The sequence below is a fragment of the Mycetocola sp. 2940 genome, assembly GCF_040548835.1.
Classification (GTDB): domain Bacteria; phylum Actinomycetota; class Actinomycetes; order Actinomycetales; family Microbacteriaceae; genus Mycetocola_A.
The window spans coordinates 1-57,671 of the sequence record NZ_JBEPSK010000012.1 but is presented as its reverse complement, the minus strand read 5'-3'; the positions used below and the strand labels follow the sequence as shown (position 1 = coordinate 57,671).

Genomic DNA, 57,671 nt, shown 5'->3' with positions numbered 1-57,671 from the left:
AAGATGCTCGGCATCTCACGTTCAACCCTCATGAAGTTGATCGACTCGGGAGAAATCGACAGTGTCAAGGTGGCGAGCCATCACCGGATTGCTGCTCCAGCAATTCTGCGATACGAGAATGCTAGGTCGGCAAACCAACACCGCACTGCGGAGGCCCTTGAGGCGTTTGCACACGATGCGAAAGAAGCTTTTAGAGACAACGTGACGTTTGGCGGACCAAGTTGATGGCCGTTCGGGAATTGCTGGACCCAATCGATTTTGTCGGTCCCAGCGGGCGTCTGTTCGTTGACACAAGCGTCTTCATGGACGACCGACCGGATAGGCGAGGTGGCCTGAAGGCGCTGCTCCAACGCTGCGGGCAGGCGATTCTCCTCAACTCCAACCCGATCGTGATCCCGATCGACGTGGTTGAAGAATTGACGAAGCAGAGCCGCAAGGTTGACCCCGAGCGAGCAGAGGCCATCCGCCGTGCAGGGGTTGCGGTTGGGTTCATCGAGGATGCTGCGGCACTCGGGTTGGTACGGACCGACATAGGTCACGACTCGAAGCACTATGCCGACTCCGTTTTCGAAGCCATCTTCACACGCTATGCGAAACAGTACGACATGTGCCTCCTCATCAACGACATCACGCCGCTTCTTCATGTCCGTTTGCTGTCGCACACGAGTTCAAAGATGCTCGTCGCTGGGTCTCTGACCAGCGACGGTCGGATTGACATCGAGAGCAACCAAGTTCTCTACGAGCGCGGGGTCCGGAAGCTTCGTCGCAAGCAAGATGAGGGAGACGCACGAGAGGTCGCCGCGCTCAGCCCACTTCTCGCCGACTTCAAAGGCCAGTTCGGCACCTCCGAGCCGGCGGATCGCCGCTCCGGATTGACAGTGCTCAGGTCACCAAGCCCCGCATCAGGCGTTCGTCGGCGGGCCGAGCCTTTTGACGGAGAGGCGGCATTTAGGGGGGCTGACTCATCGCTTTCAGTAGGCACGATTCCAAGCGTCGGACACAAGGTCCACTTCACGTCCCCTTCGGGCAGTGGGTCGGTCGTCCTCGATGAACTCCTGGGCGAGGGTGGAGAAGGTGCTGCCTATGCGGTCGATGGGGATCGAGTCGTCAAAATCTTCGACCGCGACCACGTGACGCATCACCGCCGGGCGAAAGTCGAACAGTTTGCGTCCCGAAATCTGTTCTCAGAAGGCATCTGCTTTCCCGAAGCGGTTGTTACAAACGATGCGGGCGAGTTCGTCGGGTACATGATGCCCAGAGCCCATGGCCATGAGTTCCGCGTGATCATGAACCCACGGCGGTTCCTCAAGGCGTTCCCCGGGTGGACCAAGGCCGACCTCGTCGATGTCTGCATCTCCTTCCTAGAGAAGGTGTCGTACTTGCACTCACTCAACGTAATCGTCGGTGACATTAACCCGAAGAACGTCATCGTGGATGCCAGCAAGAATGTCTGGATGATTGATGCCGATTCTTGGCAGGTCGATGGATACCCTTGCCCGGTCGGGACCCCGATGTTCACTTCAGCGTCTGCACTTGGGCGTCCTTATGCCGAATCGCTGCGGACGAATGAAGAAGAACTTTTTGCTATCGCAACAATGCTTTTCATGATCCTGATCACGGGCCAGTTTCCCTACGCGCGCACGGGATCCGATGGTGACATCGCTCGGCTCATCAAGGACGGCAATTTTGCGTTTCAGGTCGGAGAGCGCTCGAACCGCGACCAGCCAGAGGGCAACTGGAAGTACATGTGGAGTCACATGCCGCGTGCGCTCAAGGAGATGTTCTGGAACACCTTCCATCGTGACGGTCAGCGGTACACCTCTCCACCGCCTGCAGAGGAGTGGCTCCGAGCATTTCGGCAGTACCGCTGGTGGCTCGGCAGCGACAAGAACTTCGACCCAATGTCCAACGACGTGTACCCGTTCAGGTTCAAAGCGTTCAAGCCCGACACTCCAATTCTCGAATGTTCCCAGTGCCACCGCCCCCATGCACTGGTTGGGGAATGGGATGAGGCAACGCAAGAGCACTCTACCCCCGAGATGTGTTTTGACTGTCGCCAGCAGAATCGACCTAAGTGTTCCGATTGCGGGACCCCGCGACCGGAAGGCGCTCTCAAGGACGGCAGGTGCCGAGATTGCAATCGGAAACGTGACTACGGTACGTGTGAGAGGTGCGGAACGGAGAAACCACATCGCTACCTCATAGGCGGCCGCTGCTCCAAGTGCCAGCTGGGAACCTGTAAGACCTGCAAGATGCCAGTTCTTAAGTCCGAACTCACCTACGGTCGGTGCGGCGCGTGCGAGAGGCGAGCCAAGGAGCTCGACCCGCTGAGGCTCTGCACAGATTGTCGCCAGCCTTTCATTGACTTCGAACACATCGAGTGGTTCAAGGGCAAAGGACTTGACGTCGCCAAATCTCACGTTGCGATCAAGAAACAGTGTCCACCGAGGACCGCGAGTACCCGACCCGCGTCGGCGCAACGTCCCCAGGGAGTTCCACGGGCGTCCACGACGACTACGAAACAGGCTGCACCGAAGCAGAGTGCCCGGTCGCAGGCGAACCTCTGGGAGCGCATGAAGAAGTGGTGGAACGTTTGAAAACTCTCGAACTCATCCAGAAAGGAATCCAGACCAATGGCATTCAATATCCGAGCCGACGATCTCGTCGAGAACCCGACTCCCCGAGTCCCGGTCTCTCTCTGCATCGACACAAGTGGCTCAATGGCAGGCGAAAAAATCCGCGAGCTCGTTGCCGGCATTGGCCTCTTTTACGATGCCATCGACGAGGACGATGATGCTCACGACTCCGCAGAGGTCAGCGTCGTCGCTTTCAACTCCGGGGCGAAACTCGTTCGGGATTTTGCTAGTATCGAGGGCCTCCAGAGGGACATAACGATCACGCCCAGCGGTCTTACTCATCTTGGAGAGGGCGTTAACCTCGCCCTCGATACGTTAGAGAAGCGCAAGTCGCTCTACTCTGACACTGGCGTCCTATACTTCCAGCCGTGGCTTGTACTCATGACGGACGGGCAACCAAACGGTGACAAGAGCGAACTGGAGCGGGCGATCGAACGCGTGACACGCATGGTCGCTGCCAAGAAGCTCACGGTTTTCCCCATCGCTATCGGAAGCGACGCGGATCTCGCTGTACTCGCGCGATTTGCTCCGGAGCAGCCTTCTCTACGGTTGAAGGGCATCGACTTCAAAGAGTTTTTTGAGTGGCTTTCGAAGTCCGTTGCGAAAGTCTCGCAGTCCATGCCTGGGGGCGAGCCGTCGATCAATTTCTCCTCAATCCGCGGCATCGAGGATCTCTAATTGTTTCGAGAGTTCCACTACCAGGTTCGGGGTCGGGGGCACGTTCTTGAGGGCACCCGCGGTCAAGATCGAACCGCCTACCTCGCATGCCGTGGGGTGCAAGTGATTTGTCTTTCCGATGGCGCCGGCTCCGCCGCGCACTCTGAGATTGGTGCGCAAATACTCGTGGATGCTGGCTGCGAACTTCTCTCGGAGCGTTTCGGAGATTTTGTCTCGAGCGACGATGGAGTCGCCCTGAAACTCGAAATCGTGGATTACCTCCTCCATCGTCTCGATGACGTCGCTAAAGCCCGTGCGGTTGGGATAGGCGATCTGGCCGGCACCTTCCTGGCGGTCGCGACGGCAGGTAATCAGTTCGTTATCGTCCACGTGGGTGACGGCGTCGTCGGATACGTGAAGGACGGAAGTGCTCGGGTAGCGTCAAATCCCGATAACGCTGAATTCGCCAATCAAACAACGTTCCTCACTTCGCGGGGTGCGGCCGTGGGGATGAGGATCATTCGCGGGCACCTCGACAGTATTACGGGCTTCATACTCATGAGCGACGGAACGGCGAACAGCCTGTACAACTCTCGCACCGGAGTCCTTGCGCCGGCCTGTTCAAAGATCGTGGGGTTGCTCGCGCATGCCCCAACCCGCCAGGCAAAGAATCCAAAGCACAAGAAACAACTGCGACGTCTCGTGGATACTAAGATCCGGTTTGCAACGAAAGATGATTGTGCGATCGCAGTATTGGCCAGGAAGCCTGCGTAGTGCCTAAGCAAGAACCCTGCTGCGCATCAGCCGAAACTATGCCCTGCCATATCTCGAAGCGAGCCTCCAGAAGTCGAACCGGAGGATCGCAAGTCTATGGGTCGCGGCATGCCGGAGAATGCAGGCACCTCGCAGCTGCCGAGATTCGACGGTGAACGCGTCAACCCTGGTCGAGCAGCATCCGTTCGACGTACTGTGAGTACTCGCGCTCCGCATGCTCGGGACTACGAACTAAAACGCCTTCCTCCATGCGATATGTCCGCTCGGCGTCACCGCGGAAGGATAGCCAATTGAAGCTGGTGGCAATCCAGACATCGTCGAAAATCAGAACTTTTGCATGCGTGTTGGGATGTCGAACTAACCGAAATCCTTCCGAGAATCTGGCTTGCATACTTTGTAGCTGACGCAGAGCTCTTTCATCCGACCCTCTGTCGTCAGGCCCGTAGCCGTGCACGATATGGACTTGAACCCCGCGTCTCAATGCGCCCTCGAGGGAGGCGAGAAACTGCGTGTCTACTACCGCAGACTTTACCCATGGGGAAACGAGCAAAAGACGCCTATTCGCGGTTGCCAGCGCCTCCTGAAGAACAAGCCTGTGCTCATACATGTCAAGGCTTCGCACAACGAGTTCGGTGCCGGGAGGGGATTTGCCCGATTCGTCGGTAAATGGTCCAGCCTCGTCCTGTTCTCTGAGTGCCAAGCTAATCGCCGCTGGGAGCACCAGGGCGGGTGCTTCGTCGCTCCGGTTGATCCGAAGCTTGAGTATTTCCGCTCCTCCTGCCTCCTCGATTGCGATGTCGTGCTCTGGGCTTGGAGCTCCCCCGACAATTACTGCAAGCTCAGGCGGCGTGTCATCGTTGTCGCTTGCGTAAACCAGAAGCCAGCAGCGCAAATACCAGTAATCGGCAGCCTTAGCACGAAGAACTCGAAGAACTTCCATTGATTGTGATCGTCCATCGGGTCCCGACAGAATGCGATTCAGCTTGCGCAGATTGATATTCGCGGCCGTGATCTGTTTCGTCGCCTTTGCTGGAAGCAGTACACGACCTTCATCAACTGCCAGAGACTTCTTGACCAGGTCCGAACGGGGATAGTCCGCCACTTGCCAGAGCGCCCGGTCGAAATGCGGCTTGAAGGTTCGTTCTACTGGGGTGATTGCAGCGAGCTCCCGCGACAACTCAAGGCCCGCTGGCGTGAGACGCCCTTCTTGCGCTGTCTGTAGATACTGAATCGCCCCGCTCGCCGCTAGGTCGACAACTGCGTTCGCGACGAGCTTCTCTTCGAGGCCGAGCAAAGTAGAGATCTCCGAGATCGCCGAGAAACCGTTCGCGACAGATCGAATCACGAACTCCTCCAAGAGCGGCAGGGGCTTCCGTTCCTGAGCCAAGACCGTTGTGCTCACAACGGTGACGGGGAGCGCAGCGGGCTCAACCGCAACGAGGCGCAGCCCGGCTCTCTTGTTGGCGAACTGCCGATATAGCAGTTCGCTAGCGCTATCCATGGGCCTTCCTCATTTCACAGGTATCCGGGTGCATTCGGACGTAATTAGCAACTTGACCCAAGGCACCGGTTGCACAGAACGGGGCATCGCCAAAGATTGTCAAACCGAATCGCGCGCGTGAGAGCGCCACGTTGATTCGCCTCCAGTAGTCAGGACCAAGAAAACCCATCGACTGTCTGTTGTTACTCCGGGTTACAGAGAAGAGCGTGATGTCAGCCTCTCGTCCTTGTACGGCATCAACGGTCTCGATCGACAATTGAAGGTGGGCGAATTTCTCGCGAGCCAATCGGCGTCGCAAATGGTCGACTTGGCTACGGTAGGGGGCTAGAACGAGCGTTTCAAGGGACGACCCCACTCTGGTTTGGATGAAGCCTCTTCGTAGGCCGGCGTCCAGGGTCCGTAGGCGGTCAACGATTTGGTCGGCCTCGGCCCGGTTGACATATTTGCCGGCAACCCCTGCCTCGGTGTCCTCGAAGCGGCGTTGACCCAATCCTGAAGTGTCGATCCAGAGGACTGGCTTGCCTAGCGAATCGTAGCCGGTTAGCCCATCGCTATTCGGAGAGTTGAGGGCGCCGTCATAGAAACATTCCGAGATCATGTCCCCAATTGGCGCGATCATCCGACGCTGCTCAGTGAGAGTGAATTGGTTCGCCGATGGGAGATGGTCGACGAGACGCCGGAATAGCGTTTCCTCAACGTCGGCTCGACTCAAATCGTGGTCGGCTAACAGTTTCCGATTCTGAATGAGGTCTTCGTCAATGGGTGGCAGCTGGTGGAGGTCTCCCACAAGAACGAATCGTCGAGCTCGAACAACGGGGACCAAGGCCTCCGTGCTGGTCGCCTTCGACGCCTCATCAACGATGCAAAGGTCGATTTCTAGGTCCCGTACGGACGGAATCCCGAGGAAGCCTATACACGTGCCACCGATCACTGAAGTGGCGCGCAGGAACTCGGCAGAGAGCGATTCGTCTGATTCCAACCGCTCGAACCATTCGGCCTGCAGCTCCAGCTTGCGTAACAGGTGCGGGGCCGACGACGAGCGCTCGCTGAGGAGAGCAATGGCGGCTTGTACGTCTTCCGGTTCGGGATCCTCGTCAAGCGTGACCTCACCGTACAGGGCGCGGGCCTGCCTGAGGAGGTCCGCTTCGCTGTCTCTCGCAGCTTCCAGGCGTTCCTGTAAGGTCAGCGCGTCGGGGAGGATGCCTAGCTCTGTGGCGAGCGTCGTATCGTCGGAAGTGGACTCCGTTAGCCGCTCCTGAAGGAATGCCACGGTTTTCATGGTGCTCAGGAGCGTTGTGAGGGCAGAGAGTGCTCGTACGTCCGTGACTGACAAGCCAGCCACTGCAGCGGCGTCGGCGAGATGTCTCTCTGCTCGCTTACGCGTTCCGGCCGCCCATTGGCTAAGTTGACTTGCCAGCAGGAGATGTCGAGATCCTTCGCCGACTCGGAGGTCGTCTTGTTTCCCGAGCCGTACAAGACTCTTGATGCCTGCGCTTTCCAGCCGAGCGAGGGCGTTATCCACTGCAATATGCGTTTGACTCACGATGAGAATTCGAGCATCGGGTTTCCGAAGGAGTTCTTGGGTTACAAGCTCCGCGATGAATCGAGTCTTGCCAGTTCCTGGGGGTCCCTTTAGAACCGCACACTCAGGGACGCCTAGTGCTCCGATGATCGCTTGACGTTTGTCGTCGTCGAGATCCAGTTGCCAACGCGGTGTATCTATCGGCTGTGGAGCTGAAGCCAGGTGGGGTTCATCGAGGATCTCCCGAAGCCGGTCAGAAACCGCTGTGCCGTTCTCAAGAGCAGAAATTGCATCGCCTTGGCGCTGAAAGGCGACCTGCGATGGCCCTAGGAACGGGTCTAGAGTCCCAGAGCGCGGTGCAGCCCGTGGTGGTCGACCGATCCACCGAAGGGTTACCGATGTTGCGTTCTGTTCAACCACCTCACCTGTAGCTAGTGGCCGCCCACCACCGGTGCTTCGTACTTGCCATTCAGAACCAATGAGCTCGGCGTCGACAGCCGCTGTAAGTTCGAACACTCCCCCGGCGGTCCGCGGGCTCCAAGAACGGAAGGCCAGAGGTATCCGGCCGCCCCGCTCTAGCTCCTCCCGGGCTGCCATTAGACGGCGCCAAGTCGAAGTCATGGACGCTTGAGCCGGTTCGTCCACTTCATGGCTCATGTCCGCGGAATCGTAGAAGCTGTCCAGTCGATTGATGAGGTCCAACGAATCGTCGTTTCCGCGAACGTCCCTTGTGATCCATGAAACCGAGGGTGGCAGACGCAACGCACGTCCTCGCGCCCGTTCACGAACATCATCCTCAGGGCGGTTGGCGTCGATGATGCTGAATCCCGCCCGCCCGGTGTTGCGCTTCAGGATGTACCGGATGGACTCCCCAAGCAGGTGGAGCGTCTCCCGATTGCGCTCTTCAGCTTCGCGATTCCAGGCGTATTCAAGGTGGGTGTTACCGCTCAGATCTCGATCCACGATGCGCCGAACTTGATCCCTGTTCGCATATTGGCCGCCGATCCTGCCGACAGCCTTATTCGTCATGCCGAGGACCACTATCAAACTCGGATCGGCCTTCTTTTTCCCGGACTGGATCATCTCCTCAAGCTCGCGGTGAAAAATCGCCCCGTTCGCCGGCCTCATCTCCGGGTCTATGCTTACGGACCTCAGAAGTAGATCCTTGAGCGGCGCGGGGAGCAACATCCTTTGGATTGCTGGTTCTAGCTCGTGAAACTCCTCGAGGCGTTCGGGATAGGCGAGGCGGAGAAATAGGACTGCCATGGAGTACACATCGCGCGTATATGCCCTGCCGGTCTTCTCCGGAGGTGCCCATATCCCTGAACGGAAGCCGCGCACAGTAAGCTCCGAATGCTCGTCGCTGACTTGGGATTTGCCGACCCCGAAGTCGGCAAACAGAGGCTTGCCGAATTCATCGATGAGGATATTCGAGGGCTTTATGTCACGGTGCTCGACAAGGTTGAGGTGAATATGGCTAAGGGTCTTTGCAAGCGGTCGAACGAACTTGCCGACGGCTTCTGACCAATCGAGGGGCCACCGTTCTTCGAGAACCTTATCGAGTGAGGTCTCTACCCAATCAAGGACGATGAACATCCGGCCAGAGTCATCAAATCCGGACGTTCGGTAGCCCACTATTCCGTCATGCTTGAACTTCTTCAACGCGCCGACTTCACGCTGAAAAATCTTCTTAGCAGTCTCGTCCGGGAAGAGCCCCTCGACAATTTTGACGGCTACAAAGTCACTCGTTTCAGAATCGAAACACTTGTACACAGTTGCCTGACCGCCGCGTCTGACCTTCTCGCCGTTCACCGGTAGATAGCGACCAGCGATGAAGTCATCCTGTGCGACCAAGTCGACCTCCATGTTTTAGGCGATGCCAGCCCGAGTTTATCTTTGACGCGCTATACAAAGGCATCTGAGAGCCTGCCCGCTTTTGGCCGGCTTGCCAATGCCGCATTCGGGGGTGAGGTGGCAGCGAGGTTGCTCTTTGCCATGGGCTAATCATCTGATTCGCGCACCTCAATGCGCATTCGGCTTCGGGCTCAGGTCGAGTGCGCCAATACCGCAGTTTTGATAAGTTGACCCTGACCGTTGAGCATCGTGGCTCGGCGCAGTCTGGCCCTTGCAGTGCAGGCACCAACCCCCATCCGGAAGGGAATGCACTGCTATGCCATCTACAACCTGTTCCAAACGACCGTACTCGTCGCCGCAAGCAGCGGTCCGCGCCTTGAAAGCCATACGCGCGCGCGGAGGTGAGCGTGTCCCTGTCGGGATCCATCCATGCGCGACATGCTCTCGATGGCATCTCACTTCGAAGAAGGCTACCGGTCGACCACGGTGGTGGACTCAGCTCGCTGCAACTGATGTCGTGCAAAGGTGCAATGTGCTATAGCGAGAGATCAGTTCAGTGCGGCGGTGCGAAGCTCGACCCGAAGCCGCCTCATACTTGCTCGGTAGGGGCTGCCGGTGGCATGGGTGTAATTCAGAGGCGACAGCAAGTTTCGGATGATGAGCTTTTCGACGAGAACTGGAGCATCGTGGGTGACCCACGTGACGCGCAAGCCATTGTCCAGCATCCAGTCGGTCAACTTTGTTTCGCGTGTTGGCATCAAGTCGAACTTGCCCTTGGGGTGCGCGATAACGCCCGGCCGGAGGTCCAACTCCTCATGGAGAAGAGCTGCGAGCGAACGCCGGAGTCCAGATCTTCGAGTGCTGACCATGTGAGTCCCGACGACGCGACCAGCGAGCGAATCCTTTGCGGCCAAGCCAACGTAGAGCGGCAAGGATCGATCGACCGGTGGGAAGTCCGAGGGGTAGAAGGGTACTAGAGCCCCTTCTTTGTCGTACCAGGCATAGACGCCCGTCTGCGTGACAGAGGCCAGTTCCGCTGGGGCGACGGGCGTCCGTACGAGAAGCTCATTTCGGACGTCTGCCCAATTCATATCTGGAGTCTAAGCGGTTGAAACGCGCAAAACACTGCTGCCGACGTGCCGCTTTCGGCGGTGACCTCATTCGGTCTGGGTTTCTGGCAACTTCGCCTCGCGCCTCGCAGACGTGATCGGCTTGCCGAGCTCAATACGACCGTGTTCCCGCTTGTGCCCGCGGATTTGGTGTCCGATGCCCCTGGTCGGGTTCCTTCCCTCGCCGCGCGGTCTGCGCGAGCCCGATCGCGTCGCCGAGCGTCTCGGATTGCTCGATGCTGAGGCGTCAGGTCATCCGCTTTGAATCGCGACGCTCGACCTCCTCCCTACGCCAATGCGCGCAGACCTGCTCCCATCAGCGCAAGCAATCGCCGAAACATTTTGCTACGACGCCGGTAATACTCTTACCGGCCGCTTGATACTCATCCATCAAATCGAAGGCCCGGCCCTTTCTGTAGAGCACCCCCTCGATGGAGACGACAGCGATGGGTGTGTCGTCACGCAGGATCGCCCAGAAATGGGACTGCGGCTCGCTGTGCAGTCCGAGTCGCGACGCGGAACGCGCCGCGACCGCAGCCATAGGAAAGTAGTCAAGATACCCTCGGAGCTCCTCGGCGTCCCAGTCGGAGGAGTCAAGGAACTCGTTACGCGCGTCCCAGTAGTGCCGATCATGCAGTTGCATACTCAGAAGCTTTGCGATGAGACGATAGGCGAGGGTGCGATGCGTCGAGGCCGGGCGCGGCCCATTGAGCGGAAGGCCCGCCGCTTCTTCGATCGCCTTGACAGGTCCGTGGGGCGAAGGATTCGCAAAGACACTCTCCCAACTAAGCCTGAAATCGCTTTTGGTAGAAACGTGCAGCGAACCCGCCCGGTTCAACTGGACGACCGGGCTCTCGCCAGGTTTCAAAAGAGCGAGACAGTCGTACATCCCGCCCCCGGGATGCATCTCCCACGCCAAATATTCGGGGTGTCGAGCAGCGAGCTCACTGATTATCCACCACGATTCAGCGATGATATGGCGCTCGGCGGGCGCCATGGCGGGGGCCGTCATCTCGATCTCCTCAGCGATAGGGACTTCCAAACCATCCGCCTCGAATGTCATCGTCGGATGCTCAACAGAAAGGAAATCGGCAACCAAGGTTTCAATTACCGCGTCCATGGGGGCACGACTGTCGATAGACGACCAGTTGGCGCCATAGATCGAGGTAGTCTCCTCCCGCATGGCGAGCCAGGTCGTGTACGTATGCGCGGTGCCGCGATCGGCAAAGGACTGGGCGCCCTTCTCCTGCAATGCCACTGTCGATTCCGGATAGTGATATTCCCCGAACTCGTTCCAGATTCCTACTGGTCCATTCTGAGCGTGACCGGGTATCCATTCGAAATGGATCGCGTATCGCCGAAGCGGTCCCTTCGTGAAGTCTTCAAGCGTCATTTACGCTGGCCCTCTCTCTTTACGTCGTGGGTGCTCGACTTGTAGGGACGATCGGCCTGTGTGACTGCGAGCGGGCCACGTGCTAACGACTCTGCTCCCCCGCGATCGACGAAGCGTTCCGCTAACGTCGAGGCCGCAAGCTTTGGTGGCAAGGCAACTGAAAACTTCAGCCCTGCGACAGCCTCAGGCAGGACCTCTGGCAATGCCAGGTCCACGGCTGCCATACGGAGGTCCGCGGCGCTCAGGCCGTCGTTGAACTGAATGGTTTCGTTGTCCGCGATGCACTCGCCTGGTGAGCCCAACGCCGCAATCAAAGTTTCGTGTGCGCGGAGCCCAGCAAATCCCCACAGCGTCGCGCCCCTCGCGCCCCTGCGCAGTACAGCACCCGAAGCATCGACGTGCTCGGCGCGAACCTCTCGCAGGTGCTGGAGCCGGGTGACAGCGCGTGCTGAGAGTGTCACAGGCGGATCGGTGCCGAGTAGGACATCTCGACGCGCCCGGACGAGATCGAAATGTTCATCGACCACGCCACTCGACCAGCGCACCTTGCCCTTTTCGGCATGCGGAGTGACGTACGCGACATGCTTTTCCCACAACACATCATCGACCTTCCACGCTCGACCGTTGAGTAGCAGTGGTCGTTGACCGTCTACTACCGCTCTTGTGAACGATATCGGCGCGACGGAACCGATCTCCTTAGTTCCTTCCAGCACACGAATCTCGAGGTCAGCGATGAATGAGGACAGAAGATCCATGAAGTTGCGGCGACCAAACGTACGCTCTGCAGTTGGCCCGATCATGAGGAAGTCGCCATCCGAAACCAGAAAATCGGCCTCGCGGAGGTATGCCAGCACCGAATCGGCATCATCCATGACAGCACAGCCAGCCCACCAATAATGCCAACCGTTGACTGGGAATCGTCCCTCTTGCAGGGCAAGGGCGAGAAACTGTTGGGCAGCAAGGTGTCGTGGGTGTGGTGGCGGCACGACGGGCTCCACGTAGCCCTGCGACCAGAGGAGAAGCAGCCCCGCCGCCCGAGCGAAGCCGTCGAGATCGGTCGTGAGGAACAGCGCATTCCGCCTTGTCCCAGGCCGCCGCCCCGTACGTCCGAGGCGCTGGAGAAAGGCGGAAACCGCGTACGGCGAATCGATCTGGATCATGCGGTCGAGGTCGCCGATATCGATGCCGAGCTCAAGAGTGGACGTCGCCACGATCACGCAATCGCGCGCTTCCGAGAATGCTCGCTCGCTCAGGCGGCGCTCGTCGACCGAGAGTGACGAGTGCGAGACATACGTTGTCACCCCGCGTTGCCGCAGCTCGAATGCCAGTTCCTCCGCTTGCGCTCGAGCCTGGCAAAAAACCAACCGTTTCTCGCCCACGAAGAGACGCGAGAGAACCTCGGCCGCGTTCTCTAGGGATCCGACATAGTCGAGTGTCACATCGGGATCACGAATCGTGCCCGAATCGCGCACGACTTCGGCGCGCACACCACGCGCAGCGTTCGAACCTTGGATCCACGCCAAGACCTCATCGGGGTTGCCTACTGTCGCCGACAGCCCGATTCGCTGAATAGGCCGGTCTGCGATGCGCTGTATCCTCTCAAGCACCGCGAGCAGGTGCCAGCCCCGATCCGAGGCGGCGAACGAGTGAACTTCGTCGACGACGATCGCGCGGACGCCTCGGAAGAACTGGTGGTGATCTACGCGCCGCGATACCAACATCGCTTCGAGCGACTCAGGTGTCGTCAGCAGAAAATCTGGCGGGTCGGCGAGGATGCGGCGACGTTCACCGTCACCAGTGTCGCCGTGCCACAGAGCAACCCGACGTCCGATCCACTCGCTGTAGGTAGTGAGACGCGGCAACAGGTTATTGAGCAGGGCCTTGAGTGGTGTGACGTAGATGACGGTGAAACCCTGCCATGAGGCATCATCCATCATGGTCGAAAGCAGAGGAAAGACGGCCGCTTCGGTCTTGCCGCCGGCGGTCGGGGCGACGAGTAGGCAGTCGGCGCCGCCGCGAATCGGGGCGACGGAAGATTGCTGCAGAGGCCGCAGCGACGACCAGCCGAGCGAGTTGACGACGTGGTACTCGATCGACGCGTGCAGGCCGACGTCGGGCATCAGATTCCGAGGTCGATGTCGTCGACACCGGCCGGAGCAACCGCACGGGCATCGCCACGCCGCGAGGCGGCCTGCTCCTCCTCGGTGAGCGCCGTGAGCGTACCAGTTTCGCCAAGCGCGTCGCGGCGTGGGTTATAGTCCTCGAATAGATCGACCTTGTCCATGACGTCCACAAGCTGACGGAGGAATACTCGCGGCGCGATGCCGACTTTGCCGCCGAGCTGCCCGGCGATCTTCGTTGCGAAACTGGTGATGAAGTCGTCGTCGATCGCTGAGGTGACACGGTCCCCGTTCTCGGCACCGTCAGCGTAGATGTCGCGAATGCGCCCGCCAAGTTCGTGCAGCGAATCGTGTGTAAAGCCAGTGAGCCGCAACTGCGGGGCGCGCGGGTTGTCGAAACCGGGGTTCGTCTCGAATTTCGTCTCGAGACGCTGGGCGAGCGGGGGGAGCCGCTGCACGCCCTGCTGCCCGTCGTAGAACGCTGGCGTGCCGGTGATCAGGATGTACAGCCCTGGGAATCGCCCCGCATCGACCTCGTCGAGCAATTGCCGCAGCGAGTTGAGTGACTTCTCCCGAACGTCGGATCGTACCCGCTGCAGCGTCTCAACCTCGTCGAGGATGACTAGCAATCCGGAAAAGCCAGCGTCGCGCAGCAGCGTCAGCAGTCCTTGTAAGAAACCGAGCGCTCCAAAGTGGTCGAGCTCGCCCTTCACTCCCGCGTACCGACGCGCGCTGGCAGCGACATGCGGTTGCCCGCCGAGCCAAGCGATCAGTCCGTCGGCCTCGGCGGTATCGCCTCGTTCGATCGCCATCCGGTACCCGCGAAGCGCAACTGCGAACGCGGGTGCTGTCTTGCTGACATTCGCGAGGCGCTTCTCGATAAGCTCGTCGGTCGCCCGTGCTACCGCATCATGATTGCCCTCGTCCACCCCCGCATCGACGACGTCGCCGGCGAGGTTGAAGAACCAATTATCGATGATCTCCTTGAACGCGCTCGGCTGCGCCGACGAGGTCGTAATGCTCTCGACAATGCGGCGATATACCGTCTCGAGCTTGTGCAAGGGCGTTTCCGTCTCAGAGATCTGCACCTCTGCGGTCGCGAAGTCCTCCGCTTTCGCGGTCTCGCTGAGCCATCGGGCGAAAAACGTCTTGCCGGAGCCATATTCACCGCGCACCGCTTTGAACTGCGCGCCGCCGTTTTTGACCACGGTGAGCTCAGCACTGATGGTCGGGGCGAAGCGCTCAAGCCCGACCGCCATGACGTCGAGCCCGCGTTGCGGCACGGTGCCGCGACGCAGCGCGTCGACGATCTCCTGGCGACGGCGGGGGCTTACAGACATCTTTTTCCTCTTCTACGTCAGGCTAAATTGATCGCACAGCAGTGGGCGGTCAATCACAACGGTCACCTGGTCGGCGTCCATCGCGACTACTTCGTAGCCGTCTGTATTGAGCAGCCGACGGAGGACAGAGAGCGTCGCTGCGAAGCTGCTGGTCGGGATGCCGAGGATCCCGGCAAGGACGTCCTGATTCACACGACCGTCGCGCTCGTCTGCAGCATCGATGATTTGGGCGACGACTGCATCATCGAGCGCACGGCGCACAAGCCGCTTCCGCTGCACCGCGTAGCGCGCCGAACTGAGCAACTGCTCGCTGAGTCGTCGCGGCGTTACTGCCGGAACCTTGTCCTCAACCCCGACCGGAAGATCAAACATACTGACCTGCTCGGGGGTATCGGCGGCGGTTTTCCTACGTTTCATCGGCACGGCTGGCGCGGCAGCTGCAGTGACTTGCGCCGGGTCGCTTTCGAACCACCACTCGGGTGCCTGCGGCGCCGAATCTACCCAGCCTGGGGGTGGCGCCGCGGTGGCGCGGCGCAGCACAACGATCGGAATGGTGAGCTCGGCAAGGGCTGCGCCGCCGTGATAGCCGGCGGCCTTCGCCGTGTAGCGCAGGTATTCGGAGCGCGCGAGGATCACCTGCCCGCCGGGTGCAAGCACGCGTGGGCCTCCAACGAGCAGTTCATCGTCCCGCGCAGGCTCACCGCCGAACGGACGCCAGCGGGCGCCGCCGTCTTCTGCGGGCCGGAACTCACCGCCGCGTTCGACGACGTGCCCATGGTCAGATGTGAGAATCACATTTCGCCCGGCGAGTGCCGCTGCGTTGAGCAGTGCCCGAAGGTGCTGCACGGTGTCGAGCCCCCACTGGGTTCCGCCAGGGTCTGCCTTAGCGAGTGCATCGTCGATTGTGTTGAGCACGGTGGCGACCACGCGCTGGCCAGTATCATTCATGGCTTGCCGAAGCTCGGCGGGGAGTTCGTGCCCTGCTGCAGAGCGGAGGTCGTCTTTGTGGAAGACTGCGCCGCCCGTGCGTGCGGTGAATCTGGTCTTTTCGAGCGCTTGTGTTCCGGCGACCAGTTCGCCGGCGAACAGCGAAGCACGCGAATACTTCGTTAAAGTCGGCAGGGCAGCGATCGCCGCGAGCCGCCGCCGGTCCGGTTCGCGAACGAGCTCGATCCACCCTTCCGCGGCGATGTCCTGCGTGATCGCCGTCGCGGTGCCGACGCTCATGCCATCGAGCACGACGAGCAGCGCGGGATGCGACTTCGCGAGCGGCAGGATGATTGCGTCGAGCATCCGTTCGATCGCGATCACCTGCCCGTCGCCGCTGTCCGCAGCGGTGAGCAGATTCGCCGCCTGCGCGTCCTCGAGGTCTCGACGACTGCGCACCTCGACGGAGAGTCGGCGGTAGGCCTCTGCAAGCGCGGGTTGCGCCGATCCGCCCCAGATCGCTGCAAACGCTCGATCGACCCAGCCGCCGGTACGCAGGTATAGGTGGACGGCTCCCGCGAATGTGGATTCAACCTTTGGTTCGGTATGCAGCCACCGCACCAGCCGCACCGCCATCTGCGCCGTTCCGAGTTCACGGCGTGAATGATCGCGGCCCGCGAGGTCATGGGAGCCAGCGCGTCGAATTGCCGAGTCGAGCGACGCAGTGGTCACCGACGACGGTGCTTCAAGCGCCTCGCGAACCCGCTCGGCGATCTCACCGAGTCCGGCTGCAAATCCGGCGGGCAGATGACGCGAGAATGCGGCGCCCTCACCCCACCCCAGGTCGGTAAGCAAGGCCTCCGCTTGTACAAGTATTCCGTCGATGCGCTCTGCTTCAAATGTCGACAGGCGCAGGACCGTGCCAACCGCCGCGTCGGCCAGCGAGCGCATGGCGGCCGCGTCGAGGTTCTTGAGGATCTGCTGCTCGAGGCGCACTCGGGCGTCGAGCGCTATACCGGGCACGCGGGAGCCGTCTACTGGCCAGAGGACGTCGGCGGCAAGTCCGAACGCGGGAATTGCCACCGCAGTGCCGGAGCGCACGATGTGCAGGGCGTAGCGGACGTGGGTGCCAAAGACGTTGCCAACGGCACGCGCAAGCGCGTCGGCAACTGCGGGGTCGAGCTCCATCCACCGCTCGCGGGCGCCGAAATCATCGAGCGTCTCGAACACGAGGGCTGCATCGACTTGAGTCGCCGGAATACCCAGTACGGCGGCGACGAGCACGCCGACGACGTATGCGTACGAAACGCTACCGTCGCGGCCTGCCTGCCAGCCGGCAGCCGGCCGATGTTGCAGCAACAACTCAGGTGCCCATTTGCCAAGTTCCTTTTGGATGCGCGGGTCGAGGTCGTCACGACGCACGCCGAAGAGGCCTGGTACAAGCGCCCAGCTGTCGAGCCGGGTAACGCCGCGCCGGTCGGCGTGCTGGAGCACGGCTTGGCCGAGTTCGCGTTCGGTGAGTGAGGTGAGCGCGATGATCGGCCATGTGCCGTCCTCTGCATAAATCGCGTCGAGTATCGCGAGCGGCGAGACGCCTTCCACAACGCGCACCTTTGAGCCGCCGACGTCGAGGACTGGCGGTCCCAGCCACACTGGCGCCGACCGCAGAAGCAGCAGGTCGACGCCTGGCTTGGCCTCTCGGACGAACGCGGCCGCGTGTCCGCGCACGCTCGCCTCGGTCGCAGCGGGCACCTGCTCGGTCGGCGTCACTCCACCCTCCAGGTGATCGTGAGCGTGGATCCAGGATGCAGAGCGAGTTTCGCGAGGATGTCAGCTCTGACGCGCTGCAGCTCCCCATCGAGGATCTCGGGTGTGATCCCGCCCGCCACATCAATGATCGCTTGAGGCGCTGAAAACTGCCCATTGCCGTCGATCACGTTCACCGGCACCTGGTCTGGATCCGTGATCACCGGCCGCGTTACGACTGACTGAACCACGGCGGGCGGAAGCGTGACAACCATCCGGGCCATCACCTCCGTCCTGGCCGCAGCAACCGCGGCAATGAGCGGATCTACGATGCCTTGAATCGACTCTTCGTTGCGCACCGCGGCACGCAACCTCTCCATCGCATTGGCGACAGTCGGAGCACCCGTCAATGCATCACCCGCGGAAAGCATCCCCCAGTCCGCACCCTGCAGCGCCCGCGCAACCTCTCCGGCACTCTGCAGGCTTCGCCCAGCAGCCGTCAGGTCGCCGAGTTCTACAACAGCCAGTTGCTCGACGGCGATGAGCGCCGTGCGCTCGTTCCCCAGACGCTGCACTGCGTCGAAGGTGCGCCGAGCGGTGGCGAGGCGGCTTGTTGGCGACGACGCGTCTAGCCCGAGGAACGCCGCATGTAGCTCGTACTGCTTGACTAGCTCCGCAGCGGCCTCGCGCATGGTTCTCGCCTTGTCCGAGATCGCGACGCCGAGTCGGCGCACGGCGGTCGAGTATAGGTGTGCTTCGCCCCTCAAGTTGAACAACGCCTTGGCGCGCTCGTTGGCAGCCATCCAGTCGGACTCAGTTGGCAACCCGGCCGGGCGCAGTACGAGCTCATCTGGCACCTGCTCCAACGACGGCGTGGTCGAAAGCACGGTCTCGTCACGCACCCACTCGCGGTCGGTGATCAGCGCCCACGCGAGGATTAGCGTGTTCTGCACTTCCTTCACTATGCCGGCGGGGCGGAGTCCGGCGCGGAGCGCTGCGACCGTCGGCTGGTCAGCGGTGACCTGCGCCCACCTTGCGAACTCGGCACGCCACGGGAACTCGGCCGGGCCGACGATGAGGACGTTATCGCTGACAACGCCGAGCCCCAGCGGCACCGCAATGCGCTTCAGCAGAGCCTGATCCGACGTCGGTAGGCCTTCAAGGCGACCGCTGGCGGCAACCGCGTTGCCGATTAGGTCGACGACCCGACGCAGGTCGGCAGCCTTGACCTCGGTGTGCCCGGGCAAGAACTCGGGATGCGTCGGAGTGTCGGCCGTCCAGGCTTGTTCGAGAGCCGACTGTAGGCCTTTAGCGAGGTTGTCGGCGACGGGCGGCTGAATGGTCAGACCGTTAAAGACAGTTGAGAAGACCTCGGTGCCAGTGAGTCGCGCATCGATATCGGTCTGCTTCGCCGTCGAGACGGCATAGGCCTGACGGAGTGCACTGAGAGTTGAGGCGGTGAGGCTTTCCCGCTGGTTCTCGAGCGCGATGCGGGCGAGTTCGCGGTCTGCTGCGGGCAAACTGACGGCATTTTGCTCAAAGTTCGCCGGCTTGAGAACGTGGTCGAGCTTGGCGAGGGTGCCGACGTCGGTGAGACGTTCGGTCGTGAGGAAGTTCGGAATCCACACGATCGTGCGGGAATCGCCGCCGGTCTCGGCGAGGGTGTCGCGGAGGGCGTCGAGGCGGTTGAGGTCTTCCTGGTTAGAGTAGCCGACTTCGTCGAACGGATAGTCGATAACAACGGTCCACGCGTCATGACTGCCGATGAGGTCGTCGTCACTAACGCTGGTCTCGTCGCGCACGTTCCCGAACTTGACGTTCACTATCTGTTTGCGTCCGCGCCAGATATGAGTGAAACGACGCTCCTGGATCATGCCGCCAGTCTCTGTGAGCCCGAGTTCGGCCGCGACGAGCGAACGGATGAGCCGCTGCCGGTTGCCGGCGTTGTCTTCGGTGACGACACGCTCAAGGACCGCGTCGTAGTCAACGCCGCTCAAGTGAATGGCTACAAGCGGATCGTTACCATCGCCGAGTTTGATCTCGCCGAACTGCCGTGACCACTCCTTCACGAGGGTGACGACTTGCATGGCCTCCATGCCGGCGATCATGGAGTTGACTGTGCCGTAGTTGAGCGCCGCCAACTTACTCGCAGTTAGGTTCTTCAGCGATGTCGTACCAGGCGCCAGATCGGCAATGAGCAGGGTCTTCGCAAGGCGGTCCTCAGTGTGGAAAGCGTGGCCGCGCTTCAGCGCCTTTGCCTCGGCGACGGAGCCGAGGCTGTGCTTGTTGAGCAAATACGGGCGCAATTTGGTCTCGTAAAACTGTTTGGAGATCGCGAAGCGCTGCTTCTGGTCGCTTGAAAGCGGCGTCGAGTTGCCGGTCATGATGCGGTCGTAGAGGTCACCGACGGGGATGACGGTCGAGGCGGTGAGTTCGTCACGCCCCTCGTCAAGCAGTTCGCCCATAAGCTTCAGTGCGGTGCGTTCGCGCTGCATGATCGACGAGAGGGCGATCATCGCATCGACCAGAGCCGGTGAGAACGGATACACCTGGGCGAACTCGGCCTCACCGGCGCCGGCTTCGTCGGTCATGAGGAACGTCCACGCTGTTGTGTTCGACTTGACCCTATCGACGGCTTGGGAGAGCACCACGCCGGCTTCGGGCGAAACAGGCCGCAGCAACCGCTGGTTGACGATCTTCGGCAGGTCGGCGGCCTGCAGGTCGATTCGGTCAAAGCGGTCGTTCCAGTGGGCGAACGACTGGCCGATGCCTTCACGCTCGGCGCCGGTGATGCCCTCTCCAAGGAAGTCTTGCAGGTCGCGCTGGCGGGCGATGAACGACACGATCGGCACGGGCAAGGTGCCCATGCCGGTTTCGACGAGTTTGGCAACTTTCGAAGTCTCACTCTGGATGAATTTGCTGTCGGCGAGATGCTGGCCGAGCCAGAGCACGAGTTCATCGAGGAACAACACGATGCCGTCGTAGCCAAGCGACTTGGCATGTTCGGTCATGGCCGTGATGCCGTCCGTGATCGAAAGCCACTCTCCGGCCTTCGCGAAGCCTTGAAAGATCGTCATGCCGACGAGGTCAGTGACGAGGCGAGCACGTTCATCCTTGCCCTCACGAAGCGCCTGCTCGTACGTTTCGGCTGTCCACCCAATGGCGAGATCGCCCCAACCGTCGTCAGCGACCTTACCGCCGTTGAGGGCGGCGAAAAATTTGTCGTCGCCGAGCTCCGCGCGCAGACTCGCAGCACCCTGCAATAGTCCATCGCTGACGTGCAACATCGGGGCGGGGGCGGCAGGGTGCAGAGCGGTTATGGTGCCCACATACCCGCCGAAGAGTGCTTCTTCGAAGCTCCCCGCACCGAGCAGGTGGTAATCGATTGTGAGCAGATTGCGGCCGAGAAGGTCGCGGTGCTTGTCGACGACGGGGCCGAGAAGGTCGAGTTTGCGGGCGTCAATGTTGCCGGAGAGCAGCAGGTGCAGCACCGCCATAAAGTGCGACTTGCCACTACCGAACGAGCCGTGGATGAACGCCCCCTTAGACTGCCGTTCGGCGACCGTGCGGGACACGAGGCCGAGGGCGTCGTCCATGGAAGCGGCGATCGCATCGGTGACAACGTAGTCGCGAAGGGTGCGGTCGGCATTGGTGACCCCCCGATGCAGCTCGAGTACGAAGTCGGAGGCGTCCACCGCCTTGATCTCGATGAGGTCGCGTAGCGGGGAGCTGAGAGTGAGCTCAGTCATACGGTCTGCTTTCGATGAATGTGGTGAGTGGGTCAGGATTTCTCGGCGCGGCTGCGCGCAGGGATGGCTGGCTTCCAGGCGACGAGGTCCGCACGGCTGAGACCGCCCTTGCTCAGTAGGAAGTCGAGCCCGCCGGAAATAGCGGCCGCCGGACTCATGCCGAACGCCGGATCGACGTCCGCGTGCCACTGCTGCAGCCACGGCTCAAGTTCGACGATGCCCGCGAACAGCGACAGAAGGGCATCATTCGTGGCGCCGTCGCCGCTCAGCTGGGTCGCGAGGCTCACGAGGGCCAGGCCTCGGTCCGCGTGGCTCCACCCGGCCCAGCCGTAGACCTCGGTGACGTCGTTGGGCAAGTTCGCACCAAGGTAAGCGATGAAGCGCTCCTTCGGCACGTCGAGCTTGCCGCGGAGCTTCTTGTAGATCGGCTTGCGGAAGTCGGCATCGGTGTACTTCGGCGGAACCGGAATCTGCACCCGCTCGCCGCGGTCCTCGGCGCGCTGCATTTCCCAAATTTGCTGCCACTCACGGAACTTCGTCAGCCCAGAGTGCTTGTAGCGCATCTCTGCGACGTGCGGCACCGACTCATCTGCGATCAGGGTGCGCACGAGCACCACCCAGTCGACGTCGTCGGAACCGACAAGCAGTTCAGCGAGTTCGCGCGCGTGATCGTCCTTGCGGAGTTCCTGCGCGAGCTGCGCCACGGACCTCGCTGCGGCCCGGTTCGAGGCATCAAACCAGAGGTTTGGTGCCTCTAACAGATCGAGCAACGCCTCGCGGAGCGCGCTTGGAAGCTGCTGATCCCATGAATCACCCGCCCAGCGCCGCTTGTATTCCGGCTGCTCGAGCAGGCGGATCCACGGGTTCGACTCGATCTCAGCGAGACGTTCCTCCACAATGGCGCGATACTCCTGAGACCAGTGCGCGGGCAGTTCTGTGATGGCCTCGCGATCATGACGGGAGAACCAGGCGGACTCGACCACTCCGTCGCTCAGTTTTCGAGCGAGGGTGATCTCGAATGCGCGTTCGCCGGGGATGACGGAAACTTCGTCCACCGAGACCAAGGCGCGAGTCGTCAGTCCATAGGAGTGGTAGATCGCCCAGTCAAGTTCCTCTTGAAGACCCACAGCCCGCGCGTGGCTACCAGCCCACCTCTCGCGACTTGCCAAGAGCTCCTGCCGATTTGCCGAACTCGCAAGCCGTGTCTTGGGAAGCGCAGCCGCTGCATTGGTAGAGTGCTCGTCGATGCGCCGCGCGATGCCCATTACAGAAGTTTCGGCGAGAGGGAAACCTTCAAGCTTGGTGGCCGTGAACTCGAACCTGTTGGCCCACGGCTCGCTCTCCCCACTCTTCGGAAAGCAGACCTGCTTAAGCCAGAAACACGCCGTCGACGAATTGAGCACGCCGAGCAATTCAAAGTGCTCATCCTGAGTTGCGCTTATTGGCAGTTTCACGACTGGAGCGGTGCGTCCAAATGCTCGTTCCCTAGTATCAAGGACGAAATGATTGTGAGTTGCAACGAATGCGAACGCGATGGAAAGCCTGCTTGCTGCTTCATCGTGCGGAAGCTGGTGCCACTCGTACCAGGGTCGTCCCTCCTCGAAATAGGTGCGCTTAGAAAAAGTTGCCCGATTTCCCAATTCAGTTCGAAACGGCCACATGTGTCGGGCTGCTTCCGGGTAGTCATCCAGACTCATTAAATGGTGTGCGCTGTCATAGGGGAAGAATGCGGGGTCAGATTTTGTGATCTCGTGGTCACGAACTGCATCTCCAACTACAAGTGCTCTGAATGCCTTACTACTGGCCACAGACCGTGCTTGCGATGCCGTCGTGATGAATGCGTCGTCGGCACCAATCACCCCGAAGAACCCCATTCGGAGAACGTGCTGCTTCAAAGTTGTGCTTGCTCTCGCTTCAATCACCGCTTGCAATTCCCGAGCCCCACCACCCGAAAGGGACCAAGGGTGGGTTGCCAGAGCATCGCGTGGCGTGTCAATTACGGAAACGTAGTTTCCGTCAAATCCTGGCTGATCCACGTGGTCCACGATTTCAGCCCAAACTTTTCCCTTTGACGGATCCGCCGGTGGCGGTGACTCACCCCGGAGCCCCAGGACTACCCGAAGCGAACGACCGACTGGCTTACGCCGCCTCCCGAATATGACGACTGTTGGAGTGTTGTGGCCAGGGATGTGTGCAACTGAGCTGTCGATCACGCTAGTTAGATCAACGGGGCTGAACGGGTCGCTTCCCGCGAGAAAGTTCTCTACAAGTGGCTTACCGAACTCTCGCTTCATGAAGGAATTGGAGGTTATTTTTCCGACGTACCCAGCTCCGCTTCCTGCTGCATCGGTCGACTTGGCAAGTCTGAAGAACAGCTCCATGAACGGCGCTGAAAGGGCGTACTTTCGGTAGCAAGTGGAGTAAAGCTCGCGATATTTCTGGTTGAGTGCTTTGTCTTTGACCGGGATGTAGGGCGGGTTGCCCACGACAACGTGATACTGGTTCGTCTTGAGGATACCCGCGTACTCATGCACGTCTTCGGTCTCGTAGCCGAACGGTTCTTCGCCATCCCCGAGGTCAAGGCGCTGCGCGGGTGACTCGGAGCGCAGCAGCGAGTCACCGACAGCGAGATGATAACCGAACGCCGGAGCAGAGACGAGGGTCGGTTCGCCGGTCGCCAGCAGGGCGGCCACAGTGAGGCGAAACCGGGCGATCGCCACGGCGAACGGGTTGAGGTCGACGCCGTAGACCGAGTCAAGGGCGTGCTGCACGCGGGTCCGAGGATCCATCGCCGGTGCCTGCTGCTTCCAGAGTTCGTTGAGCCGCTCGAAAGCACCCAGCAAGAAGTGACCCGAACCGCACGTTGGGTCGATGAGCTTGAGCCCGTTGAGCCCAAACTCCTCAATCGCGGGTTTCAATGTGCGGTCGAGGATGAACTCCTCTACGAACACCGGGGTCTGCAGCAATGCGTACGTATCCCTCGCATAGTCCGAGAGGTCCTGATACAGATCGCCGAGGAAGCGAGTGTCGAGGCTCTCGTCGGCGAAGTCGTGGAGGAGTGTGCCGTCTGCCTGCTGCTTGCGCCAGAAGCGCAGAAGCTCATCCGCTGCCCCGCCGCTGATCGGCGCCGTCCACACGGGGCTGTGCTTCGGGTCGATGAGCCCTCTACCTGCCGGCAGCGAGGCGAGCACTCCGAATGCCGAACGCAACCAGTCGCGGTTATTGGTTGTGCGCTCCCGGGCGTGGAACGCATCCTGATTCTCGACGGCGCGGTCCCGGCGGACGCCGGGGCCCGATATCCACGGCAGGGCTACCGAACCGTGCTTGTCGCGGGCACCCTCAAGCAGGTCGTTGTCTTCGAGGAACCGCACGAACGTCGTCGCGATAATCCACGACACCGCCGCCATCGTCACCTCGCCGTCGCGCCACTGCGACCAGGTGAATGCCGTGCGTTCCCGGGCGAAGGCACGGTCGTGCTCCGCGTGCAGACGTGCGCCGTACTCCGACGAGGAATCCTCAGCAGTTTGCCGTAGGTCGGCCTCGAGCAATTTTAGCTGCTTCTTCAGGTCGGTCAGCAGCGAGGCGGCGACGATCATGAGGGCACTTCATTTCCGGTAAGGAGGAACGATAGTTCGGTGGGGTTCGAGGGCAGCGGGACCCAACGGTCGGCGCCAAACGGGATCGGCTTGCCCTCGAGGTCAGGTGCCGGAAGGTCAGGGCGGTGGGGAACCAGCAGCCAGCGTGCGGCCGGGCGCTCGGTGGCGAGGTCGGCAACTTCGTCCAGGAGGCCGGTGAGGCCGTAGCGGGCGAGCACGCCTGCATTGGTGATCAGCAGCGGCCGGTCCTGGGTCACGAGATCGCGCCAGAACGGCCCGATCGCGAGGCGCACGACCTGCGTGGCGCGACTAAAGTCGACCGAATCGGCCGACTTGCCGTCGGCTTGCAGCAGCACGGGCCACTTGATGTTCTTCTCAACCGCGATCAAACGGGCCCGCTCGACCAGCGCCTGAGCGAAGTCGACAATCTCAAGCCCGTAGCGCTGTGCGATGACACGCTGCAACGAGCGGTACGCGGCCGGATGCACTGTAAGCGCGAGCGCACCCTTCGATCGCAGTGAGCCCGTCAGCCGCTCGTTCAGCGCGGAAGTCGACAGGGGCGCCGACAACGTCGTGGTCGCCCGCGTTGACGAGTACGTCGCCAGATCTGTGTCCTGCGGACGGTATGCGTCGCCCTGCCAGGTCAGATGTGGATGTGTACGCTTCACAACCGCGTCGAGCTTAGGATGCATCGGCGTCACGGCCGCGCGCGGGAACCGCAGGCTCACCCGATGACGCACCTGCGCCTCGGTCAACTCACGGATGGCGCTGCCCCGGAGGGCACCTGCAACGGCCATCTCGCCATCTAGGCCGACTCGGTACATTTCACCGACGCTCGAGCGGGCGCCGGTCCTCGACGCGGCCGCGGCAAGCGTCAGAAGACGACCCTCATCGAGTAGCGCCGATTCCGGCACCGTACCGTGCAGCCGCTCACGCATGGTCGCCGCCGCGATGATACCGTCCGATTCGAGCGCGCGGTCGACCTCAGTGCCCGCCGCAATCGCCACCGTGAGCAGCACGGACGCCGACGCACCATGCCGATCCGGGCGATCATCCGCATCGGTATCGAGGGCGAGCACCATTGGGGATCCCGGCAGCTTCGAACGACGCTGTCGGAACAGGGCACCGTCGAGCGAGTCATCCGTCTCGATGACCGCGCGCAGAAGCGAGACTGCCCGGGCGATGCGTTCCGCACTCGGCAGCAGTGAGCCGTAAGTCAGGAGCAGTGATAACGCGAGTTCTTCGGCCGTCGCGACGCCAGCCGACTCCGCAAGGACACGCTTCACGACCTCGATGACCGGTGCGAGTACGCCGCTCTTGCGCCAACGTGCGGTCGCCGACTCGATCGACGACGCGACGGTTCCAGCGCCGAGTCCGGTGCGAGCGACGAGTTCGTTGAGGCCAGGCCATGCGCTCGGCGCACCTCCTGCCACCGCCTCATCACCCGCGACGGATGCTCCTAACAACAGTGCATTCAGAACGGAGATCTCGCCCGTGTTCTTCGAACCCTCGCGTGGGATGAGCTTCGCCACTCGCTGCTCCACGGACAACCGGACGTCCGCGGAGACATCTGTCTCGATGTGCTCAGCCGAAGCGAAAAGCCGCTGACGCCAGTCGCGCACCTGCGCGACGATCGTCTTGCGCACCTTCTCGCCCATGCCGGGGATCGAATTGATACGGAACGACGGGAGGTCCAGCAATTCGCCAACGGTGGCGACGCCGAGTCGAGAAAGTGCCGACAGTTGCCGGGCGCTCAAACCCGCTGACGTGAGCGACGTCGATAAAGTCGCCGCCGCGGCGCGTTCTGCATTCGCCTCATCGCCGTCCCCTGTCACGGCGTCCACACCTGCGAACAAGGCGCGCCAGGCGATGCCGAAGTCCACGGCATTCGCGAATCGTTTCGCGGTGTCGCCGTCGAACGCCCGCTCGAAGAAGGCACGCAGCCCGGCCCCCACACCGGGATCGAACATCGTCTCGGTCAGAGCGACGCGGTCTGCGGCGTTCGCCGGTACATCCTCACCCACGACCCACCACGGCGGGGTGCCGACGGCTAGTTCGAACAGCGTGACCGCCACCGCGTACAGCTCAGCCGCACGGTCGTACTGTGGGCGCTTCCCCAGCACAAGGAACGGGTCGAGGTACGGCTTCGAACCCGATGCTTTCTTGCGCAGCGGCTCCTTGGCAAGCGAGAAATCGAAGAGGTTCAGGCGCGGGCTGCGGGTCTTCGCGTCGGGCGCAACCGCCAAGTTCGCCGGCTTGATGTCGCGGTGGAACACGGACTTCGACTCGAGATAGGCGACCGCCTCGATGAGGTCGTTGCCGAACCGCTCGAGCTGCTCGATCGTCGCCCGGCCCTCGTTCTGGATCTTGCGCGCGAGCGTCTCGCTGCCTGCATCCGACACAATGAGCGCTTGCCGACCGGCAACATCGACCGGGCCCTCAAGCAGCCGCACGATACGCGGATGCTGCAGTCCCTTGAGCACGTGGGCCTCGACCGCGAGCCGCTCGACCGCGGCATCATCACGGGCGAGCTTCAGGATGACGCCTTCGCGCCCGCGCTCCACATCATCGACGAGCAGTGCAGTACCGGTCGTGCCGGAACCGCGTCGGTCCAGCACAATGAACCGCTCGGCAATCGTCTCGCCCTGGTTGGCGTCGATTGGGTCGCCGCCGGCGACTCGAGACTCCGAGTCATCCTCAGGCTTTGTCATGGCATCGATCGCTTGGTCGAGGCTTCTCAGCACCTCATCGACGTCGATTGTGCGGTTCAGCTCATCGAATGCCGTTGCCTGTGCCACAAGATTTGCGAGCTCAGTGTTGAGGTCCGGCAGGATCGCGCGTGGATCGAGGCTGCGACTCGGATCCGCAATGAGCTGTTGTAGGGCCGCGAGATTTGCCGCCGGTGCTTCGCTGGTCAGAATCAGATACGAGAGTGCGCCGAACCCATAGACGTCCAGAGCGACCGGGGAAACTGTGGTGCTCTGCCGCAGACTTTCGGGCGCAAGGTACAGCCACGCCGAGTGGTCGACGAGCTGGTTAGGGTTCTCGACACCGCCCGACACAATCGTCGCCGTCGTCGTGCTGTTCGAGCTCCGTTTCGCGGCGCTCCAGTCGCGGACGCGTACCTCTCCGGTCTCACGGTTCACCATCACACTCGCCGGTGTTAGCGCGCGGTGCGTCACACGGCGAGCGTGCGCATACCGCAGCACCTCGCCGATGCGACGGATCAGGTCGAGTCGATCCAGCTGCTGGATTGTCTGGTCAAATTCGCCCAGATAGAGGTCGAGCGCAACCTCGTCGGGGTTGAAGTCAAAGAGTAGCGCGGGACCGTTCTCGGTATCGAGGTAGTCGATAACCCCGGCGATGCCCGAGTGCTTGAGGCCCTCGGTGAAGGCAACCTCGCGCTTGGCGGCCATCTCCAGCTGCTCTCGCGCGGACTTGGAGGAACCTGGCGGCACTTCGAAGACGCGGAGCCGGCGCTGCAGTTTCGTGACCGGATGCGAGACGAGCAGGTCGTACCAGCCGGGACCGTCGCCGAGCGCATTGGCGTCATCGAGCACATAATCGCCGATGCGGCGCTGCTTTGGCGTCGCCACAAGACCCGAATGTTCGATAATCGCTCGGATCCGCTTCGCCTGGGTGAGGTCAATCGGTGCATGGTTGGGCGGTGCGGCCAGGAAGTCCGAGACGGCGCGATCCTCGAGGCCGCGCACATGGTAGCCGTCGAGCGCCAGGATGTTCTCCGCCGCGGGCCCGTCGAGCTTCACTGTCGACTGCTCGCCGTGGAATACGACGCGGGCGCTGATGAAGGGGGTCTTCGGGTTTCCAGGGACCTGCTTGGCTGCATCCTTCAAGATCGAGCTGAGGCGCTTCGCCTTCTCGTTCGCGAGAATGTACGCGCTCTTGTGGTAACGGCGCTGGTGTTTCGTGTCTTGGATCCAGCCAGCCATGGTGCCGGTAATGAGGCCGTGCCAGCCCTTCAGCTCGAGCACGAACAGACCGGCGCGGGTCAGTAGGAGAGCGTCAATCTCGTCGGCGCGGCCGCCCGGGCTTACAACCGTCGTGTTGACCCATGCTGTCGTAATCCCGTCGTCAGGGAGCAGGTCGCGCAGTCGCTCCAGCGCAACCGCCTCATGCGACTGCGCCGGCTCGCCCAGCACGTGCCACAGCGGAGAATCAGACTTCATCGGTTCCTTTGTACAAGTCACCCGAGCGCTTCGGGGCCGGCCCACATACAGCGTCCAGTATTTCAGAGCCATAGGCATTACCGATGATGCAGCACCGTACAGCCCCTCCCCCGTACGAGGGACTTATCTGGCCTTGTCGCAGAACTGTAAGAATTGGCTGATGACTGACGGGCTCTCGCTCTTTGAAGACCCCACGCCCGACGAGCATACGGTGCACTCATTGACCGCCAGTCAACGTCAGCTTATCCGAGAGCGGTTCACGAATCTCGGCATCACAACAGCCCGCGAACAATTCGCGCTAGTGAAGGATTTGATTGGCGTGCGCATCTCTCGGGTCGTCGACCTAACTGAGTCCGACGCGCAGTCCTTGCTCTACGCGCTCCAAGGACGAGCGCAGCACGCGGGACGTACTCGCACCGGCGATAGCTGGACTGATCGCGAGGACACATGGATCGACAAACTTTAGGCAGTGTCACTCGGACTCGGCGACGCCGTCAGCGAAGCATTGGACCACGGCGCATCAGAGCAACAGTATCTTGTCCTTGGTAACCCGCCTCGATCTGATGGCCTGCGTCTCGTTGGACTTGATTAGTCCCAGACCCGTTAGCTCCGTGCAAACGGCAAACCTCCCGCTCTATAGACGATCCTCGCCGATCGTCGCAGCGTAGAACGCTCGCGCGTCAGCGCAAAGCCGCGGTCACAGCCGTGCTCAACCGCTAGCTACGCTGAGCACAAGGCGACATTCAAGAAGAGGACGTTACATGGCAGGGCTGATCGGTGATGGGCATAACCGTCTTCTTGATCAATTGAAGGAGCAGCTTCGCCGAGTTGCCGCTGGTGAACCGGCAGCCGCGCGGATCATCATCCTTCGCGGGGGCTCAGGCGTGGGTAAGTCACGAATCATCCGCGAGTTCTACGAACGCTTGCAGCAAGAGGAACCCGAGCCGAAATATTGGCCGCCTCTCGATGAGACGGTGGCCTTCGGCGGCCAAGGTCTGCTTACAGCTCGCAAAGTTCTGGCTCCAACAGCGGAAACATTCCGGTGGCCAGCGAAGGCCCGGCCTTCGTTCGGCTGGTGGGCAATCGATTGTGCACGCATGCCGCACGGCCAGGCCGTGGACGCCGCGGCACAAGCAATGCCGATGTTCAAAGCTCACATGCCGGCCCTGGCCTTTGCGTGGGGCCGCGCGTCCTCCTTAGTGGACAAGCTTTCGGCGAAGTCGCGAGACGCTGAAGACCGTCTTCGGGAACTCATCAACTCTGGAATGACGGATGAAGCTGGAGAGCTCATTGGCAAGGCCTTGGGATTTACGGTCCCATTCTTGGGTTTAGGGATCGAGTGGACCAATAAAGCCATACGATCGGGCGCTGAAGTGATTCGAAACGAGCGCGACTTCCGATCCGACACTGACGTCGGCTTTCACGTGGCCGAAGTCCGGAACACGACTGCAGACAATCTTTTCTCGGCCGTAAGTGCATTTGCTCACGAACGTTTACCTGCTGTCGTAGTTATCGAAGATTTACACGATATGGACGCAAGCACCGGGACTTTCCTGAGCAAGGTTGCGAATGCGCCCGCGTCGAATCCTGTACTCGTTGTTGCGACAGCTTGGCCGGAACACGAACGGACACAGTCAGTGTTAGCGACAGGGGCAGGCTCGGAGTATGCCAAATGGAGGGCAAAAGCCGTCACCGCCGCTGCGGTTGAGGTGTGGGATGTCCCCACTCTGACGGCATCCGAGCGCGTTGCTCTCGTCGTCGAGGAATTGCCGACAATTTCGGGGCGTGACCTCGACCTACTGGCAGGGCATTTCAGGAACCCGTTCGCGCTGAAGGTGTACCTGCAACTTCCTGGCACGCGCGAGAGGATTGCTGACAACGATGGTCAGCTTCTCCTCCAGCCAGAAGACTTACTCAGCTACCCGCCAGACGTTAACCGTGCAATGTACGATCTCATGTGGTCAGCTCTACCCCACGATGTACGGGACGCCATGATGCTCGCTGCAGGAAGTAGAGCTGATAGCGAAGCGAGTGGAGTCGATGTCTTCATCGCGCGGATCGTTGCAGCCGCGGCAGGGTCTGCCGACCTTCTTGATTCAGCGGGATCGGCGACAGCCAGCAGCCTTGAGACGTCGCTGCAAGACGCTGCCTCTCCATACGCTTGGCTTATTGGTGCCTCAGGCGGGCTGCAGTTCAAAGAGCGCGATCTCGCCATAACTGCTTTGGCAAAGTACAACGAACGCTACACGCTCCGCAATCCACGACGTGAACGGCTCCGCACGGCAACCATTCGCGAACTCACGAATTGGGTAAATCAACGGCGAGCTGGGGGCTACTTCCTTGAGCCGGAAGCGGATGTTCTGGTGGCCGCGAATTGGCTCGCGGAAATATCAGACGAAATTACCCCGACCGCTGCGGTGTTGCGCATAGCGAAGGGCCGCGATGGTCGGCGCCGTCGAAACGATTCTTCGGCCAACGACCTGCTCCGGTTAGGCGACTGGTCCGACGCCTTAGACGAGGATCATCACGAGTGGGTAGGGGTCCGAGCGCTTGCATTGTTAGCGAAATCGACTGGATTCTATTTTGAGGACGCTGATGATTTGGCGACTCTCGCACAACTGCTACCCGAACTTGTTGCGGCTATGGGCCCAGCACATCCGGTCACTCTGGAGACTCGTTTAGTCCTTCTGCCGAAGTGGAAGTTCCGGTCGCCACCGCCGAGTGCGTTGATGGACCTCTACAGCAGCCTTCTGACCGACCAAATGCAGGTATTTCGGCGCAACGACCCTCAGCTGCTCTGGGTCCGCCACGAGTACGCCCAGTTACTTGAGTGCAGCGGCCGCATAGTAGATGCATTGGACCAAACAGAGGCGCTCGATGTCCCTTTCGACAAGATCTCCCACGTCCCTCGATTCCTTGACCAAAACACCACGAAACGAGCTGACCTGCTGTGGAAGTCCGGACGCAGGGATGACTCGACCGCTCTGTATTCGCAAATACTAGGAGAGCGCAAGTTCACTCAATGGCGGGCACTCAATTCGTTCTGTACAAACTTGGTGGCAGCCGGTGAAACGGAGCTGGCGGTGCAACGTTTTTCCGAACATGTTGCTTGGGTTGAGGCGAGTAACGGTACTGTCTCGCTCACAGGTCGCTCGGAGATCGCATGGTTCCTGTCCCGACTAGGAAAGCACGATGAGGCCGCCGACCAACTTAGTGAGGGCTGGGAGGAAGACGATCGCCTGCGGTCGGATCAAGATGAGAAAGCGCGGTTGAGGCGCGGCCCGTCCGATCGATCACAAGTCGTCACGGCGCTCCGAAGAGTGGGTCGGATAGAAGAAGCAATCGCCCATGGCGAGCGCGCATTTCGAAGCTATCTCGAATTCAACAATGTTGGAGGTCACCGGTTCCGTGGTGCTTTGAACCAACTCACCACCATGTTGGCCGAAGCGGGGCGAACGGATGAGTCCATCCTCAAGTATGATCTTGCAATCGAGCACCAGATCCGACTCCTCGGGGAAGACAGCCGGGAGGTCGCGATCAGCAAAGAATCTCGTTCTCGACGCCGTGACGCAGCCGTGGTCAAGCCCACCCTCAAGGGCTCGATAAGCGAGGCCGAACCTTCCATGTTCTAACTGGTTCCGTTTTTCGATTCCCACATCGTGACGAACCGCGCCGATGGTTCAATCCTGGACATACATAGTGATTCTTCCGTGAGAACGAACCGCGAACTACTTCATCACCGGGGCCTAAGTCGGGTCGCCATCCCGAAGGCACCGCGGGCGGCAGTATCGCTTCAACCCGAACGTGCAATCGCTCGAGAGAACCTTCTTCTAATTCGGCAGCGGCTGCGGGCTGCGGAGACGGGCGGCGGCTGCGGCCGCAGGCCAAAGTCGCCGGCCGAGCGATCCTTGAGTGCGGTCTTGCCGGACGATCGCCTCGACAGCAGCGCGTGCATCGGATCATTCGCGATCGGGCCGGGCGGTGTCTCCATACCCCAACTACGCATCGTGCGCGAGTGGCGAGATCCGCTCCCATGGTCGATGTCTGTGCAGAAGCACTGAACGTCTCCGCGCGCTCGGCTCGTTCGTGTTTGTCGGCGGTCCGGAGTACACTTCTTATATCGAACATATATACGAATATTCGAGGGAAGAGGCATCCATGCCGACGATCATCGATAAGCCGGTCACCGTCGACCTCAGCGCAGCCGGCGACCCGGCGGCGTTCTTCCTCGACCGGTTCGAGCACACTATCATCGGCCAACCACAGGCCATCTTTTCTCGCACTCGGTGGTGGGAGCAGGGCTCGGCCCCGAAAAGAATCGACACTGAACTGTGGCGGGTTGATGCCGTCAAGGCCGGCGTGGCCGCGGGAGGCGAGGAACAGCACCGGTACGACCTTCGGCGAGACGCCGACGGCACCTGGGTGCTCGCCCTCGACTGGGGATGAGCTTCCCGCACCTGCATGTCCACTCCGCGTACTCGATGCACTACGGCGTCACCATGCCCGAAGAACTCGCTGAACAGGCGGCAGCGCAAGGCGCGAACTTCCTCGCTGTCACCGATCGTGACGGCCTGTACGGGGCCATCAAACACGTCCGTGCGTGCCTCGCCGCCGGCGTCCGCCCGGGCCTCGGGGCCGACCTCGCCATCCACGACGACGAGCACCGGCCGCTCGGCCGAGCCGTTGTCCTCGCGCACGGGCACACGAACGGCCGCGGCTACGGTGCGCTCTGCCGGCTGGTGTCCGCGGCTCATCAGAACGGGTCGAAGAAACCGTCCGTCTCCCGGGAACGACTCGCGTTTCTCGCCGGGATGAACTCCCTGACCGTGCTCCTCGGTCAGGCATCCGACGTCGGCCAGGCGATCGAACGCCGTGACGGAGCAGAAGCTCGGCAACGTCTCACCGCGTGGACCCGGGCGATGCCCGCCGGCTCGGTGACGATCGAGGTGGTCTGCCATCTCGCGGAACCAGGAAACGCCGGCTCGGTGACTCCGGCCACCCGGATGCTGTCGCTCGCCGAGTATGCGGGATTGCCTGCCGTTCTCACCAACGCAGTCCGGTATGGCACTCCTGACGAGGCGCTGACGGCCGACATCGCTGACGCCGCCCGGATGCTCACCCCGCTGGCCGAGCTGGAGGACCTGCAAACCAACGGGCAGGCGTGGTTGAAACCCGGTCAGGCGATGCGGCAGGTCGCCCGGATGGTCGTCGACGCCGGCGCCCACGAACCCGGCGCCGTCGACCAGCTGATCCGCGATACCGAGCACCTCGCCGAGAAGTGCGCCCTCGACGGCGCCACAGACATCGGGTTGGGCAAACCACGGATGCCGGAAGCATCCGTCATTGGGGTGAAAGGCGAACCGCTCACCGAACTGTGGACCCGTGGCCGTCACGGCGTCGACGAACGCTACGCCGGCTCGAAGCTGCTCCCCGAAGCGCATCGCGCACTCGAGCATGAGATGACGACCGTCGAGCAGCTCGGGATGGCCGGGTACTTCCTCACCGTCGCTCACGCCTGCGACCTCATCCGGAACCAAGGCATCCGAATCCAGGCGCGCGGGTCCGGGGTCGGCAGCGTGCTCAACTACGTCCTCCACACCTCCTCCGTTGAACCGATCAGCAACGGCCTGATCTGGGAACGGTTCCTCTCCCCCGAACGGCGAACCCTTCCCGACATCGACATCGATGTCGAGTCCGCGAGACGGCACGACATCTACCGGATGCTGTTCACCGAGTTCGGCTCCGAACGGGTGACGCTGTTGTCAATGACGAACGCGTACCGCGGTCGCGGCGCCGTCCGGGACGCCGGGCTCGCCCTCGGAATGGACGACGCCGACATCAAGGAGATCGCCGGGCAGATGTGGCGGTTCAACGCACGCCAGTTCCGCCAGGCGCTGAAGCAGAACCCGGAACTTGCCGGACTTGCCACGGCGGTACAGGAAGACCAGCAACTGGACATGCTCGTCGACATGACCGAACGACTCGACCGGCTGCCCCGGCACATCGCCGTGCACCCGTGCGGGGTGATCCTCTCGGACCGGTCACTGCTGGATCGCACCGCGGTGCAGGCCTCCGGGATGGGGCTGCCCATGTCGATGTACGACAAGCACGACATGGATCCGCTCGGGTTGATCAAGCTCGATGTTCTCGGGGTGCGAATGCAATCCGCGATGGCACACGCCGTGGCCGAGCACCGCCGGCTCACCGGTGAAACGATCGACCTGAACCAGGTACGGCTCGACGACGAGCCCACCTTCGAACTCCTCCGGTCCACCCGCACCCTCGGGGTGTTCCAACTCGAATCCCCCGGTCAGATGGAACTGGTCGGAAAACTCCAACCGGAAGTGTTCAACGACCTCACCGTCGAAATCTCGCTGTTCCGCCCAGGCCCGATGCAGAACAACATGCCGTTGCAGTTCCTCCAGGCCCGCCACGGCGAAGTCGCCCCGGACTACATCCACCCCCGGTTCAAGCCGTTCCTCCAAGAGACCATGGGCGTCATCGTCTTCCACGAGCAGGTGATGAGGATGTTCGACGAACTCACCGGCTGTGGTCTTGGAAAAGCGGACGTGCTCCGCCGACGCCTCGAAAAACCCGACGAGCTCCCCGCGATCGAGTCCTACGTCCGCGAGCACGCCGCCCTCCGCGGATTCTCCGACGCCGTCGTGAACCGGGCCTGGACGGTCCTCGCCGGGTTCGGAGCGTTCGGGTTCGCGAAAGCACACGGCGCCGCGTTCGCCCTTCCCACCTACCAGTCCGCGTGGCTGAAAACACACCACCCGACGGTGTTCCTCGCCGGACTCCTCACTCACGACCCCGGCATGTGGCCGAAGGACCTCATTCTCGCCGAGGCGAGAAGTCTCGGCATCCCCCTCCTCGGTTTCGATGTGCAGACCTCAGGCCTCGAATACCGGGTCGAACAGACCACCGACGGCATCCAGGGCATCCGGATGTCGCTCGTAGAACTGAACGGCAGCAGCGAAGCGGAACGCGCGCGGATCGCGAAGCACCAGCCGTTCGACTCGCTCCAGGACTTCCGCGACCGAGTCCGCCCAAAACGCCGTACCTTCGAATCCCTTGCCCGCGTCGGCGCACTCGACAGTTTCATCGGCTACGACCGGGACCGACGACACGAACTCCTCGCCCACATCCAGTCACTGCAGGGATCCGCCGTGCGAATTGGTGACGACCAGCTCGCTCTCAACATTGAACTGCCACCGCTCGGCTACGAAGGGAACCGGTTCAAAGCGGTCACGTCGATGGAGCTCCGCGGTCGCACGCAGACGGACCTCGAACTCCGCGACCTCAACGTCGCCGTGTCGAACCACCAGATGGCGCGGTTCCACGACCTGTTCCGTGAACTCGGGGTGACCCCAGCGGCGAAACTCATCGACCTGCCCGGCGGAACCGACGTGCTCATCGCCGGCGTCCGGCGAGCCACAAACACACCACCGACCCGGAACGGAATCGGCCGCGTAGTGTTCCTCTCCCTCGACGACGGGTCCGGGCCGGTCGCCAACGCAGTCGTCTTCGGCGACGCCCAGCAGAAGATCGGCGGAAAAGTGTTCCGCACCAGCTACATGCTGATTCGTGGGAAGACGAGACGGTCGGGCGCGCGCGGAGTCTCCGTCACCGTCGACGACATGTGGGACCTCTTCGAGGTTCAACGGAACGTTAAGGCGAGGCACCAGGCGGCACAGCGAGAAATGGACGCACGCACCGAGGCCGGTGCCCATGGGATCGAGACGGTCCCCGGCTGGCACCTCCGCGCGGTTTGAGTATCGCCTTCATCTACTCGACTTGCCTCCTGCCAAACTGATTCTGAGTGGGGTCGGAACGAGCTTCAGGCGGCAACACAATGCGTGCCCGTGCGGCGCGGGCAGCACTCCGAGCATCCTCGGTGCTCAACCTGCTCGTGGGGACCCGCTCGATGACCTCCTGTAATGCGATCTGCACAACCAGTGACTCGACTGACACCCGCGGCTTTTTCTGATGGGCTCTCGCCCGGTTCTCCAATTCCGCATCGACGCCATACCGGGCACTCTGACGGTGTACCTCCGCCACGAGAGTCTTCACGAGTCGCTCGAACTGCTGCTTCCGCTCTTCTTGTCGAACCACAGCCTTCGTGCTGCGCACGGCCGCTGCGGCATCGCGGCTGGTCAGCAAGTCGACGCGACCCATCCGTTCGGTGATGATCTCGATTGCTCGGGCGTACATGATGCTCTCCGCCTGCACTGGTGGGAGGCCCACGCGTGCCCTGGTCGCCGAGTAGGCGTCCGCGAACTCTCGCATGCGCCCACCATTCTTGAGTATCTGTTCTGTCAGCGACTCCGCGAAGACCGTTAACTGCCGTAAGTGCTCGGGCAATGCTGGATCACGAAAATAGGCGCCCGCCTCGCGCTCGTTGGAGCGTCGCTCCGCGGCGGTGGGCGAATGAAGACGCTTCGGCGGCAGGCCATTTCGCTCGAGCCTGCGTTTGAGACGCTTCGCCGCCGCGTTGGCGGCGAGCTCCGCCGCGTAAGTCTCTGGGTCGTTGCGCCGATTACGCTGCAGTTCGGCACGACGCCCTTTGTTGCGCTCGGCCCACTGCTTCTGTGCCTGCTTCGAGCGGTCGGGGTCCGCGTCTCGTCTCGCAGCGGCCCGAGCGTTCACCTCGTCGCAATGATTTGCGTAATAGCGGTTGTAGTACTCCCTAACTTTCTCACGGTTTTCCTCCATCCACCGTTGCTGATACTCGCGGACGCGGTCGGGATGCGCTTCCCGCCAGCTCTTCGCCCGTTCTCGCCCGCGAGCACGCACCTCTGCCTGGCGCCGCTTTCTTGCCGTGGCTCGACGCATCGAGTCGCGGTTGAGTTGCCGTGCTCGGTCGAGATGTTCAACCCGCCAGCGTCGATTCAACTCGCGGACGTGATCGCGGTTCGCTTCCACCCACCTACGCCTGGTTGCGGTGCGCTGATCGAGGCGACTGTCTCGAACCGTGTCGCCAGCGAGGCCATCTGGGGCGGAAGGCAAAGCTCCCGGTGCCTTTCCCGTGGAGGCGCTGTCATCTATCGGGTCGTTCGTCATTGTTGTTACTCGATCGGCGGGGGCGCCAACTCGATGACGAGAGCGAGGAGTTCAGAGCGATGTGCCGTCGGATTCGCGATCACCCGTCCGATGACGGCTCGTAGCCGTTCGGCGTCCTGGTCCCAGATCGCCGAGACGGGCTCCATGCAATATGCGATGTCGTTTTCGATGTTGTAGTCAGCATCGTCTACAACGACCTCCGGATAGTAGAAAAGGGCGGCAAGCGCCGTGCGAGTGAGCAAATCGTCGAACTGTTCCTGCGGGATCGTCATAGTGAAACTCCTGCCGTCAGACTCGTGTGAGCCCATACTGCCGCGAACAGGAGGTACGCCAGCGGTGACTGGCCGGGTGAGACCAACCACTTCTTCGACCCTCGGAATCGAGGGATGGGTACTCAGGTGCGCTTTGACGTAAGCACCGGCTCGTTGACGTGTACGGGTCCGACGGCTTCGCCGAGGACATCCGGCATGGCACGGCGGCGCCGCGCTCGGCTTTCCCGTCCCCGCACCCGGAAGAGCCGCATAAGGGTCACCGGTCCGGCGATAAGGATTTTCAACGCGTTCCACGCGAACAGAATCGCGAGAGCGTTCAGCCAGCCCGAGCCACCGGCTTCGGCCAGCCCGGCACAGAGGACCGTCGCCACCCCGTAAGGGACAGCCAGGAACATCGCCGGCACGCCCCACTTGAGTCCGCGTCGTGTGTGGATCCCGTCGAGCAGGATGTTGGTCGGCATAAACCGCCGCAGGGAGTAGTAGGCCCGTGCAGTGACACCCCAGATGAGTCCGAACATGCTGCATCCTTCCGGATGTTCGGCGACAAGAACCTGGAAGGAGCGCCCGATGAACGGGAGTCATGCCATCGCGACAAGCGATGGCGCAATAGAGGTCGCTTGAGGGCCAGTTTAGAACGGGATGCCGGCAGGGGGAAGCCCTGCAGTGCCTCGCCTCGCCGCGAAGTAGGAGAAGTGCTCGTCCGCGAGGCGTTGTGCCGCTTGAAAGGCGGCACGGGCGCGAACTGCGTCCATTCCTTGGGCCGTCGATTGCGGCACCTGGCCGAGCGGACTCATCCCGGCTATGCCGTAGCGATCCCGGTATGCCGCGATGGTGCATCCGTGCTGTCGCCAAGCGGCGGCAGATGATCCCCCGGGTGCGGTCCCGAGCGCACGCGTCCACGGCGCCTTTGTCAGCAGCGCCTGATCGAGGACCGCACTCGCTCGGGCTTCGATCAGGTCGGCGCGCTCGATGAGGGCCCGGCGCATGTCAGCATCCATCGGTCCGGTCGCGCTCGGGATAAGTCCGACCACCAGTCGTGGCGTCGGGCGCGTACGACCTGCTCCGGCGACTCGAGCGATCTCTGATGCGATCCTGTCATGTACGACCGCCGCGACATCTTGCGCGTCATCGAACCCGCGCGCTGCGACGACGCGCGCAAGCAGGCTTCTGATATCGAAGTGGTAGGCCTCAGCCCGCCGGAGCTCGGCGGTCAACGCTCCGAAGGCATTCGACTCAACGGCTTCGTCAGCCTGGCCCTGCGAGAGCCCGCTCCCTCGCAACGCAGAGACCCATCTGTCGCGCTGCGCGGCTGCCGCAATAGTCTCGTACTCTGCTGCGAGCTGTGCGATCGATCCCCAGGCTTCCTGCTCCGCCACGATCGTCTCGTGCGCAGACAGTTCGGCACCGACGTGCTGTAGAACGCCATAGAGGATGTTCGGCGCTGTCGCGTCGGCGTTATCAGTGGGGCGCGGTCCGACGTGCGCGTCATCCGGTTGATCGATGGCCACGTAGGCCGTGTTCGCCTCGCGGCCACGCGTCATAGCAACGTAAAAGTTCTCTCGCGTGGTGCTCGACGCGACGACGACGTGGGCGGTGTCCGTCGTGATGCCTTGCGCACGGTGAGAAGTTACCGCATAGCCGAGTTCGACATGGTGCTTGACGTACTCGGCGGGGAGCACCGTGGCGCTCCCCCACCGGCGGCCGTGCCGTCGAACTTCGGCCGAGCCGTTCCGCCGCACTCCGATCACGGTCCACCGGTCACCGTTACGCACCCAAGATCGGCCCGCGCGAAGGCGACGATTGTTGCGGCGGGTGATGACCGTGTCACCGACAGCAGCACGGGTTCCGTCATGCAGGGCGACTTCACGAAGCGCATCCACTCGGCCCTCCAGGATCAATTCTGTTCGAGCGCGCACGTTCAGCGAGGCGACCGCCTCATTCGAATCGCTGATCAGAACTGCTGCTTTCCCGGCTCGGGTGTCAGAGCACCAAGCCTCGTAAGCGGCATCCGCCATTGCCTCCGTGCTGCCCTCGCGAACACGATTGTGCGCGACGTACAGGTCGATGGACTCGGGATCGCCTTGACGCAGCCCGAGTGATGCAGCCTTCTCCCACTCGTGCGTGAAGCGATGCACGTCGCCGAGTTCTGGTGCGTCCCCCCGATCGTGGACCAGCAGCGACAACGCGCCGCCCGCCTCGACCGACTGGAGCTGGGCGTAATCGCCAACCAGAAGGACTTTCGCGGCCGAGTCCGCAGCGAGCGCGGTGATTCTGTCCAACGACAAGGTACCCGCCAATGACGCCTCATCGATGATCACGAGTTGACCCGAGCGGAACGTCGCTTCATGGACCAGGTGGTTCTGCCACCATTTGGCCAGGTTCTCGGTCGTGATGCCGAGATCCTCCCCCAGTACCTGTGCGGCGGCCGCCGAAGGGGCGAGCCCGACAACTGAGCCCGCACCATATGCAACCTCCCAGGCCAGCCGAAGCGCGTGCATCGCGGTCGTCTTCCCCGCGCCAGCCGGACCCACGAGGACATCGATGACCCGCCCGGAGCCAGCGATGGAGGCGAGCGCTCGGAGCTGATCGTCGGCGAGCACTCCTCCACCCGGCAGCTGCGTACGAGCAACCGAACGCATCGTTGCCAGCGCGACTTTCGGTCCCGTCTCATCGGCGGCACGATCGAGCAAGCGAGCCTCCGCGTCGAGCAACTCCGACGAGGTGAACACGATGGAGTGCTTCGGACGGAAAACCGACGTCCCGTCGTCCCGCTGGAATGCCTCCGAAATTGCCGCCAGCTCGGGTGGCGTGATTCGCAGCGATGCGCTCTCGGCGGCATTGACGACGAGGCCGAGGACGGCTTCGCGATCGGCTGCCGACGCGAATCGGAGGTGCATCATTTGGCGCGCAGCTTCGGCCGCGAGGTTCCAGTGCCGCCAGGTGGACCGCTTCTCGCTAACCGCCGCCATCACACTCAACCCCAGCGAATGAACGGTTTCGGGCGGCACGTCCTTTGCCTGCAGCGCCGGAGACTTGAAGGATGCGGCGCTCGCCCACGTCGTCGCATCCTGCCCCAACACACGCTCCGCACGTGCACGCCATTCCCGGGTAAGTTCTGTGAGCGAGCGCATCTGCTTCGCGGGTCGTGTGGAAAGCGTGGCCTGAGCGCGCAGCTTCATGATGGTGACCGGATTCGGACGGCGACCGTGCCGTCTCACGTACGCTTCCAACAACTCGTCCGTCTCGACATCAATGTGGCGCGCCCTCGTCGAAAACTCTGCGACCAGCGCCTCGGGAACAGAACTGATTGCCCATGCCGGGTGGCGATCTCCGCCCCGTTCCCTCATCTCCCATCGCACGCCGAGCGCTCGAGTGAGTGCGTCTGCGAACAAGGCCTCATGCAGTTCGGAAAGCGCCACCACAGCCGCGTGCATCGGTCGGCCATCGAGTGAACGCCACTTGCCGTCCAGCACGGTCTGCACCTTGTTACTGATGACGACGTGCGTGTGCAGATGCGGGTCTCCCGCCCGACTGTCGAAGTGATCGAAGGCCGTCGCAATGATGCCGGTCACACCAACCTGAGCCACGGCGCCGTCTCGCATTTTTGCACCGGTCCTCGTCGCTACGACCTCGCGCTCCATGTAGGCAACCACGTCGGCGATCGCCTCATGGTGCGCATTCGCAATCAGCGCCTGCGTTGCCGCGTCAGCAACACCCCACAGGACGCTCGCCGATTTCGGAATCGAAAGGGTGAAGTCGTAGCCAGCAACAGCGCGGCGGCGGGCGACCCGGGGTGGCTCCCCTGCTGATAGCGCGGTCGCTTGGTCGGCCTCGATATGACGGTCTCCGGGGCCCGCGTTGCTCACAGTCCCGTAAGAGGGGTATGCGCGCCCGAGCGCCTCGCCGGTCAGCGGATTGCGGCCCAACCCTATCAACAGCTGTAGCTGCGCCTCCGTGACGTCGTCACCCTCGAGAATCTCCGCACCGAGGCCACCGATCCCGCCGCCGATCCACCGTCCCGGCGGTGTGCCTTGCGCGCTGTAGTACCGGGTCAGCGGCGTTGAAAGTGAACGCTTCCCATCCTCAACGGCGACTGTGCGCAGCAGGTACTTGTAACCGTCGCCGGCACTCATCACTCGCATCGATACCGTCACCCGGTCCACCTCCGTCGTTGTGAAGGAGGTGCGCCGCCTCGATCTGCAAGAGGCGTGGCAATTCGAATTTAGGGTTGCAGGCAAGACCCGAGGTAGCGTTGAAAGCAGGATTCGAATTGGCACGCAGGTGACGTTTCGTAGGCAGGCTGACGTCGCACGACGGCGCGAGACCGAGGTTGAGTTCTGCGCACATCCCGAGTCTTCCTGACGTACTCAAACATCCCATTCAGCCTCTGTGCCGCCGCCGGTTGACGCGCTGCGTATCTCCCCCGTTTCAACGGGAATTTCACCGAACAGGTCTTGCGGGATAGGGTTCCGCCTCCCCTCTAAGAGTCAGTTGTCCGGCGCACTCCTTGGCAGTCAGATCCTGTTCGATAGTAGATACGCGGGCGTAGCCAATCAGTAATACAGTCATGACGCGCAGACTGATCGTCGAGTCCGTTATGGTCAAGGCCCGCCCGTTGAACGTCAGCAACTGCGAAGTGGCTGCCAACCGAAGTTACGCCGCGGGTGAGGTTGCAGCACTCGGTGAACGCGGAAGTTACTCGACGAGCCGTGGGGAGCGACGCAGCGACGATCCCGTTTGCACTGAGTTGCAGTGTGAGTGCTCGAGGCCGGCGTCCTGCGATACTTCGACCCTTCAGACCAGGGATATCGCAGGAACTCGAGCTAGTGCCTCGGCTGCGGCTTCGCTATCGTGAGGTACCGAGCGGACCGAGAATAGGCGGCAAATGGGATCGTCAGATGAACGTCATGCGCTGACGATCAGCGTGTCGGAGGTGGTCTCAGCCCAGGACCGCGGCCGGGAGAGACGGTACCGCGCACTGAAGTATGCGGACGCACGCAGCGATGCCCTGGCTGCAACCCTTGAAAACGGTTTCGGATATCGTGTCGAGCCGTCCCGCGCCCCAAGCGGTCGCGCGATCGACGAGGCTCTCGAAGGAATAATGGGCCGATCGGCCGACTGTCGCGTGATTCACTTGATCGCACATGGAACGGACGCGCAGAATGATCTGCATCTGGTCGGTTCGGACGGACACCACAGTAGGCCGATCAACATGTGGACCCGTGAGCCATCAGAGATTATGCTCGCTGAGGACCCGCTGCAGGCGATCCCTACCCTTTTCATCGTGGACAGTTGCTCGGCTGGCACCGCAATCCTCGAGCAGTTATTTCACCGCGCTGTGGGCGGTATCACTCACCGATGGGTGGTAGCAGCCGCGGACGATGGAACCGCTTCGTACGACGGCCGCCTCACCGCGGCAGTCGATCGCGTCGGCGAGCGAATCGGCCAGGGTGCACTGGACATCGCACCAGACTTTCCCCATATCCCGTACATGCAGTTCCTGCGCGAGCTGCGGGCCGAGGTCGCGATACTAAGCGCCGGTGGACCGGGGCAAGTGGTGCGAGCGACTCCCGTAGAACGGGACGATCCCGGGACGTTTCCATTCTTCGCCAATCCCAACTACGTCGAACTGACCGATGGGAGTTCTCCTCAGGAGCTCGGCTCGTTCTTAGAATCTCTCGCGTTCGACGCGAAGCACTGGCGTACCCGCGCCGCCGGGCGCGCAGCAGGCGAAGATGATGGTGGGGACGAGTACGGGGCATTCGCAGGTCGGGCACCCGAGCTCTGCACGCTGAACGCGTTTGTCCACGGTGAGGTGCCTGAACGCCTTCTCGTGGTTACTGGCTCTCCCGGGGCGGGCAAATCGGCGCTGCTGGCGCTGCTTGTCTGTAACACCCACGACGCCCTCTCCGAGAGCACGCGCGGTCTCTGGCAAGCGCAGTCAGACATGTTGCCCGGACCCGTCGAACCGGTCGCCGCCGTGCACGCGCGCCAGCTAACGATGGCGGAGGTTGTCGACGCCCTCCACAACCAGCTCGGCCTTCCCGCTTCAAACGGCCCAGAGGAACTCATCGCTCAGATCGAGGCCATGCCAGAACCGCCGCTGGTGATTATCGACGCACTCGACGAGGCGAGCGTGACTTCCGGCGCAGCGGTCGTGGGGTCGGAGTTGCTTGACGGCCTTCTGCTACCGCTTATCGACTCGACCCGGCCCGACGGGATGCCAAGCGCTCGGCTGATACTTGGCACACGCCGCTGGGTGGCGGGTGTGCCGCTAGTCGAACACATCGCCAATCGGGCCATCGTGGTCGATCTTGATGAGGTACCCCCGGAGCGCCTGCGTCGTGAGCTGGAGAGGTACTCCCTGCTCCGACTGGCCGGCGCGAAGAATGCTTGGGACCCGGTGGGCAACGCTCGGGTGGCGCACGCGCTCGCGGAACGTCTGACCGCTGCGAGCCATCACGAGACGAAAGGGCACCTCGACGGCCACTTCCTGGCCGCATCTGTCTTCCTCTCGGGGCTCCTGAACGAGGGCACGAACGTCGATGAGGCGGTGAGCCGTGCGCAGAAGGCGCCCGCCCGGGTCAGTGAACTGCTCGAGCTGGAGCTGTCACGCCACCCGGACCGCGAGGCACTACTAGGGCTTCTCCGGGCGGTCGCTCTCGCCAAGGGCAATGGGGCGCCGCTGGGGGTGCTCGCGCAACTGCATCGATTCACCGCCGATGACGACTCGCCGATCGACGAGGAACGCGCCCGCGAGCTTCTCATCGGTCCGCTCTCGTTCTACTTGCGTACTGCGTCAGACACAGATGGGAGCGTGCTCTACCGTCTTTTCCATCAGGGGCTCGTTGATCAGCTGCAGGATATGTCCGCGCTCGACCACCGCGCAATCCTGAGGTTGGTGGGCGGCAGCGAGCCTGCCTGGGATCAGCAGCGTTCGTACGTGCTGCGGCACATCATCGAGCACGCGTCGGACATCGACAGCCGCGAGAACCGGATTCGGACCAGCGTCGTCTCCTGGCTCTGGGAGCAGCCGGGGTTTCTGCTAGCGTGCAATCCCGCGACCGCCCGCGGCTTTGCTCCACCGATTGCCTCCGCTGGATTCGAATGGTGGGAGCTCTTCTCCTCGACCAAGTTCGGGTCGGATGCTTCAAGGAGCGAGCGTGCCCGGCAGCTCGCCATGCAGGCCGTGCGCTGGGATGACAAGAAGCTGACAGGTCAACTCAGAGCGTATGTGTCCGAATCCGTGCTCTGGCCTGTCTGGGGGACTTCTCGCACGCTCCCGCGCGCTCGCAGTGATGAGCGGCATCCGGCAACTTCGATGCCGTTCAGTTTCGATGATGGGTCCGGCGTGACATTCCGGGGCTATACACGCGAAGGGCAAGAACGGATTGTGGGGACGTTCAGCGGAGAGGTTTGGGCGGCAGCCGGCGAAGAAGCGCTCCGATACCCCCTATGGGAGCACCCGTCCGGGGTCACTGCCGTCGCAGTTTCGCCCAACGGAAAGCGGTTCGCCTCGGCCAGCCTGGATGGTCAGATCGTCGCGCACACGATGGTCTCGACGTCGACCCACGTCGTTACAAAGTCGACCCACGTCGTCACTAATCTGGGCCGTGGCCCCACGGCGCTGCTTGTGGGCGACCTCGGCGAGGTTGTCGTCGGCCTCAGTACCGGTGTCGTTGAGGTACTCGCTGTAAGGTCCGAGGCGGAGCCCGGCGAGCGTATTGAGTTCAACAATGTGGCCACCCTCGAGCTGTCAGGGCGGGGACGTGTTTCTGCGCTGGGGCGCTATAGGGACGGCGACATGCTTGTCGCATTCCAAAACCACACCCTCGTGAGGTGGTCGCCGACGGAGGATACGACGCGGGAACTGATGCTCTCACCGACCCCGATCACATCGATGGCTCTTACGCGCGACGAGCGTCTGCTGGTGTGTGGCTGCTCGGACGGAACAGTCCGTCGCTGGGACATAACGAGCGGAGCTGTCGTGGGATCTCCCCTCTTCGCGGACGAATTTGCCATCCTCGCCGTGCGCATTCTTTCCGACGGTGTGACTATTGAAGCGTTCGCCGAGACAGGAGCTTCGTCGACGTGGGATCTATTCAAGGGGGCTCGCACCGGATTCGAGGCCGAAGAGTCCAGCGCGCCGTTGCGGGCGGTGATGAGCTTGGAGGCGCACGATCGCGTCGTCTCCGGTAGCACCCGGGGTTTACAGACATATGCGAGCAGCACCGGGAGGCAGACGCTCGGGACTTTGGCCGAGCATCCAATCACCGGCTTCGTCGTGGACGGGTTCGAGGATTCGGTGGAGCGTCCCCGGCCCGGTTGGTCCTATCCCAACCGGCGATTGGACTGGCTAGCCCAGCGCAAGTACAACCCAGAGGTGCGAGCGCTAGTCGAAACATCGAACGGCATCGTCGTCGCGGAGGCGGACGGCCGGGTGTCAGGTTGGGAAGTCGTCCGGAAAGACAAGCAGGAGGTGTGGGCGCCGCGCTGGAAAGCCGAGGCGGACGACCGCGTAGAGCAGTTGGTATCGCTTGGGCGCGCGGTCGCCGGCCTAATGGAAGACGGAGCGATCGCCGTATGGGACGCTCAGACCGGCGCGCCACTCGCCGTTGCGCCTGAGTTGCGCGAGCCAGAGCCACACCGGACCACGCTCGCAGCGGACGCCAGCCGGCTGTTCATCGGACATCATGACGGTCGGACCGCAGCATGGGAACTGGGCGGTGACAGACCACCAACCCTGATCACGTCGGTCTCCGGACCTGTCACAGCACTAAATCCCGCTTCGCAAGCGCTGTTAGTGGGCACCGGCACCGGCGTCGTGCAGGCACATCGCTGGGCGGGCGGCACCTGGGAAGCTCGGCTCGAGGCGAGCGTCGTAGGTGTCTTCGAGACCCAAATCCGCTTAGGCCACCGTACCGAAGTCGCTGTGGTGACCGTGAGCTCAGAGGGAGCCGTGTCGCTGCTGGGCGCCGGAACCGGCCTCCGGCTCACCGATGACTTCGAGAACGCTGGCGCGTGCGTTGCCGCAGCCTACGACGCCCGAAGAAGACTACTGACACTAGCTGGCGAGTCCGGACTGCTGACCTTGAGGATCGGCAACGATGACTAATGGCACGGGGTTCCTCGGAATCCATGGCATCAACCAACGCGAAGTCACGCCCCAAGAACTTACCGACGAGTGGACATCGGCTCTCCGCAGTTCTCTCGATGGACTCGGTGTCTCGACGGAGGACGTGGAAGTACCAGTCGTGTTCTACGCCGACGTTTTTCATCCCGCCGCCGTCGCACAGGGCGAGGAACCTCTGGACGACGCGTCGGCACTCCTTCTGGCCGACTGGGCGCTGGACAGTATCGGCGTCCAGGCGCAAGGCCCTGCCGAGCAGTGGGTCGGGCAGGTCGCCCGTCTAATCGCCGGTCGGCTGGACGACGTACCTCCCTGGCTCGTGGCAAGGCTCATGCGAATGGGCGCTCGTGAGGCAAGTGACTACCTGAACGATGCAAGAATGCGGCGCGACATCCAGGGTCGGCTCGCCACGGGCATCGCCACTCACCAGCCGCGGGCCCTCATCGCGCATTCCTTAGGATCGGTCGTGGCGTGGGAGACCATGCAGGCCATCCCCGACCTGCGCGTGGAGCTTCTGCTCACGATCGGATCGCCGCTCGCCCTGCCCAACGCGATGCTTTCCCGGTTGGACCCGCAGCCCGTGCACGGCCGGACGAAGCCTCCGGGCGTCGGCCGCTGGGTCAACGTGGTGCATCCGGGCGACCTGGTCGCTGCGGCGGGTCGTCTTCGTTCAGCTTTCCCCGAGGTGGACGAAGAGTTCGAGATCGATGTCGACCTAGCCGTATGTCACCGGGCGGAGAGCTATCTCACCGCCCCGGTGGCGGCTGGAATTCTCAGTCCATACCGTTGAAGCCGAAACGCGGTGAACCACGCCGCGCCGAGCTGGCTCGCCGGACCGCTGTCTCACTGCCAGCCAATACTCGACCGAAGAGGGCGGTGGAATTCAGCATCCAGAATTACGAACCTGGTCGTGAGCATCCGTTCAGGAATCATAGCGCTAGACGTTCCCACTAGACATGGGATTACGGCGTCTAATGAGCGCCCGCGGGCTTCGGGGCGTTCTTCTCGAAGTCGGGGATCAAGGTCACGCCGACGCCGACTCCTGTCTCTGCGCCGGTGATTTTTCTCTTCGCGTTGAGCCGTGTAGTCACGACGAGGTAGGCCGGCGAAAGACAGATCGACGATACGTTGAGCAGATGGATGATTTGTCAGCAGGATCTGCCTCCGGCCTTCCAATCTGGCACGACGCTTGGGCAGCGCAGCCAGCCACGCTTGAAGAACTCTGGCGCGAAATTGGGTTTCTGAGCTTCTTCGGGTCAGGATCAAGATTTGTTTGGCGAGGTCTCCCAAGCGTCGAATACAACATTGAATCGTCACTCTCTCGAGAATTGCGAAGGAGAGGGATCACCCCGACGGAGGCTGCCATTCGACTGAACGAACAGAACTCGATTGAGGCGGCAAGACGCTGGGGTCTTGGGCATTCGGAGCACGGGTACGCGTCTGACCTGCATCTGCTCGCGATGTTGCAGCATCATGGCGTTCCAACACGACTCGTCGACGTGACGTACAACCCACTTACTGCCCTCTGGTTCGCCTGCTCTGATCCGAAGCTAAGAGACCTGCCCGGCGTGCTGGTGAGCATGGCGGTCTCAAATGTTCCGGTAATTGAGACCGTGCCGGTAGCGCCCCGGGACGTGACCATCGGATCGATGGGTGATCCCCTTCGGTATCCACTTGTGTCAGCCTTGGCATCGTCTGAACACGATGGCGTGCCGTTCTTGGTAGAACCAGTCGTACGGGACGCGAGGATGATCGCTCAAGAAGGGTTGTTCATCGCCTCATCGGTGCCTCAAAGGAGTGCCGGTACTCCTATGGAGGGTTTTCCGTACAAAGGCTCCTGGGTCTTGTTGAGCCTTTTGCGCACTATTCGTGATCTCGGTACGGTGATGATCGGTGACAAATGGGACTCGTTTGGAATATTCGGCCTGATCATCTCGCCAGCGCTCAAGGCACAAATACTTCCCGTATTGGAGAAATCCTTCAATCGGAGCCACCGCACGATGTACCCCGATCTCTCAGGCTTCGCGGTCCAGCGACTTGCCCACGACTACGTTTCGCCAGAAGCCAGTGAAACGCCAGAACGTTGAGCGAGCTACATTGCCCAAAGAGTTCCAGCGAAAGTAGCCATCTTTGACCGATTACGTCGAAGCGGTGATCGACCGCAGGTTCAGTGGCTCTGGCGACCTGTGGGCGCTCTACGAGCGAACTGGCGCGAGGTTGCTCACCGCAGCCGCGGATCTTGGCGAGTTTGAGGCGGGAGCGGTCTATGTCACAGCTGCTGACCACAGTGTCACGGTGAGTCGGAGCACAATCTCAGAAGCACGCGGAGTCCTCGACGATCTCAACTTGGACTACGACTACTCGTTCTACTCGATGTCCAGCGTGCCTGATCGTCGAACCCGTTTCGCTGTGTATCTGTGGGCAGAACAGCGGCGCATCATGGTTACGGTCACGACTCCTTCGCAGGTGTCCAGCGAAGGATTAAAGGGTGTCATGTCAAAGTTCTTCGAGGCCGTTCATGACAACTCACCGAACGCCGCAAGTGTGACTGCTTCACCCCAAGAAGTCGTGCCGGCCGATAGCGAACGGAAGCGGGCGCGCCGCCCCTGGTTCAAACACAGGTACGTTGCTCGCGCTGCAAAGTGGGCCGGAGGCATCATTACTGGAGTCATCGCGGCGGGGTTCATAATGCTTCTGGGATGGAACTGACCACCGAGCCCGACGCGCTGCACGTTACCATCCAGAGGGGCCGCGCCCGTGGCAGCGCAAACACGAGTTCAGGAATTGGGACCGATGCCGAGTGTGCGGTTCATCACTGCGAGCATTGAGCGATCGGGCGCTCTGAAGGCGTGACACGTCAAGCTCGACCACATGCTCGATGGATGGCGAACGGTCGACCTCTTCGATGTGGCCTTCACGTAGAAGGTTCCCGCGCGGGTCGACATCGTCGTGGCGTAGGGAGTCCGCTCGCTCCTCCCGTGCAAGACGCCCCAATGGCTCAGCCGTCAATTGCTGGTAGTTCGGCTTCGTTCCAGATTTCGGCGAAACGATCGGCGACGAGTGGCCAGACCTCCTGACGTCCGTCTTCGATCGAGTGGACCTTGCTCGCCAAATCCCCGAAGAGAACGAAGTCGTGGAGAATAACTCTGCCTGCCCGGTCACACCGCCCCTGCGGATCGGACAAGCGCAGCGCTACCGTGTCGCCGTCGCGACGCCAGATCTGCGGCATATCCTCAATGCCCGAGAAGACGGTTTCGTAGATGGGGAGCGGGTCGCGAGTTCCGGCGTTGCGGAGGAAACGAAATCCCCAGCTTCGTCCTCGGCTGGCCCAGATGATACTCATTTGAGGCTTCGAAGCAGTACCTGATCCTTCTCACCTCTTTCTAAGTCCAGCCCGAAATTGGTCATCATGATGCTCACATAATCATGCTTGTCTTTCGCATCGCGATTGAACTCGTCGAGCTTGTCGTTGGTCAGCTTCGCCATAAAATCCGCAAGACTAGGTCCGATTAGGGCTACAACAAACTTGAGAGGGCCAGGCAGCTTGATTTTGGTTGTGATGAGAAGCACCAACGGGGTGACGGTACTCAGCAAATGATTCGCTACCTCGCCGCCCTTCTTCATCGCCAAAATCCACCCGATCGTTCGCGACAGCGGGAGCATGGCCGCCATCGGCAGGATTAGATCTAACCCAATGCGCTTAGTTACCTCAATGCTTCCCGGTTCGAACTTTGCAGATGACAGCAGCACGAAGTCTTCGCCCACGGACAGGGCGTCGGGAGCTTGTATGAACCCACCGAGCACAGTCCGTAGCTCGCTCAACTCGCCGGCAGCCTTCTCCACGATGAGGTCTCTGAGCTCGCACACGTCGAAGTCTGGCAACAGGTCGGATTTTGAAAGCGCCACGACCCAGACGCGGGGAAACATGACGAGTGGTTTGCCGTCCTCCAGTAGGTCGTCCCGGAGCTTGAGAAGTCCGTTTTTCAGGTTGGTGAACAACGCTTTCAGGTACCGTTCCTCCTCACCGGAGTTGTCCATCAGCCGCTGGGCATCCACCAGAAGTAAAGCAACATCGGAAGTCAACAGAGACCTGAATGTTTCGACTCGGCGCGCAGCCTCCACCGGTCCGTTGGGATCCTGCTCAAACCACTCCCCGGGATAGTCATGCCAAATTAGGCGCAAGTCCTCGACCTGCTTGGCATTCTTCGCCTTCGAGCCGGGCACTTTTCGGCGCTTGACCGAGAAAGAGTATGAGGTCGCTTTCAACTGGTTCGACATCGGCAGGGACGCTGTCTTCTTCATGCCGAGGTAGTTTTGATGAAGTCGATTACCGTCGCTGGTATCGTCCGCGACAACGTCGAAGAGGCTCGTTTTCTGAAATTCTGGCTCCTGTGCCCCTCCATAGAAGGAGGAGAGCAGCACCGTTTTGCCGCTGCCTCTTTCACCGAATACCGCAATTTGCTGCTCGCGTGCTACTTTGCCTAGTCCCATATGAGAAACCTATGGCACGGGAGGCATCCCAGTTGCCGCAGCCACCCCCCGCGCTGAGGTCCTGGGGTCGCCACGAAAGCGGTAGGAGATCCCGTTGCGGGTGCTCGAAAAGGCATAAACGACACATCGGCGGAAACAGCGGGTCGAGTAACCGGGCACGGGTCATGTGGTTAACGCCGCATCACTCGAGAACCGAGTGGATTGCTACGTTGCAGGCGCGGTCTCCCAGGTCGACATCAGCGTTATCCCCGACTGGCACGAACGGACCCAGGGTTCTCAGTGCGGCAACTGACTTGTGGGGGGTTCTGTTGGATGACATATCCCTGATGCTCACCCGCATTGGGGCCACGCAGATGGGTACGGGTACGTCGCGGCTTCCGTAAGATCACGACTACGCGCTCCACCGTGTCTACCGGACCACAGCGACCAGAAGGTTCTTAATGACCGAAGTAACTGACAGAACCACAGGTCCCGAGAGTGAGGGGTCGCCTCGGAACGACCTCATCGTCAAAAGGTTCGTTGAGGAGTTGCTTACCCTCGAGCAGATAGCAGACGAGTTTGGCGTCTCACGTGCTCGTATCGGTCAAATATTGAAAGAGGCAAATGTCGACGCGCGGGCCGTGCAGAGGCAGCGGACGCTCGGTCGGGCCGACGTGCGCGCTGGCGAAGTCAGATCGTTCGCCGATGAGATTTCTGACGCGGCCGTGCGCCTCGCGGCCCTCGGACTGGCGCGAGCAGACATCGAAGCAAACCTTGCGGCGTTCCGACCAGATACAGACCCTGGCATCATCTCGGCGTCTATCGATTACCTCCGCGACGCGGGTCGGCTCGTCATCGACAGATCCGGAGGTGAGCAAAAGGTACCGGACAGCGTGCTGCGCTCGAGTCTGCTGTATGCCGTGGGCCGTCGATACGAACTCGTCGCCCCGCAGACTTCGGCGGAACTCTCAATGGATCCAGAAATGGTCGCAGATACGAACCGCGTGCTCGCCTCAGCCGGCGTTCCGCCGGAAGAGATCTTGCAGGTTCTCAATGTCATACAGGCAGCGTCGGAGCGCATTGCAGCTGATGAGTCCGTGACCCTCTCCGGCACGAGTTACGACGCAACCCGAGCGGCCTTTTTGGCCGACCACCCGGCCTCCGACCGGCAAGCTGTTGCGTGGCCTGTGGGTTCTCTAACCGTCTCAAGGCGGTTGGGTGGCAGCTGGAATGCCGCACTAAGCTCACTCGGCATTAAGACCCAGTCTGCTCCCGAAGGTTTCGGAGCCGCTCAGTACACGCGTTCGGAACTTGCCAGGACTATCCGCGACTTCATTGCTTCAGGCGTCGGAACGGCCTACGCAGATTACGAACAATGGGTGCAAACAGAGAAGGGGAGTGGGCGCGTCCGTCCTTCTGGACCTTCCGTGAGATACGCCTACGGGTCATGGAATGACGCCGTACGATCGGGCGGGGACGCTGAGCGAGTTGACCGTGTAACCGAGCGACGATTGCGGAAACCGGCGACGCAAAGCACACTCGATGAACTTATCGAGCACGAGGAGGGCGAGCGCGAGAGGCTTTCCGACGAACTCATGCGGCAGGCGGAGTCCGGAAAGCTTACGCCGGAGCTGCTCGAATCCATCGAGCACCAGAAAGCCGTTGCAACCGCCACGCTCCACAGATATAGACAGGAGGGGGAGAGGTGGGACGAACAGGTCCGGAGGTGGGCCAAACAAGACACGCAGGGTGATCGTCAATTCAAGATTAACCTTTGGTTAGCCGTGGCGATCGGCGCGAGCGCCGCCATCGCTCCGATGGTTGTGTGGTGGCTCGACCGCTTGTTCCCGGTTCCGTAGTCCCCTTTTTCTGATCTGGCCACGTAACCTCCGGCACTCGCCATAGCCAGTTCTACCACCCTTCCCGCCAGATTGAGGACGCCATAGGTACCCCCGAACTGCGAGCTGCCCACGATGCTCCTGCGATCAGCCTGACGGATCCACAGTGATCGGCGCGGCAACGGTCGGGCACACCCGGAGCGGTTGAGATCCGCGAACCATTTGCGCGCGGGCCGCCCTGCGAGCGGTCGCCTATCGTTCCCGCTTGAAGTCCCGTGAAGTTCCCGTTGAGGGTTCCTTTAGAGCATCGACGGCTTGAAACGACGCTTCGCTGGCACGAAGTGACGTTCGGGAGAGCTACGCTCGGGAGTAGTCACACTCGACGCATTGTCGGTGGTTGTTCCACTTCATGAGGCGGCATGGTTTCATGGAGCATGACGACAACCGTGCCCCTGGACGTGGCGGATAACCTCGCCGCTCTGAGCGCAGCGTTGTCAGCGGTGATACCACCGAAGGCTTCATCAAACCTTCTGATCGGTACATGGAATCTTCGAGCGTTCGCGGATCTCACAGCCAAGTGGCATTCGGAACCCGACGATTCTCCTAAGCGCGACTGGTACGCCGTGGCGTGCATCGCCCAAGTCGTCGCACGCTTCGACGTGGTTGCCGTTCAGGAAGTGCGCCGCAACACGACCGCGTTACGTTTCCTCCTCGAACAGCTCGGTGAGGCATGGCGGGTCATCGTCTCCGACGTGACCGAGGGCGGTCCGGGAAACGGAGAACGCCTGACCTATCTGTATGACTCAACCCGGGTGCAACCCTCCGGGTTGGTGGGCGAAATCGTGCTCCCCGCAACAGGTGACGTGCCAACCGAGCAGTTCGCCCGCACCCCATATGCCGTCAGCTTTCTCCGCGGAAACGCAGAATTCACCCTGACCACACTGCACGTCATCTGGGGGAAAAACCCACAGGCGCGACTACCCGAGATCACAACATTCGCCGGGTGGATGCGCCGCTGGGCGGACCGCCCCCGCGACTGGAACGACAACCTGCTCGTGCTGGGCGATTTCAACCTCGATCGGATCGGCGACCCGTTGTTCGAGGCATTCGTTTCGACGGGGCTTTGGCCTCCCACAGAGCTGAATAGCGTTCCGCGGACGGTGTTCGACAATGATCGGTCGAAGCACTTCTATGACCAGATCGCCTGGTTCTCCGAACCGGACGGGCAGTCTTTGTTGCACTCCCTGACGTACACCATGCGTGCGGGCTCCTTCGACTTTCTTCCACATCTGCTGGGAAACATGACACGGTCAGAAGCATCCTGGCGGATCTCGGACCACTACCCGTTGTGGGTGGAATTTCAACTGTCCCCATGAGTCGTTCCTCCGGTCCGCGTCGATGAAGTCACGGAGCGCACGACCCCGGCGCCAACTCAACGTAGCCGCAGACGAACTCTTCACACCCGTTGGCGCCCTTTGGACCGCGATGGGAAAGCCCCGCCCTTCCCGAACTCCTTCTCACGGGCAGGTGAGCCGAATAGCATCCTCGTATGAGCACCGGCCCGAATCCTCACCAGACACCTTCTGAGCTTCGCGCTGGCGAGGCGTTGCTCACCACCGAGCCTCAACTGCATACGTTCGGCGGTGCTCCTTCCGGTAAGACGTTGAGCAGACCCGACTTGGCAAACGCCAGAGAGGCAGGCAGCAACGCCGCGGAGGACTTCTCACGCTCCACAAGCAGCGGTGCCCGACGACCAGTCCCCGCCGGCGATGACCTCTGGCACCTAATCATGGGAGAGCAGCGACGGGAAGACTTCGAGGCTGGCGCCCTGGCAATGCTCCGGCAGGAGTGGGAGCACGGTTATGAAGGCTACTTGTGACCTCAACCCTGTCGTTGTGGATCCGACTTCCCCGCGCCCGCCGTTCATCGTCTAGAGTGGCAGCGATTCGGCTATGAGGCGGTGCCGCCACCGTGGCGGCACCGCGATCAGTCGACATCCATCGCGAACAGCCGGTGAGGAAATCTGCTGCAGTCGGGGCGCTGATTCACTGAGAAGCGGCGAAACCCCCGGGTGGGACGGTGCTGCCACCGTGGCAGCACCGCGTTCACTCATCATCCTTCGCGAACGCCCGGTCAAGTAGCGCGGCGGTGGCCGGGTTCACCATCTCGCTGCGTTGGATGTAGTGCTGCACCGTGATCTTCGTGTCCGTGTGGCCCAGCAGCTCTGAGGCGAGTTCGATGCTGGCGTTGGTGTTGACCGCGGTGGCAACAGTGCGGCGGAACATGTGCGGGGTCACTCCCTTGATGCCCGCTCCCTCGAGCACCTGTCGCAGTTGACGACGCACGTTCGCCGTCGTCAACGGCGTGCCGTCCCGGGACTGGAACAGCAGGTCATCCAGGCCCAGACTCCCGACCTTGGCGAGCCGCCGGCGGACCGCGTCGGCAGTGAAGGTGGGGATGGCAACAACGCGGGTGGACCTGGCGGTCTTGGGATGATCCTGCCGGTAAGTCTGCTCACCTTTGCGGCTGATGATCGTGCCGGACAGGCGGATGGAGGGCACCGGGCTCGTGACGTCGACGTCCCGGCGGCGGATCGCCAGCACCTCGCCGATCCGTGCTGAGGTGCCGAGCATCACCTCGATGATCGCACCGAGCTGGCCGTCGGGCTTCGGCCCGGAGACGTGGTCGGCGGCGCTCTCCCACTGGGCGATCGCCGCGCGGATCGTGTTCACCTCGGGGGCCATGAGCGCATCGGGGATGTGCGGCTCGCGGTGAAGGCGGGAGACGTGGTGCATCGGGTTGCGCGGAAGAACCTCATGCCGCACCGCCAGTTCCAAAGCGAGCCGCAGCACCACCCGAGCCTGCTTGGCGCGACTGTAGGAGATCTTCGCCAGCTGTTTGATGAACTGGTCGCACCGGGCGACGCCGATCTCCCGCAGCGTGAGGCTGTCGAACGCCGGAGAGACGAGGGTGCGCATATTGCGCTCGTACAGGTTCCGGGTGGTTTTGGAAATCCGGCCCTCCAGATCGATGTCGTTCAGCCAGTAGGCCACGAGGTCGGCGAAGAGGCTGTCGGGCGTCAGGGTGGAGTCGGTGGGTCGGAGCAGGGACCGCTCAGCGAGCTTCGCTTTCAGCGCGCCCTCGGCGGCCTTGGCGGTGGCGCCGGTGGCCTGCACCTGGCGCGCTCGACCGTCCCAGTCGCGGTAGCGGGTTCGTGCCTCGAATCGGCCGGATGGCATCGCCCGCGTGGTGATGTCGCCGAAGGTGCCGATGGTCAACCGTGGCCGGGCCATCTCAGTTCACCGCCGATCGGTGTGACCGGGTGGGCTGGACGGTTCGCGCTGCTCGGCGATCCACGCCCGCACGTCGGAGACGGCGAACTTCAGATGTTTGCCGAACCGGTAGGCCGTCGGGCCTTTGCCGTGCACCCGCCAGTCGTAGACCGTGGAGAGCGGTATACCGAGGTAGGACGCCAGTTCGGCGACGTCCATCAGGGGCTCCAGACCCCATGCGTCGGTCGGAGGAGAGGTTGGGTGTTCTTCGTGGATGCTCATACCCACTAGGTGCGCACGAGGATCCCGAATGATCGGAGCGGACCCAGAAGAACGTCAGCGCGACGGACGGGAGCGCGGCCTCAGGGCCGTTTGAGAGGAGTAAAAGGTGGGTTTTTGATGGGGTAGTCAATTCCGTTAACCTAAAAAGTCCCGGAAACCCTTGAGTTTCCGGGACATTCGGTCGGGCTGACAGTGTCTGGTTTCAGGACATCGTTGACAGATGTGTCGGG

33 protein-coding genes (1 of these 33 running past the window's edge) are annotated in these 57,671 nt (G+C 61.9%); 15 read left to right on the top strand and 18 right to left on the bottom strand.

Annotation, left to right across the window (positions count from 1 at the left end; genetic code table 11):
- The 4 genes in view from ABIE24_RS14070 to ABIE24_RS14055 are tightly spaced (at most 36 nt apart) and all read left to right on the top strand, a layout consistent with a single transcriptional unit that may run on beyond the window.
- Positions 1–225, top strand: partial view of a helix-turn-helix domain-containing protein gene (locus ABIE24_RS14070; RefSeq protein ID WP_354500720.1) — the 3' portion only. 192 nt of this gene lie to the left of the window's left edge; only the last 225 of its 417 coding nucleotides appear in the window; its start codon lies off the left edge, out of view; the stop codon is at positions 223–225.
- Positions 225–2,597, top strand: coding sequence for a hypothetical protein (locus tag ABIE24_RS14065; RefSeq protein WP_354500718.1), 2,373 nt, complete (start codon positions 225–227; stop codon positions 2,595–2,597). Before ABIE24_RS14070 ends, ABIE24_RS14065 begins: the two co-directional genes overlap by 1 nt.
- A 36-nt stretch (positions 2,598–2,633) precedes the next feature.
- Positions 2,634–3,314, top strand: coding sequence for a vWA domain-containing protein (locus ABIE24_RS14060; RefSeq protein WP_354500716.1), 681 nt, complete (start codon positions 2,634–2,636; stop codon positions 3,312–3,314).
- Positions 3,315–4,067: a PP2C family serine/threonine-protein phosphatase gene (locus tag ABIE24_RS14055; RefSeq protein WP_354500714.1), complete on the top strand. Its 753-nt coding sequence runs from the start codon at positions 3,315–3,317 to the stop codon at positions 4,065–4,067.
- A 160-nt stretch (positions 4,068–4,227) separates the two neighbouring features.
- Here the strand turns inward: ABIE24_RS14055 and ABIE24_RS14050 are convergent, their stop codons facing one another.
- The 10 genes from ABIE24_RS14050 to pglW all read right to left on the bottom strand — a co-directional run bounded on the left by ABIE24_RS14050 (position 4,228) and on the right by pglW (position 29,111).
- A complete protein-coding gene (locus tag ABIE24_RS14050) occupies positions 4,228–5,568 on the bottom strand; it encodes a phospholipase D-like domain-containing protein (RefSeq protein WP_354500712.1) in 1,341 nt (446 codons plus the stop codon).
- A complete protein-coding gene (locus tag ABIE24_RS14045; protein ID WP_354500710.1) occupies positions 5,561–8,956 on the bottom strand; it encodes an AAA domain-containing protein in 3,396 nt (1,131 codons plus the stop codon). Before ABIE24_RS14045 ends, ABIE24_RS14050 begins: the two co-directional genes overlap by 8 nt.
- Positions 8,957–9,492: 536 nt before the next feature.
- Positions 9,493–10,035 (bottom strand): GIY-YIG nuclease family protein, encoded by a 543-nt coding sequence (locus ABIE24_RS14040; RefSeq protein WP_354500708.1) that lies wholly within the window; start codon positions 10,033–10,035, stop codon positions 9,493–9,495.
- Between the two features lie 334 nt (positions 10,036–10,369).
- A complete protein-coding gene (locus ABIE24_RS14035; protein WP_354500706.1) occupies positions 10,370–11,446 on the bottom strand; it encodes a TY-Chap2 family putative peptide chaperone in 1,077 nt (358 codons plus the stop codon).
- Positions 11,443–13,566, bottom strand: a complete 2,124-nt coding sequence (locus tag ABIE24_RS14030; protein ID WP_354500704.1) for a DEAD/DEAH box helicase — start codon at positions 13,564–13,566, stop codon at positions 11,443–11,445. Before ABIE24_RS14030 ends, ABIE24_RS14035 begins: the two co-directional genes overlap by 4 nt.
- Positions 13,566–14,906, bottom strand: coding sequence for a BREX system ATP-binding protein BrxD (gene brxD, locus ABIE24_RS14025; protein WP_354500702.1), 1,341 nt, complete (start codon positions 14,904–14,906; stop codon positions 13,566–13,568). The genes ABIE24_RS14030 and brxD overlap by 1 nt, the downstream gene beginning before the upstream one ends.
- 12 nt (positions 14,907–14,918) lie before the next feature.
- Entirely contained in the window at positions 14,919–17,603 is a 2,685-nt protein-coding gene (pglZ, locus tag ABIE24_RS14020) for a BREX-2 system phosphatase PglZ (protein WP_354500700.1), read from the bottom strand.
- Positions 17,600–21,274 (bottom strand): DUF6079 family protein, encoded by a 3,675-nt coding sequence (locus tag ABIE24_RS14015; RefSeq protein ID WP_354500698.1) that lies wholly within the window; start codon positions 21,272–21,274, stop codon positions 17,600–17,602. Before ABIE24_RS14015 ends, pglZ begins: the two co-directional genes overlap by 4 nt.
- An 86-nt stretch (positions 21,275–21,360) precedes the next feature.
- The gene (gene pglX / locus ABIE24_RS14010) at positions 21,361–24,924 is read right to left on the bottom strand and encodes a BREX-2 system adenine-specific DNA-methyltransferase PglX (protein ID WP_354500696.1); all 3,564 of its coding nucleotides are present in this window, start codon (positions 24,922–24,924) and stop codon (positions 21,361–21,363) included.
- A complete protein-coding gene (gene pglW, locus ABIE24_RS14005) occupies positions 24,921–29,111 on the bottom strand; it encodes a BREX system serine/threonine kinase PglW (protein WP_354500694.1) in 4,191 nt (1,396 codons plus the stop codon). Before pglW ends, pglX begins: the two co-directional genes overlap by 4 nt.
- 160 nt (positions 29,112–29,271) lie before the next feature.
- Between pglW and ABIE24_RS14000 the strand changes: the two genes are divergently transcribed.
- From ABIE24_RS14000 to ABIE24_RS13985, 4 genes are all read left to right on the top strand, one after another.
- Positions 29,272–29,577, top strand: a complete 306-nt coding sequence (locus ABIE24_RS14000; RefSeq protein WP_354500692.1) for a hypothetical protein — start codon at positions 29,272–29,274, stop codon at positions 29,575–29,577.
- Between the two features lie 295 nt (positions 29,578–29,872).
- Positions 29,873–32,743, top strand: coding sequence for an ATP-binding protein (locus ABIE24_RS13995; protein WP_354500690.1), 2,871 nt, complete (start codon positions 29,873–29,875; stop codon positions 32,741–32,743).
- 526 nt (positions 32,744–33,269) lie between these two features.
- Positions 33,270–33,557, top strand: a complete 288-nt coding sequence (locus ABIE24_RS13990; protein ID WP_354500688.1) for a hypothetical protein — start codon at positions 33,270–33,272, stop codon at positions 33,555–33,557.
- Entirely contained in the window at positions 33,554–36,889 is a 3,336-nt protein-coding gene (locus tag ABIE24_RS13985) for a DNA polymerase III subunit alpha (RefSeq protein WP_354500686.1), read from the top strand. Before ABIE24_RS13990 ends, ABIE24_RS13985 begins: the two co-directional genes overlap by 4 nt.
- A 13-nt stretch (positions 36,890–36,902) precedes the next feature.
- Here ABIE24_RS13985 and ABIE24_RS13980 read toward each other — a convergent pair whose 3' ends face one another.
- The 4 genes from ABIE24_RS13980 to mobF all read right to left on the bottom strand — a co-directional run bounded on the left by ABIE24_RS13980 (position 36,903) and on the right by mobF (position 42,603).
- Entirely contained in the window at positions 36,903–38,177 is a 1,275-nt protein-coding gene (locus tag ABIE24_RS13980; RefSeq protein WP_354500684.1) for a hypothetical protein, read from the bottom strand.
- 5 nt (positions 38,178–38,182) lie between these two features.
- A complete protein-coding gene (locus ABIE24_RS13975; RefSeq protein WP_354500682.1) occupies positions 38,183–38,449 on the bottom strand; it encodes a hypothetical protein in 267 nt (88 codons plus the stop codon).
- Between the two features lie 122 nt (positions 38,450–38,571).
- Positions 38,572–38,967 carry a sulfate permease gene (locus ABIE24_RS13970; RefSeq protein ID WP_354500680.1) on the bottom strand — a complete coding sequence of 132 codons (396 nt, stop codon included), beginning with the start codon at positions 38,965–38,967 and terminating at the stop codon, positions 38,572–38,574.
- A 111-nt stretch (positions 38,968–39,078) separates the two neighbouring features.
- The gene (gene mobF, locus ABIE24_RS13965) at positions 39,079–42,603 is read right to left on the bottom strand and encodes a MobF family relaxase (protein WP_502916283.1); all 3,525 of its coding nucleotides are present in this window, start codon (positions 42,601–42,603) and stop codon (positions 39,079–39,081) included.
- Positions 42,604–43,334: 731 nt separating this feature from the next.
- On the opposite strand from mobF, the gene ABIE24_RS13960 reads away from it, so the two are divergent.
- From ABIE24_RS13960 to ABIE24_RS13945, 4 genes are all read left to right on the top strand, one after another.
- Positions 43,335–47,564 (top strand): caspase family protein, encoded by a 4,230-nt coding sequence (locus ABIE24_RS13960; RefSeq protein ID WP_354500678.1) that lies wholly within the window; start codon positions 43,335–43,337, stop codon positions 47,562–47,564.
- Positions 47,557–48,369, top strand: coding sequence for a hypothetical protein (locus ABIE24_RS13955; RefSeq protein ID WP_354500676.1), 813 nt, complete (start codon positions 47,557–47,559; stop codon positions 48,367–48,369). The genes ABIE24_RS13960 and ABIE24_RS13955 overlap by 8 nt, the downstream gene beginning before the upstream one ends.
- A 346-nt stretch (positions 48,370–48,715) precedes the next feature.
- On the top strand, positions 48,716–49,666 hold the full coding sequence (locus ABIE24_RS13950; protein WP_354500674.1) for an FRG domain-containing protein: 951 nt from the start codon (positions 48,716–48,718) through the stop codon (positions 49,664–49,666).
- Between the two features lie 43 nt (positions 49,667–49,709).
- Complete coding sequence (locus ABIE24_RS13945; RefSeq protein WP_354500672.1) at positions 49,710–50,288, top strand: hypothetical protein; 579 nt, start codon at positions 49,710–49,712, stop codon at positions 50,286–50,288.
- Between the two features lie 289 nt (positions 50,289–50,577).
- Here ABIE24_RS13945 and ABIE24_RS13940 read toward each other — a convergent pair whose 3' ends face one another.
- A complete protein-coding gene (locus tag ABIE24_RS13940) occupies positions 50,578–50,922 on the bottom strand; it encodes a hypothetical protein (RefSeq protein WP_354500670.1) in 345 nt (114 codons plus the stop codon).
- Positions 50,919–52,070 (bottom strand): TRAFAC clade GTPase domain-containing protein, encoded by a 1,152-nt coding sequence (locus tag ABIE24_RS13935; RefSeq protein ID WP_354500668.1) that lies wholly within the window; start codon positions 52,068–52,070, stop codon positions 50,919–50,921. Before ABIE24_RS13935 ends, ABIE24_RS13940 begins: the two co-directional genes overlap by 4 nt.
- A gap of 440 nt (positions 52,071–52,510) precedes the next feature.
- Between ABIE24_RS13935 and ABIE24_RS13930 the strand changes: the two genes are divergently transcribed.
- The 3 genes from ABIE24_RS13930 to ABIE24_RS13920 all read left to right on the top strand — a co-directional run bounded on the left by ABIE24_RS13930 (position 52,511) and on the right by ABIE24_RS13920 (position 55,766).
- Positions 52,511–53,908 carry a sigma factor-like helix-turn-helix DNA-binding protein gene (locus tag ABIE24_RS13930; RefSeq protein ID WP_354500666.1) on the top strand — a complete coding sequence of 466 codons (1,398 nt, stop codon included), beginning with the start codon at positions 52,511–52,513 and terminating at the stop codon, positions 53,906–53,908.
- 413 nt (positions 53,909–54,321) lie between these two features.
- Positions 54,322–55,263 carry an endonuclease/exonuclease/phosphatase family protein gene (locus ABIE24_RS13925; protein ID WP_354500664.1) on the top strand — a complete coding sequence of 314 codons (942 nt, stop codon included), beginning with the start codon at positions 54,322–54,324 and terminating at the stop codon, positions 55,261–55,263.
- Between the two features lie 173 nt (positions 55,264–55,436).
- Complete coding sequence (locus ABIE24_RS13920) at positions 55,437–55,766, top strand: hypothetical protein (protein WP_354500662.1); 330 nt, start codon at positions 55,437–55,439, stop codon at positions 55,764–55,766.
- 226 nt (positions 55,767–55,992) lie between these two features.
- Here ABIE24_RS13920 and ABIE24_RS13915 read toward each other — a convergent pair whose 3' ends face one another.
- Complete coding sequence (locus ABIE24_RS13915; RefSeq protein ID WP_354500660.1) at positions 55,993–57,180, bottom strand: tyrosine-type recombinase/integrase; 1,188 nt, start codon at positions 57,178–57,180, stop codon at positions 55,993–55,995.
- 6 nt (positions 57,181–57,186) lie between these two features.
- Positions 57,187–57,441 (bottom strand): helix-turn-helix domain-containing protein, encoded by a 255-nt coding sequence (locus tag ABIE24_RS13910; protein ID WP_354500658.1) that lies wholly within the window; start codon positions 57,439–57,441, stop codon positions 57,187–57,189.
- Positions 57,442–57,671 lie beyond the last annotated feature (230 nt).

Bases quoted from the DNA above. Each gene is read 5' to 3' on its own strand.
- ABIE24_RS13925 (WP_354500664.1), top strand. From the start codon at position 54,322: ATGACGACAACCGTGCCCCTGGACGTGGCGGATAACCTCGCCGCTCTG.
- pglW (WP_354500694.1), bottom strand. From the start codon at position 29,111: ATGAAGTCTGATTCTCCGCTGTGGCACGTGCTGGGCGAGCCGGCGCAG.
- ABIE24_RS13995 (WP_354500690.1), top strand. From the start codon at position 29,873: ATGGCAGGGCTGATCGGTGATGGGCATAACCGTCTTCTTGATCAATTG.
- ABIE24_RS13915 (WP_354500660.1), bottom strand. From the start codon at position 57,180: ATGGCCCGGCCACGGTTGACCATCGGCACCTTCGGCGACATCACCACG.
- ABIE24_RS13910 (WP_354500658.1), bottom strand. From the start codon at position 57,441: ATGAGCATCCACGAAGAACACCCAACCTCTCCTCCGACCGACGCATGG.
- ABIE24_RS13955 (WP_354500676.1), top strand. From the start codon at position 47,557: ATGACTAATGGCACGGGGTTCCTCGGAATCCATGGCATCAACCAACGC.
- brxD (WP_354500702.1), bottom strand. From the start codon at position 14,906: ATGTCTGTAAGCCCCCGCCGTCGCCAGGAGATCGTCGACGCGCTGCGT.
- ABIE24_RS13980 (WP_354500684.1), bottom strand. From the start codon at position 38,177: ATGACGAACGACCCGATAGATGACAGCGCCTCCACGGGAAAGGCACCG.
- ABIE24_RS13975 (WP_354500682.1), bottom strand. From the start codon at position 38,449: ATGACGATCCCGCAGGAACAGTTCGACGATTTGCTCACTCGCACGGCG.
- ABIE24_RS14065 (WP_354500718.1), top strand. From the start codon at position 225: ATGGCCGTTCGGGAATTGCTGGACCCAATCGATTTTGTCGGTCCCAGC.
- ABIE24_RS13985 (WP_354500686.1), top strand. From the start codon at position 33,554: ATGAGCTTCCCGCACCTGCATGTCCACTCCGCGTACTCGATGCACTAC.
- ABIE24_RS14060 (WP_354500716.1), top strand. From the start codon at position 2,634: ATGGCATTCAATATCCGAGCCGACGATCTCGTCGAGAACCCGACTCCC.
- ABIE24_RS14000 (WP_354500692.1), top strand. From the start codon at position 29,272: ATGACTGACGGGCTCTCGCTCTTTGAAGACCCCACGCCCGACGAGCAT.
- ABIE24_RS13930 (WP_354500666.1), top strand. From the start codon at position 52,511: ATGACCGAAGTAACTGACAGAACCACAGGTCCCGAGAGTGAGGGGTCG.
- ABIE24_RS13920 (WP_354500662.1), top strand. From the start codon at position 55,437: ATGAGCACCGGCCCGAATCCTCACCAGACACCTTCTGAGCTTCGCGCT.
- ABIE24_RS13970 (WP_354500680.1), bottom strand. From the start codon at position 38,967: ATGTTCGGACTCATCTGGGGTGTCACTGCACGGGCCTACTACTCCCTG.
- ABIE24_RS13990 (WP_354500688.1), top strand. From the start codon at position 33,270: ATGCCGACGATCATCGATAAGCCGGTCACCGTCGACCTCAGCGCAGCC.
- ABIE24_RS14030 (WP_354500704.1), bottom strand. From the start codon at position 13,566: ATGCCCGACGTCGGCCTGCACGCGTCGATCGAGTACCACGTCGTCAAC.
- ABIE24_RS13935 (WP_354500668.1), bottom strand. From the start codon at position 52,070: ATGGGACTAGGCAAAGTAGCACGCGAGCAGCAAATTGCGGTATTCGGT.
- pglX (WP_354500696.1), bottom strand. From the start codon at position 24,924: ATGATCGTCGCCGCCTCGCTGCTGACCGACCTGAAGAAGCAGCTAAAA.
- ABIE24_RS13960 (WP_354500678.1), top strand. From the start codon at position 43,335: ATGGGATCGTCAGATGAACGTCATGCGCTGACGATCAGCGTGTCGGAG.
- ABIE24_RS14035 (WP_354500706.1), bottom strand. From the start codon at position 11,446: ATGACGCTTGAAGACTTCACGAAGGGACCGCTTCGGCGATACGCGATC.
- ABIE24_RS14045 (WP_354500710.1), bottom strand. From the start codon at position 8,956: ATGGAGGTCGACTTGGTCGCACAGGATGACTTCATCGCTGGTCGCTAT.
- ABIE24_RS13950 (WP_354500674.1), top strand. From the start codon at position 48,716: ATGGATGATTTGTCAGCAGGATCTGCCTCCGGCCTTCCAATCTGGCAC.
- ABIE24_RS14040 (WP_354500708.1), bottom strand. From the start codon at position 10,035: ATGAATTGGGCAGACGTCCGAAATGAGCTTCTCGTACGGACGCCCGTC.
- ABIE24_RS13940 (WP_354500670.1), bottom strand. From the start codon at position 50,922: ATGAGTATCATCTGGGCCAGCCGAGGACGAAGCTGGGGATTTCGTTTC.
- ABIE24_RS14050 (WP_354500712.1), bottom strand. From the start codon at position 5,568: ATGGATAGCGCTAGCGAACTGCTATATCGGCAGTTCGCCAACAAGAGA.